This window comes from Arthrobacter sp. R3-55, from assembly GCF_054161505.1.
The window spans coordinates 3,092,760-3,148,554 of record NZ_CP096423.1 but is presented as its reverse complement, the minus strand read 5'-3'; the positions used below and the strand labels follow the sequence as shown (position 1 = coordinate 3,148,554).

Below are 55,795 nucleotides of genomic sequence, written 5' to 3'. Positions count from 1 at the left end.
CCTTCGAGCAGATGCTGACGGAAAAAGAGCAGGACCGGCTGGCCGAGGTCCGGGAGTTTCTTGCCCGTGAGGTCAAGCCCATCGCTGTGGACTGCTGGAACCGCGGTGAGTTTCCCATGGACCTCATCCCCAAGCTGGGTGAACTGGACCTCGTCAGCCCTGTCCGCCGCCAGGGGTACTCCAATCTGTTCGCCGGCATGCTCCATGCTGAGGTGACCCGCGCGGACGCATCCATTGCCACCTTCATGGGCGTCCACGACGGTCTCTTCACTGGCTCCATCGAGGCCCTCGCTTCCCAGGAGCAGAAGGATGCCTGGCTCCCGGACATCTACTCGCTGAAGAAGATCGGCGCCTTCGGCCTGACCGAGCCGCTGGGTGGCTCCGACGTTGCCGGCGGCACCCGCACCACGGCAAAGCGCGATGGCGGTAACTGGATCCTCAACGGCGCCAAGCGCTGGATCGGCAACGCTACCTTCTCCGACTGGGTGGTCATTTATGCCAAGGATGTAGACGACAACCAGGTCAAGGCATTCCTGGTGGACACCACCTTGCCCGGCTTCTCTGCTACCAAGATCGAGAACAAGATTTCCCTGCGCACGGTGCAGAACGCGGACATTATCCTGGACAATGTGGTGGTTCCGGACTTCTTCAAACTGGCCAACGGCAACAGCTTCTGTGACACGAACAAGGTCCTCAAGGTCACCCGCCTGGCCGTCGCGTGGCAGGCCGTTGGACTTCAGATGGCAGCTTTTGACGTCGCCCGCAGCTACGCCGTGGAACGTCAGCAATTCGGCCGCCCGCTGGCCGCCTTCCAGCTGGTGCAAAACCAACTGGTCCAGATTCTTGGAAACACCGTTGCCTCAATGGGCATGATGGTCCGCCTGGCCCAGCTCGAAGACGCCGGAGTTGCCAAGGACGAGCAGTCGGCCCTGGCCAAGGCGTTCACGACCGCCCGCATGCGCGAAAGTGTTGCCCTGGGCCGCAGCATCCTTGGCGGTAATGGGATCGTCACGGACTACGGTATGGCCAAGATCTTCTCAGATGCCGAGGCCATCTATTCCTACGAAGGCACGCACGAAATCAACACCCTGGTCACAGGTCGGGCGATTACGGGTGTGTCGGCCATCGTCTAAAGGGCTGGCGAACACTGCAGGTCCAGGCTGGGCAGGTCCATGCCGGGCAGGGCATCAATAGAGCGGCAGCAGGATTGACGGGCGCAAGTCCACCACGAACCCCAGCGGATTGAGATAATCCTCGCCGTGGCGAACACCCCAGTGCAGGCAAGCAGGGCCGCGGCAATGTCCAGGTTCCAAGGTGCCAACGACCTGGCCCTTGCGGACGGCGTCTCCGGGTTTGAGGTCGCTGGCCACGGGTTCGAAGCTGCTCTTGAGGCCCTCGCCATGATCGATGGTCAGGACCGGCCGATCAACCACGACGCCGGCAAAGGTCACCACGCCATCCGAAGGTGCGGTGACCTTTCCGTCGTCGGGGGCCGGCCCCAAATCCACGCCTCGATGCCCGCTCAGCCAGGGCTTGTCCGGTGGATCGAAGAAACGCAGCACGGCAGGCTTGGGGGAGAGCGGCCAACTCCATCGGGCTGTGGCCGGATCAGGTGCGCCCGGCGCAGATGTGCTGAGCGCACCCGCCGTCATTGCCAGGGCAGCGAGCAGGGGTATCAGGGACTTTGCAAGGGCCATGGACCCAGCCTCCCGCGGTGTCTGCCCGGGGTCGATCCCAGGGCTGCCGTATGTGGACAACCGGCCGCGGATGCGGTCAAACCAGTGGGGTCGCTGTAGTACACTTGGTGGAGCAGTTTGCTGTGCCCTCAAGCTTGTTCAGGAGCATGTCTCATTCAGATATGTGAGGGCCCCAGGCTGACTACGCGTATCCAGCCCTCCACCAGCGAAGCCATGTGGCTTCAGGCTGCGGAGGATTGTGCCTCTTGCGGTCCGGCCAAGCCTTATGGTTCCACGCCGGATGAGAAGTGCAATGGATGCCAGGAGCCGCGCCCATCCGGGCAAAGGCTAAACAACCGTCAACTATTGGCAGGGTAAGAGCAGCCCCCTGGGCTCTCTCATGAATGACCTGCCGGAAGGAGCGTCGGCATGCCCGTCGTAACTATGCGCCAGCTGCTTGACAGCGGCGTCCACTTTGGACACCAGACCCGTCGTTGGAACCCGAAGATGAAGCGCTTCATCTTCACGGAGCGCAACGGCATCTACATCATTGACCTCCAGCAGTCGCTGTCCTACATCGACCGCGCCTACGAGTTCGTCAAGGCTACTGTCGCCCACGGCGGCACCGTCCTGTTCGTTGGCACCAAGAAGCAGGCTCAGGAAGCAATTGCCGAGCAGGCTACCCGCGTTGGCCAGCCCTACGTGAACCAGCGTTGGTTGGGCGGTATGCTCACCAACTTCCAGACCGTCGCCAAGCGTATCCAGCGCATGAAGGAACTCGAAGAGATCAACTTCGACGACGTCGCCGGCTCCGCTTACACCAAGAAGGAGCTCCTGCTCCTCAAGCGCGAACTCACCAAGCTTGAGTCCAACCTCGGTGGTATCCGCAACCTGACCAAGGCTCCCTCGGTTCTGTGGGTTGTTGACACCAAGAAGGAACACCTTGCTGTTGACGAAGCCAAGAAGCTGAACATCCCGGTTGTTGCCATCCTGGACACCAACTGCGATCCCGATGAAGTTGACTTCCCGATCCCGGGTAACGACGACGCCATCCGCTCCGTCAACCTGCTCACCCGCGTTGTTGCCGACGCCGTAGCTGAGGGCCTCATCGCCCGCAACCAGCGCGCAACCGGCACCACCGAAGCTCCGGAAGAGCCGCTGGCTGAGTGGGAGCGCGAGCTCCTCGAAGGCAGCAAGGCCGAAGAAGCAGCAGCAACCGAAGCTCCGGCAGCAGAAGCTCCCGCAGCTGAGGCTCCCGTTGCTGAAGCTGCAGCCGGCGAAGCCGAAGCAGCCAAGTAAATCTGGACCTTCCTTGATGCCGAAAAAGCATCGGGGGCAACTGACAGGATGGCGGCTCACACGGTGGGCTGCCGTCCTGTCAGTCCGTAAACACACAAATTTCTAGACAGAGGGGTTCACATGGCGAACTACACTGCTGCTGACATCAAGGCCCTGCGCGAGCGCACCGGCGCCGGCATGATGGACGTCAAGAAGGCTCTTGACGAGGCCAACGGTGACGCCGAGAAGGCCATCGAGATCATCCGCATCAAGGGCCTCAAGGGTGCTACCAAGCGCGAAGGCCGTTCAACTGCTGAAGGCCTGGTTGCTGCCAAGGTCAACGGCGGCGTTGGCGTAATGATCGAGGTCAACTGCGAGACCGACTTCGTTGCCAAGGCTGACAAGTTCATCCAGCTGGCTGACAAGGTCCTCAACGTTGCAGTCGAGTCCGGCGCGGCCGACCTCGAGACCCTGCTGGCTACCGAGGTCGACGGCAAGCCGTTGTCCGAGGTTGTTGTCGAAGAGGGCGCTGTCCTCGGCGAAAAGGTTGTTGTCCGTCGCATCTCCCGCGTTGAGGGCACCACGGTTGACGCTTACCTGCACAAGACGTCCAAGGACCTTCCGGCCCAGGTCGGCGTCCTGTTCGCTGTTGACGGTGAAGGCGAAGCTGCTGCCACCGCCGCACACGACATCGCTGTCCACGTTGCAGCCATGGCTCCGAACTACTTGACCCGCGACGACGTTCCGGCCGAACTGGTCGAGTCCGAGCGCCGTATCGCCGAAGAGACTGCCAAGGCTGAAGGCAAGCCCGAAGCTGCTCTTTCGAAGATCGTTGAAGGCCGCGTGACGGGCTTCTACAAGGGTGAAGTTCTGGTTGACCAGGCATTCGCCAAGGATTCCAAGAAGACTGTTGCACAGGTCCTCGAAGAAGCCGGCGTCAAGGCAACTGCAGTAACCCGTTTCCGCGTAGGAAACTAGTAATTCATGAAAAGGGGTGGTCACTTCGGTGGCCGCCCCTTTTTCATGCACCCGTCCGGGTAGTACCTGCGCGGACCCCCAGCACGATAATCTAGCCAGAGTCCACCAACGGGAGGCACCATGGAAACCGTCAACACTGCAATCCAGCCCGAGAAGACCCGCCGACGTGTACTTCTGAAACTTTCCGGTGAGGTGATCGGTGGCGGCAAGCTCGGCGTCGATCCTGAGACCGTCCGGGCCATTGCCAAGCAGATCGCGGCAGCTGTCTCCGACGTCGAAGTAGCAATCGTCGTAGGCGGCGGTAACTTCTTCCGCGGCGCAGAGCTGTCCCAGAGCGGCATGGACCGTTCCCGCGCGGACTACATGGGCATGCTCGGCACGGTCATGAACTGCCTGGCCCTGCAGGACTTCCTGGAGCAGGCCGGCGTTGAAACCCGCGTGCAGAGTGCCATCACCATGGGCCAGGTTGCCGAAGCGTACATTCCCCGCCGGGCCATCCGCCACATGGAAAAGGGCCGCGTTGTCATCTTCGGCGCGGGCGCCGGACTGCCCTACTTCTCCACTGATACCGTGGCTGCACAGCGTGCGCTCGAAGTCCATGCCGACGTGGTCCTCATGGCTAAGAGCGGTGTGGACGGCGTATACACCGCCGATCCCAAGAAGGATCCCGAAGCTGAGAAGCTCGATGTCCTCAGCTACGACGACGCCCTGCGTCGCGACATCCGCGTCATGGACCAGACGGCCATGACCATGTGCAAGGACAACAATCTCTCAATGGTGGTCTTCGGCATGGAAGGCGAGGGCAACGTAACCCGTGCCATCCTCGGCGAAACGCTGGGAACCCTGGTTACTCCCTAGCAAGGGCTAGGATATTTCTAGGACCGTCCGCCTCTCACGGCGGATCTTTACTGTGTACTGCGGCCTGCTTTTGGGCAGCAACTATTTTCTGAGGAGAAACCCGTGATCGAAGAGACCTTGCTCGAAGCCGGCGAGAAGATGGACAAGGCGGTTGAGGTAGCCAAGGACGATTTCGCCACGATCCGTACGGGTCGGGCGAACCCCGGTCTCTACAACAAGGTGATTGTTGAGTACTATGGCACGCCCACGCCGCTCCAGCAGTTGGCCTCCTTTGGCGTGCCGGACGCCCGGACCATCCTCATTACGCCGTACGACAAGACCGCGCTGCGCGACATCGAGAAAGCGCTGAGCGATTCCGAGGTTGGTGCCAACCCCTCGAACGACGGCAACGTCATCCGCGTCACCATTCCGGAGCTCACCAAGGAGCGCCGCAAGGAGTACGTCAAAATCGTCAAGGGCAAGGGTGAGGACGCAAAGGTCTCCATCCGCAGCATCCGCCGCAAGGCAAAGGACACCCTGGACAAGCTCGTCAAGGACGGCGAAGCCGGCGAAGACGAGGGTGCCCGCGCTGAGAAGGAGCTCGACGCCCTGACCAAGCAGCACGTTGACAGCATCGACGAACTGCTCAAGCGCAAGGAAGCCGAGCTGCTCGAGGTCTGATGAACCAGGCTGAGCCGGCACCCGCTGGGCGGGTCCCGACACGCGATAGTCCACAGCGCTCCAGACGCGTACGGACGAACCCCACGCCAAAGGCAGGCCGGAATCTTCCGGCCGCCATCGGCGTCGGGCTCGCCATGCTCCTGGCGGTTCTGGGCGGGCTGCTTTTCCTCCCGTTGGGGTTCGTTCTGCTCACCACGGCTTTTGCTGTGTTGGGTGTGTGGGAAGTATTCCGGGCTCTCGAAGCCCAGGGCACCAGGATGCCGATCATCCCCGTGATGGTTGGCAGCCTGGTGATGCCGGTTTCGGCCTACTTTGGTGGTCTTGAAGGATTGCTGTTCACCCTGACGGCGAGCTCAGTGGCCGTGCTGCTGTGGCGGTCCATCGAGAGCGCCGCCGGAGCGCCGCGGAGCGTGTTCGCCGGTGTTTTCACCCTGGCGTGGATTCCTTTCCTTATCAGCTTCGCGTCCCTGTCTTTGCACACCGCCGGCGGACCTACTCCCGTGGGTTTTTGGCCGGACGGTATCCCGGAAGGTGCATGGCAGATCGCGTCCATGCTGCTGTTGGTGGTTTCCAATGACACGTTCGGGTACATCGTTGGGGCATCATTCGGGAAACACCCCATGGCTCCCAAAATCAGCCCCAAAAAGTCCTGGGAGGGCTTTGCCGGTTCCGTGGGCGGTGCGATGCTCATTGGCGTCCTGGCCTGCATCTTCCTCCTCGACAAGCCCTGGTGGGTTGGTTTGATCCTGGCCGTTGGCATGGTGGCTGCGGCTACCGCCGGCGACCTCGCCGAGTCCATGGTCAAACGTGAACTGGGGGTTAAGGACATGAGCAGTATCCTGCCCGGCCATGGTGGGGTGATGGACCGCTTGGACTCCATTGTGTTCGCCGCCCCTGTAGCCTATGTTCTGTTCGCGCTGCTGAGCGGCGTTTGAGAATCAACGAAGGAAAATTAGTGTCCGTGGATATTCGACGCCAGATTCCCGCAACGTTCGATCGCGTGGAACGCAGCAAGTACGGCTACAACGCCAAACAAGTTGACGAGTTCCTCCAGCGCGCCAGGACCTCGTTCGAGAACCCCGTGGGTACTGCTGACCAGGTAGCCAGCGTGGATGTCCGGGACGTGGCTTTTGATCCCGTCAAGGGTGGCTATGACGCCCACAGCGTTGATGCCGCACTGGATCGGCTGGAGGATGCATTTGCCCGCCGTGAGCGGGATGACCTGATCAGCCAGCAGGGCGAAGAAGCCTGGTTGCGCCAGATCGGCAAACTCTCCGGGATTCTGCGGGGCCGGCTGCACCGGCCCGACGGCGAACGGTTCCGTCGGCCTTCCAGCAAGCGCGCACGCAGCTACAACACCCAGGACGTCGATGCCCTGTGTGCTGAGCTGGTGGGCTACCTGGAACATGACCAGGTCCTGAGCGTTGACACTGTTCGCCGTGCCGTTTTCCGGGCGGCCAAGGGAAACGAAGGCTACGAAGAAGCCCAGGTTGACGCATTCCTGGCCCGCGCTGTAGAGCTCATGGCGGCCATTGACTAGTCCACACCCCGCGTTGCGGGTACAGGGCTAGCCGGTAGGGGACACCGGCGGATTGTTCTTCCATACCTCCAGGTAGCGCCGGTGGCCGCGGGTCAAGGACGTCCCGAAGAAGACCAGGGCGGCCACCACGGCTACAGGGACTGCCGCCACCGCTGGAAGTCCGGCCGTTAAGAGGGCCGATCCCAGCAGCAGGGCGATCAAGGCCGCGTTCACGAACCCCATAAAGACCATGCTGCTGCCGGCCACCTGGCTGAAGGCCTTCCGAACGCCCAGGAAGTAGTAGGTCTTTTTGGCGCCTTCCTCGTCGTCGTGAGCCCCTGCCATCAAGTACGGCCCTATGCCGGGATCCATATCGACGTAGGCCGCCCGCAGGCGGTTCATTGCCAGGACATACATCAAGTCCTCCATTCCCACGCTCATGACGCGCACGTGGGTGAGCAGGCCCACCACCAGGTCAATGCTGAGGACTGTCAACGCGAATGCCCTGAAGGCGTCTGAAAATTGGGTGGCATTCCCTACCAGCGCGACGCTCAGCAGGCTCGCTGAGGTGAAGGTCAGGAACATGCTGATCCGGGTGAGGACCTCGCCTTGGGTGGTGCTGCGGGAGGCCAGCAGGCTCCAGTGTTCCGTGGCCAGCAATTGCGCGCGGACGCTCGGCGAGAGCTCCGGCCTGGGTACCGCGGACTCGGGACCGGCCACACCTGGTTCCTCGGACATGGCGTCATTGTCCACCCTGAAAGGTCAGCGGACAACGTCCTGCCGCTGCTATCTCTCGGTTACTACCGGCCTTTCCGGAACATGCAACCGGGACATCACGCGGTTCACCGACGCCGGCACGCGGCTTTTTGTTGCCAGGGAAACGATCACTGTCACGGCAAAGGCTGAGGGGACACTCCAGGCCGCGGGCTGGGCAAGCCATGCGGGTGCATTGCCTGGCCCCATGAGCGTGCCCGCAACCATGGCACCACCGCACAGGAGGGCGCCGGTGAGCATCCCGGCAATGGCACCGGTGTCGGTCAGGCCACGCCACCAGATTCCCAGCAACAGCACCGGGCAAATGGTGGAAGCCGTAAAGGCGAAGACCAGGCCCACGCTGCCGGCAAGGGCCAGGGTGTCGGTCATGAAGGCAAAACCCAAAGGCACGACGGCGGCCAGCACGGCTGCGAGCCGAAAACCCCTGACGCTCCCGCCGAAGAGGTCCTGGCTGATAACGCCGGACAGTGACACCACCAGGCCGGACGTGGTGGAGAGGAAGGCGGCGAAGGCTCCAGCCACAACGAGGGCGGAAAGCAGGTCCCCTGCGGTGCCCCCTATCAGCTTGCCGGGGAGCAGCAGGACCAAGGCGTCTGCCTGGCCGGATTGGGCGAGTTCAGGGGCGAAAATACGTCCCACAGCGCCTGACACCGTAGGAAAGAGGTAGAAGACGGAGAGCAGCCCCAGCACAATGAGTGTTGTGCGACGGGCAGACTGGCCGTCGGGGTTGGTGTAGAACCGGACCAGGACGTGGGGCAGGCCTAAGGTTCCGAAGAGCAAGGCCACCAATAAGGAAATGTGCTGGTACACGCCAGCCGCGGCCTGGCTGGTGGGATTGACGGGCAGGGGAGCCTGGGGCGCTGTGCCGTTGCCGGCCAACACCAGCAGGACGAAGACCACGGGCACCGCCAAAGCGGTCAGTTTCAACCAATACTGAAAGGCTTGTACGAAGGTGATCGAGCGCATTCCACCTGCCACCACCGTGAGGCACACAACCAGTACCACCGCCGTCGAGCCTACCCACGACGGCAGGCCTGTGGTGATCCGGATGGTGAGCGCTGCCCCATGGAGTTGGGGGACGATGTACAGCCAGCCAACGGCCACCACCACGAGGCTTGTCACCCGCCGGACCAGCTTGGAGTCCAAGCGGGCTTCAGTGAAATCCGGAATCGTGTAGGCACCGGAGCGCCGCAGGGGAGCGGCGACGAAGAGGAGCAGCATCAAATAGCCGGCGGTGTAGCCCACGGGGAACCACAGCGCGTCAGTTCCTGAAAGCAGGATCAGGCCCGCGACACCCAGGAAGCTGGCGGCGGATAAATATTCGCCGCCGATTGCAGAGGCGTTCCACCACGGCGGGACGGTTCGCGAAGCGACGTAGAAATCCCCGGTGGTTCGTGAGATCCGAAGCCCGTAGAAGCCGATGACCGCCGTGGCAAGTGACACGGCGAGGAAAGCGAAGAGGCCAACGGCAGGGTTCACTTGTCCTCCACAAGGTCACGGTAGCGTGCCTCATTACGGGCCGCTGCACGGTTGTAGAGCCATGCGCTCACTCCGATCACCGGGTATATGCCCGCGCCCAGCACCAGCCAATCCAAGGGAATGCCAAGGATCCGGGTCTCCGCCACCCCGGGGCCATAGACAAGGAACAGCGCGATTACGGCAAGAATGACCAGGAAGCCGCAGGCCACCACCAAGGCCAAACGCAATTGGGAGCGGATCAAGGATCGGATAAAGATCCTGCCGGCATCGGAATCTTCGGGTACCTCCCTCGGGTAGGGCAGCCTGCCCGGTGCCGCCGTGGCCGTCCGGCGCGGAGCCGTAACACGGACGCGGGTCATCCCTGTGGCCGGATGCGGGTGGATTGCAGTTTGTCACGGACAGAGGGCAAGTGGCGCCGGCTGATGGGCAGCTCAGCTCCGGCCACCGCCACGCTGGGTCCCGTAGCCGAAAGCTTGAGGTGCTGCACGTGATTCAAGGCGATGAGATACGAACGGTGGATTCGGATGAAACCCGCCTCCGCCCACTTCTGCTCAAGATCGCTGAGGGGGACCCGGATGAGGTAGCTGGCTTCGGCAGTGTGGAGTCGCGCGTAGTCGCCTTGGGCCTGAACGTAAGTGACATCGTCCCGGCGGATCATGCGCGTTGTACTGCCAAGATCCACCGTGATCATCTCCGGGGCGGGAGTGCCTTCCTTGATCAGGTCACTGATCCGGTCCACGGAACGGGATAACCGTTCCGCGCGCAGGGGCTTGAGCAGGTAGTCGATGGCTGCGAGGTCGAAGGCTTCCAACGCGCAATCTTCATCAGCGGTGACAAAAACGACGGCGGGCGGATTGCTGCTGCGCGAAATGGCCCGGGCGATGTCCAGACCGGACAGGGCAGGCATGTGAATGTCGAGGAATACGGCGTCGACAGACTCCCTTTCCAAGGTCCGCAGTGCTTCTGCGCCCGACGACGCCCGGTGGATCGAACCGATTCGTTCATCCCGCCCCAAGAGGAAAGCAAGCTCCTCCACGGCGGGCAGTTCGTCATCAGCGACGAGCACGTTGATCATGATTAAAGACTAACCTTCCCTTCAAGCGTCATGGCCGGGCTGGGATTTGGGCACCCGCATGGTGATCAGGGTTCCTTCTCCGGGAGCAGTGTCGATCACCAGTCCGTGCTCATCCCCATAGACCTGGCGTAGCCGGGCGTCCACATTGCGCAGTCCCACATGGATGCCGTCGGTGTGTCCGGCGAGCACTGACCGCAGGTGCTCCGGGTCCATGCCGACGCCGTCGTCCTCGATGGTCACTTCCGCGAACGCGCCGGAATCATTGGCGCAAATGGTGATGTGTCCCGGGCCCTCCTTGGCCTCGAGGCCGTGGCGGACGGCATTCTCCACCAGGGGCTGCAGGCTGAGGAAGGGAATGACTGTGCTAAGGACCTCGGGGGCGATCCGCAGGCTTACCTGGACGCGCTCGCCGAAGCGTGCTCGCTCCAGCAGAAGGTAGCGGTCGATGCAGCGCAGTTCTTCCGCCACTGTGGTGAAGTCGCCATGGCGCCGGAAAGAGTAGCGGGTGAAGTCGGCGAACTCCACTACCAGTTCCCGGGCCCGGGCGGGGTCGGTGTTGATGAACGAGGCGATCGCATTGAGGGAGTTGTAAATGAAGTGCGGGCTGATTTGTGCACGCAATGCCCTGACTTCAGCTTCCATCAGCAAGGTCCGCGAGGCTTCGAGCTCTGTCAGCTCCAGCTGGGCGGCAATCCAATCGGCAACCTCGCTGGTGGCCCTCACCAGCCCGGCACCTGCTGCCGGTGCCAGCGCAGCCACCGCGCCCACCACCTTGGAACCGGACCGGATTGGTGCAATCACGGCACTGTAATCATGGCTTCCATGCTCGGCTTTGCCATTGGTTCGATGCCCGGCATGCGGCACCACCGCGGTTCGGCCGGTGGACAGCACCTCGGCAGCAAGACGCATCAGCGAGGACCTGAGTTCCTCAGCGGCACCATCCCAGGCGAGCACGGAATCGGTGTCCGTAATGGCCAATGCGTCGCAGCCCAGCAGGACGCGCAGTTGCTTGCTGGCCTTGGCCGCACCGGCAGGCTGGAGGCCGCCGCGGAGATGCTGCCCGGCGCGGGAGGCTGCGTGCAGGGTGTTGTAGGTTGCTCGCTCGGCATCGGTGCCCAGGTCCCGGAAGGAACGCATCACCTTCAGGCCAACACCCACGACGACGGCGACGGCCAGCACGATCACGGCGATCGCGGCTGCGGTGAAAAGCGGGGAATCGGGCATAGAGCCAGAGTAGCCGGACCCGCTCCCGCATCCTTCCGCGCGGTCTGCTTGCGCCCTCATGGACACCGTTTGGCGCAGCGTCACGACCGCTGAGCGACGGCAGTGGACGATGCTCTGGAACAGGTGCCGCACGGCAGTCAATAGTGATTGCAGTCACATTGGCAAGGTGTGTGGAGCTGATGTGGACACATCACAATCAGGAGGAACCATGGGTAACGACGCCCAACCCCAGGACGCAACAGCGTCCGTGGACTTCCAGGAAGTCCAACAGACGGAACGGTTCAAGACGCTGCGCAAACGGCACCGCAGTTTTGTCTTCCCCATGGCAGTGGTATTTCTGCTCTGGTATTTCGCGTACGTCCTTTTGGCTGACTACGCGGTGGGCTTTATGTCCATCAAGGTGTGGGGCAACATCAACGTGGGGCTGATTCTTGGCCTGCTGCAGTTCGTCACCACTTTCGGCATCACGGCTTGGTACGTGAGCTACTCAAACAGGAAACTTGACCCGATCGCTGCTGAAATCCGCAACGAGATCGAGGGCCACGAATTCGATAAGGACGGCAATGTGATCAGCGGGGCAGCCAAATGAACACCATGGTCCCGGCGGCAGTCAACGTCGAAGCACTCAAAGACACCACCCTGCTCAACATGGGCATCTTCGCCCTCTTCGTGGCAGTCACCATGGTGATCGTCTTCCGGGCAAGCCGGAACAATAAGACGGCGGCAGACTATTACGCAGCGGGGCGGTCATTCACAGGCTCCCAAAACGGCACGGCCATCGCCGGCGACTACCTCTCAGCGGCGTCATTCCTCGGCATCACCGGCGCCATTGCCATCAACGGTTACGACGGGTTCTTGTACTCCATCGGCTTCCTTGTCGCCTGGCTGGTGGCCCTGCTGCTGGTGGCTGAACTGCTGCGCAATACCGGTAAGTTCACCATGGCCGACGTCCTGTCCTTCCGCTTGCGCCAGCGCCCTGTGCGGATTGCCGCTGCCCTGTCCACGCTGGCCGTTTGCTTCTTCTACCTCCTCGCGCAGATGGCAGGCGCAGGGAGCCTGATCTCCCTCCTGCTGGGCATCAGCGACTGGGGCGGCCAGGCCCTGGTGATCATCGTCGTTGGCGCCTTGATGATCATGTACGTACTGATTGGCGGCATGAAGGGCACCACCTGGGTGCAGATCATCAAGGCCATCCTGCTCATTGCCGGTGCCGGAGTCATGACGGCCATGGTGCTTGCGATCTATGGCTTCAACCTGTCCAGCCTGCTGGGATCTGCAGCAGAGGCCGCCAACAACCCGGCCATCCTGAACCCGGGCCTGCAGTACGGCAAGACTGAAACATCCAAGCTCGACTTCATGTCCCTTGGCCTCGCACTGGTCCTTGGCACCGCGGCCCTCCCGCACGTCCTGATGCGCTTCTACACCGTGCCCACGGCCAAGGAAGCCCGGAAGTCCGTGGTGTGGGCGATCTGGCTGATTGGCCTGTTCTACCTGTTCACCCTGGTGCTGGGTTACGGTGCAGCGGCCCTGGTGGGTGCAGAAACCATCAAGTCCGCACCTGGCGGTGTCAACTCCGCCGCACCGCTCCTGGCCTTCCACTTGGGCGGACCACTGCTCCTGGGCTTCATTTCGGCGGTGGCCTTCGCCACCATCCTGGCAGTGGTGGCAGGCCTGACCATCACAGCGGCAGCCTCCTTCGCCCACGATATTTACGCCAATGTCATTGCCAAGGGCAAAGCAGATGCAATTACCGAAGTGAAGGTGGCTCGTCGAACGGTACTGGTGATCGGTGTCCTGGCCATCCTGGGTGGCATCTTTGCCAACGGCCAGAACGTGGCATTCCTGGTGGCCCTGGCCTTCGCTGTTGCCGCCTCGGCCAACCTGCCGACGATCGTCTACTCACTGTTCTGGAAGAAGTTCACCACCCAGGGCGCGGTCTGGAGCATGTACGGCGGTTTGGCCGCAGCCATTCTGCTCATCACGTTCTCACCCGTGGTTTCAGGTGCCAAGACGTCCATGATCCCCGGTGCCAACTTCGCCCTGTTCCCGTTGAGCAACCCCGGCATCGTGTCCATCCCGTTGGCCTTCTTCCTTGGCTGGCTGGGAACCGTCCTGGACAAGCGCCGCGAGGATCCGGCCAAGCAGGCTGAAATGGAAGTGCGCTCGCTGACCGGCGTCGGTGCTGAGAAGGCCGTCGACCACTAGCTGGGGCGTGAACAAGACCCCCGGTTGCTGAATGAAAAAGGCTCCTCCTGCGAACATTGCGCAGGAGGAGCCTTCTTCTTGTGGGCTGTGATTCTTCAGGCCGGGCTACTTCTTCAGGCTGAGCCACTCCGTCAGCTGTTCCAGCGGCCACGTAGTGACGATCCTTTCCTTCGGCACGCCAAGGGCTTCGGCCCGCTCAGCCCCGTATTGAAGGAAATCGAGCTGGCCGGGAGCGTGGGCATCGCTGTCGATGCTGAACAGGCAACCGGCGTCCAGGGCCAAGGCGATGAGGTTGTCCGGTGGGTCCTGCCGTTCCGGGCGGGAATTGATTTCGACGGCGACACCCCACTCGGCGCATTCTTTGAAAACCTTGGCGGCATCGAACTCGGACTCAGGCCGGGTACCCCGTGATCCTTGGACCAGACGGCCGGTGCAATGCCCCAGCACATTGGTATGGGGGTCACTGATACCGCCCAGCATCCGTGTTGTCATGGTCTTTTTGTCTGACCGGAGCTTGGAGTGGACGCTCGCTACTACCACGTCCAGTTGATTGAGCATGTGGGGAGACTGGTCCAGGGTCCCGTCCTCAAGGATGTCCACTTCAATGCCTTTGAGCAGGCGGAAGCCGTCCTGGGATGCGTTGATTCCCTCCACCACGCCCAGCTGCTTTTCGAGCCGTTCCACGCTCAGCCCGTTGGCGATGGTGAGATTGGGGGAGTGGTCGGTCAAAGCCAGATACTCCCGGCCGAGGGTCTTGGCCGCTGCCGCCATGGATTCAATGGGGGATCCGCCATCGGACCAATTGCTGTGGCTGTGAAGGTCCCCGCGCAGGGCGGCCTGCAAGGTCTCGCCCCCGGAAACCAGGGGCTCCGTGCCGCGTTCGCGAAGGTCGGCCAGATAGTCAGGGACACGGTCCTCCAAGGACTGTGTGATGACTTCGGCGCTCCGGCTTCCGACGCCTTTGACGCTCTTTATCCGCCCGCTGCTGACAAGCTTCGCCAGCTCTTCGGGCGGAAGCTGCCGCACGGCGTCGGCGGCTTTGCGGAAGGCTTGGACTTTGAAGGTGGGGGCCAGGCTGCGTTCCAGCCAGAAGGCGATTTCGTCGAGGGCCTCGATGGGATCCATGGCTCCATGATCCACGAACCAGGCGCACCATCAACAGTGGGCATGGTCGATGGTGCGCCGGTCCGGTCGCCGTCACTAGTGGTGGCGACCCGGGTCCAGGGCGGGATTGGAGCCCTGGCCGTCTTCATTGTGCGGGGCCTGGCCGTGCTCGCCATGCGGGACAGCATGCTGTCCTGCCATCGAGGCAGCCAGCCCCGGTGTTGCCACTGTTGCAACAACGACGGCGGCTCCGAACGCGGCTGCCAGAAGCCGCCCGGTCCTTGGCTGGCCGTGGGCGCCGCCGTCGTTGGTCTGGTGTTGCCGCCTCAGCCAGCCCGCTCCGGCAAGTGCCATGAGCGTCAGGCCGAGGGCGGCAAAATGGCTCACGTCCAGTGAGCGGAGGGAACTGACCCCGGTAACTGTCACTGCAAGATGCGCAGCAGCAGCGACGGCGAGGACAGGAAGTGCGATTCGAGCGAAAATCAGGGCATTGCGGTGCAACCCCCGCAGGGACCAGGCCAGAAAGGCCAGGCCTGCCGCGAGGGTTGCCACACCGGCAACCATTCCGGGTGTCTCTGATGCTGGTCCAGTGAGATACCCGGCGGCAAGGGAAAGCTCGACCATCCCGGCGGCCATCGCTGCGAAGTACACGAACAGGAGGGTCGCTGCGTTCAGCGTGGGGTGATTTTTGCGTTCCATGGTTCTTGCCGTCCTGTGGTTTTCGTAGGCCGTGGTCAGTCGGTGATCAGGCGCGGGCGGAAGCTACGGCGGCCTTGTCCTGAGACAGCGCGACACCCAGCAGGACAACGGCGCTGGCGAGGTGCAGGACGTTGTCAGCGCCGTTGAGGGCGATGATGTTCAGCGAGGAACCCACCAGGAAGAGTCCAAGGATGCCCACCAGGAGGTAGACGCCGCCAACCGCCGTATTGACGGACTTGGAGAGGGTGACGCTGTTCATGCCTGCATAGAGAAGAGCTGCGCCGATGGCCAAGTGGATGATGTTGTGGAGGGGATTCACGGCGAAAATGATCAGGTTGGCTCCCTCGGTGGCGAAGAAGCCGATTCCCGAGGTGACAAAGAATCCGAGCACGCCTACCAAGAGGTAGACAGCTCCGAAGATGGTGGCGATCAGGCGATTGGGCGAAGTACGCATGGTCCGAACCTTCCGGTGGTGGCCGGATGTCCCGGCCTTCCTGCTGAGCCCCGGCCGGGGCTCTCAAGCAGTGATTCGGACCATATGCGCAGGTGGATGGGTGGTAGGGCGGAAATTTCTTCCTGGAATTACGGGCGGAGCCGGATGCTGCTCATTTTGAGGTCGTTGGTTCCCTCGAAGACGTACTGGAGATTTATGGTCTTGCCGTCGCACTGCAAAGTCCCGGAAAGATCAGCCTTGTTATTGCCGTTGTTGTTGTTCACGTTCACGGAGTTGTAGTTCGGCTTGCATGAGCTGTCCAGTTCCAAGCTGGCAATGCCGTCCATGAACGAGTCCTTGTCCAGTTCGTCCTTGAGCGGTTGGCTCAAGTAGTTCTCGTAAGCCTGCTCTGTCTGGCCTGAGACCACCAGGCTGGTGAATTCGTCCGCCAAGGACCTGGCCTTGGACGTTGCATTGCCCACGAGGTTGACCAGCACCAGCACACCCACTACTGCCAGCACGATGACGCCGGCAACGATGCTGAGGACAATCCACAGCACTTTCCGGTTCTTTCGGGGAGGTGGTTGGTTGAATTGGCCCTGCGCATAGGGGTTTTGGCCCTGGGCGTATGCATTCTGCCCCTGTTGCTGCCACTGCGGTGCAGGGCCGGCCTGAGGGGGATACCCTGGTGCGGGCGGAACCGGCGGTGGGTTCTGGCCTGTGTAGTTGGGCTCAGGTTGATGCGGACCTGGATGGTAGGAATGCGGCTGGTTGGGTTCTTGCGGGTTGCTCACGGTAGTGCCCCTTTCAGCAGCCTTCGGCAGCGCCACCACATGGCCGGGGTCCTCTTGCCGGCCCCCGGGACGTCCACTTGCATCCAATCGCATGCAGGTTCAACCGGCAAGTACCGCCTCGCAACCGAAGCAGGCGAGGACGGACTTTCAGCCCCCGGAGCGTCTTCCCAGCAGCGGTTGGACCCGGTAAGGGATCATCTCGCGCATTGCCAGTGCTGTATCGGTACGTTCCACGCCGTCGCAGCCGAGGATTTTTCCATTGATCCGGTAGAGGTCCTCCGCGTCCAGGGCAACAACACGCAAGAGCAGATCTGCCGAACCGGTAAGGCCAAAGCCTTCGAGGATTTCCGGAATGTCCGCCAGGTCCTGTGCCAGGGTTGCTAGCTTTTGCTGCTGGACGTGGACTGTGATGAACGCTGTCAGCGGATAGCCGAGCGCGGCCGGATTGATCCTCCGCTCAAAGGACAGGAAAGCGTGCTTCTTCTCCAGTTGGGCCATGCGCGCTTGCACGGTATTTCGGGATAAGCCCAGCTTTTGCGCGAGGGCCACTACTGTCCCCCGGGGGTCCTTCGCCATGGCGGAAAGGAGCCGGGTATCAGTGCCATCCAAGGGTTGCATAATGCGCAAGATTAGCACGGTGGGGACGCCTGAAACAGGGCAGAATGCTCAATCTGCGGAAGAGTGGTTGTACCCGATGCGCGTTGTGAGTAGGGTCACAATTAACTCCGGCGAAGGTGCCGGAGGGCCGGTCTGCGGCAGGATCACAAGTCCAGCCAGCGCCGACGAAAACGAGCCGGAAGGTTGCGATCACCTGTGTTGACGGATCAGGCGGGCAAGGGAGTGCACCATGACACTCCGGGCCCGGGACATAGTGCACAAAATCCCTTGAGGACTGGTGGCAATCTGCTCCAGTTGGTGTCCCCGGATGGCGAGCGGATCAGCCACCCGGAATTCGATGTTTGGGTCAAAGACATCGGAGATGAGCAACTGTGTTCCTTGTATGAGGACATGACAGTTATCCGCCGCATTGATGCCGAAGCTACGGCGCTCCAGCGTCAGGGCGAGTTGGCCCTGTGGCCACCGCTCCTCGGCCAGGAAGCGGCTCAGATCGGCTCCAGCCGCTCACTCCGCGATGACGACTTCGTCTTCCCGAGCTACCGTGAAAGCGGCGTGGCCTATGTTCGGGGCGCGCACCTCGCCGAGATCGCCCGCGTTTGGCGCGGTAACGCCTCCTATGGGTGGGACCCGCAGCGCATCAATCTGGCGACGCCCCAAATCATCATTGGATCCCAGAGCCTGCACGCCACCGGTTATGCCATGGGAGTCCAGCTCGATGGCGCCAACACGGCGGTGCTGGCCTACTTTGGCGATGGTGCCACCAGTGAAGGCGACGTGAACGAGGCCATGGTGTTCGCCGCAAGCTACCAGGCTCCCGTGGTGTTCTTCTGCCAGAACAACCACTGGGCCATTTCCGAGCCGGTCCGGATACAGTCTCACGTGCAGCTGGCAGACAGGCCCACCGGATTCGGGATCCCCAGCATCCGGGTGGACGGCAATGATGTGCTCGCTGTGATGGCTGCTACTCGTGTGGCCTTGGACAGGGCCCGCAAGGGAGGGGGACCCACCTTCATTGAGGCGGTCACCTACCGTATGGGTCCGCACACCACTGCCGATGACCCCACCCGGTATCGTGACCCCATCGAGCTGGAAGATTGGGCCGGCAAGGATCCCATCCTTCGGCTGCGCAAACTCCTCGAAGCCAAAGGCCTGCTCACCCAGGACGTCGAAGCCCGGGTCAAGGCCAAGGCTGATGCGGTGGCGGCGGAGCTGCGTTCCAGCTGCATCGGGCTGCCGGACCCGCAACCGTTGGACGTCTTCAACCACGTCTACAGCACGCCCAATTCCTGGATCGAGCGCCAGAAAGACCATTACTCGCGCTACCTGAACAGTTTCAACCAGTCGGTCGAGGAAGGTGCACTCTGATGTCCAAGCTCACGTTTGCCCGGGCCATCAACGCCGGCCTCCGGAAATCACTCGAAAACGATCCCAAAGTGGTCCTCATGGGTGAGGACATTGGGGCATTGGGTGGCGTCTTCCGCGTCACTGACGGACTCCAGAAAGATTTTGGCAAGCACCGGGTGATCGATTCGCCCTTGGCTGAGTCGGGCATTATCGGCACCGCTGTGGGACTTGCCTACCGCGGATACCGTCCAGTGTGCGAAATCCAGTTTGACGGCTTCATCTATCCGGCATTCGACCAGATCGTCAGCCAAGTAGCCAAGATGCACTACCGCACGCAGGGGCGGGTCAAGATGCCCATCACCATCCGCGTTCCCTTCGGTGGGGGTATCGGCTCGCCCGAGCACCACTCAGAGTCACCCGAGGCCTACTTCACCCATACCTCCGGTCTCCGCGTCGTGGCAGTGTCCAATCCGCAGGATGCTTACACCATGATCCAACAGGCGATCGCGTCCGATGATCCTGTCCTCTACTTCGAGCCCAAGCGTCGGTATCACGACAAAGGCGATGTGGATGAGGCCTTGGACCTTGCTCGGGCGCTTCCATTGGACAAGGCTGCTGTGGTCAACGCCGGCTCGGACGTGACGCTGGTGGCTTACGGTCCACTGGTGAAAACAGCCAAGGATGCTGCCATGGCGGCAGCTGACGAAGGCATTTCGGTGGAAGTGATCGATCTCCGCTCCTTGGCCCCGGTGGACTATCCGGTGGTGGAAGCCTCGGTTCGCAAAACAGGTCGGTTGGTGATCACCCACGAGGCCGGCCAATCCGGTGGCCTCGGCGCCGAGATCGCTGCCAGCATCACCGAGCGGTGCTTCCACTATTTGGAGTCCGCCCCGGTGCGTATCACCGGCTTCGATGTTCCCTACCCGTATTCGAAGCTCGAAATGCACCACTTGCCGGATCTGGACAGAATCCTCGACGGCGTCGATCGCGCCTTGGGCCGCCCCAACTCGCTGAGTGGACTGGAAGGATGACCGCCACCATGATCAAGGAATTCAGGCTGCCGGACCTGGGCGAAGGCCTGACGGAATCGGAAATCCTGAGCTGGAAGGTGGCGGTGGGGGACACTGTTGCCTTGAACCAGGTCATTGCTGAGGTGGAAACTGCCAAGGCGGTTGTTGAGTTACCTTCTCCATTTGCAGGAGTGGTGGCAGAACTTCACGAGCAGCCCGGCACCGTGGTGGAGGTCGGCAAGCCGATCGTGTCGTTCGAGGTTGACGACGCCGGGTCCTCCAACGGGGGTGCCACGGCTACCGCCGCGGCTGCCGCGGAACCTGTGGGGAGCCCCGCGAAACGTGAGCCCAACTTGGTGGGGTACGGCGCCGTCGTCGAACATTCAGGTCGCCCTGCACGGCGTGCCCGCGGCCAGATCCAGGAAACCAAGTCACCAGCGCCCGGCATTCCGGCGGTTTCCGCGCCGGCAGCGCCGCCTACCGCAGAAACCGGAGACTCTGAGCGTCCACGATCAACGCCACCGGTCCGCAAGCTGGCCCGCGACCTCGGAATCGATCTCGAACACGTTTCCGGCACCGGACCGGGCGGGCTCATCACCCGCGAGGATGTCCAGAATTTCTCCGGGGCAGCGGAAGCTCCGGCGGAGACCCAGGTTTCCCGTGCCGAAGGCGAGCGGGAAACGCGCACGCAGATCAAGGGTGTCCGGAAGTTCACGGCCGCGGCCATGGTCCAAAGCGCTTTCACTGCCCCGCACGTGACGGAGTTCCTGACCGTCGACGTCACGGCAACCATGGAGTTGCTGGCCCGGCTTAAGGGGAACCGGGCGTTCGAGGGCTACAAGCTGACGCCGCTGACCATTGCCGCCAAGGCTGTCCTGGTGGCGCTGCGGAACAACCCGTCGCTGAATTCACGCTGGGATGAGGCGGCCCAGGAGATTGTCCAGTTCAACTACGTGAACTTGGGCATCGCCGCGGCAACGCCGCGAGGCTTGACAGTGCCGAACATCAAGGACGCCCACCGCCTCACGCTGCGTGAGCTTTCTGCAGCCCTGACCGAACTGACTGATACCGCCCGGGCCGGCAAAACGTCCCCGGCCGAGCTGTCCGGCGGGACCATCTCCATCACCAACATTGGCGTGTTCGGCATTGATGCCGGAACACCCATCCTGAATCCGGGTGAAGCTGCCATTGTTGCCCTGGGTGCTGTACGAAAGGCGCCGTGGGTGGTCAATGACGAACTTGCCGTCCGTCAGGTGATGTCCCTCAGCCTGTCCTTCGACCACCGCTTGGTCGACGGCGAACAAGGTTCACGGTTCCTGGCGGATCTTGGCGCCATTCTGGCCGATCCCGCAATGGTCATGACCATGATCTAGCGGAAACTGAAGCTGCGGCGGCCCACCCCTTTACGAGTGCTTGCGGGAAACTGCAGATAAGGGGTGGGTCGTCGCGCGTCAGTCTTCGGTGGGGGTGGTGCGGTTGGAATGGACGTTCCGCCAGCTGTGTTCGGGTTCAAAGCCCAGGAGCCGGCGCGCCTTATCGATGGACAGCATGGTTTCGTGCTCGCCCAGTTCCTTGAGGACCTCGACGCCGGGGAAGACTTCCGCCGCCAACCCGGCGCTGCTTCGGCTCATCACGGTATCGGCCGCGGCGATGATGAAGGTCTCAAACCCGGGTACTGAGTGTTCCAAGGCCCGGACTACGGCAAGGGCGCCGTCGCGGGCGTCGATGTAGCCCCACAGATTCCATTTCCGGAGCGTCGCGTCGGAGTCGAAGGACGGGAAGGAGTCATAGTCCTCGGGGTCCATGACGTTGGAGAACCGCAACGCCGTGATGCTCAGTTCCGGATCCCATCGCGTCAGTTGGATGGCCATCTGCTCCTCGAGGTGCTTGACCAGCGAGTACGTGCTTTCCGGTCGTGCCGCATACTCCTCATCCACAGGAATGTAGGGAGGGGCGATCTCGAAGGGGAGTCCCAGCACAGTCTCGCTGGACGCGTAGACCACCTTTTTGATGCCGGCCCTGCGTGCGGCTTGGAACACGTTGTAGCTGGAGAGCATGTTGTTCTCGAAGACCGCGGCGTCCGGGGCCAGCCCGGGAGCGGGAATGGCTGCCAAGTGGACAATGGCGTCCAGCCCGTCATGTTGGTCATCCAAGCCCAGGATGACGTCGATGACCTGCCCGTAGCTGCGCAGATCCACGTTGACGTAGCCCTTGCCGCGGGTTCCGGCGCGGTCCATATTGAGCACTTGGTGGCCATCCTGCGTGAGCCGCCGGACCACGCTCCTACCCAGTTTTCCACTTCCGCCCGTCACGGCAATCTTCATGGGGTTCTCCTTTGCGTTGAGCGGTCGCTGACCCTGCTGTTTCGCCTGCGGCTTGGCCAGGGTCCCGGTTTCAGCCTAGGCGGAGCGCCGTCAGAAAACAGCCTCCGAAGCTGGCCCTGGGAGTCCTAGGCATAGGGGAACTCCCCAGTGGCCCGCGGGCGGCTTGCACGAATGGCATTCAGTATTTTGCAAAATATATAGACTGGTCTATTATTTTTGTCATGGCAATAAAAGGGGACCTGACAAAAGCGCGGCTGGCGGAGTCCATGCTGCAACTCATCCAGACCAGCGGCTACAGCGGCACGGGGCTCAACGCCGTGATCGAGCACGCCTCAGCACCCAAGGGGTCGATGTACTTCCACTTTCCCGAAGGTAAGGAGGGGCTGGGCGTCGCAGCGGTCGAGCTCGCTGCGAAGCAGTTCGAAACACTTATCGCAGAGGCTGCAGTGTCCGCAGGCAGCGCGGCCGGGGCTGCCCGCGCCACGATTGAAGCCTTGGCTGACATTGTCAGCGAGAGCAACTTCCGGCTGGGTTGCCCCGTCTCCGTCGTCACCTTGGAGATGGGCGCGGAGAGCGAGCGGCTGAGGCGGGCGTGCGCGGCTGCCTTCGAGGCATGGATCGCCCCGACATCCGCCCTCCTGGAGGCCAATGGTGTTGGCGCCGCTGAAGCACGTTCACTGGCAACAGTCGTTGTATCGATGATCGAGGGAGCGGTGATCGTCTCGCGCGCCATGCAGAGCACCCAGCCCCTGGTCTCGGCCGCTGACGTCGTGGCGGATCTCATTGACCAGCGCTGCAAGCCTGTTGGCGGGATGCGATGACACCGCACCAAGAATCGCGCCATGCCTTGGTCTTCGGAGCTTCGGGATTGGTGGGCCGGCATCTCATCTTGTCCCTGGCTGAAGCTGGTGCCAACGTCACTGCGGCAGTTCGGACCGCCGGTTCCGGAGAGCGTGTCCAGCGATGGCTCCGGGAGCATGGACTGACACGGAGTATCAGTACTGAGATCGTTGACTTCGATGCTCCGGAGATCATTGCCGGCGGTCCTTCGGCATTCCCGTTCATCACCGAGATCCACAACTGCGCCGGCTCCTATCGATTTGGAATGACCGCGCAGGAGGCGCGCAGCTCGAACGTAGGCATTGTTGAGAAGCTGATTGACTTCGCAGCGGGCCTGCCCAAGCTGCAGCGTGTTGTCCACGTGTCCGGGTACCGCGTCGGCGGGCAGGACCCTGCGACTGTTCCATGGTCAGAGGACCACCGCACTGCGGTCTACCAGGAACTGGGCGCCTACGAGGCCTCAAAGGTGGAATCCGACGCCGTCTTCCAGGCCCTGGCGCTGGAGCGCGGGGTCCCCTGGACCATCGTCAACCCGGCCAGCGTGATCGGCCACAGCGTGACCGGTGAGTCGGACCAGCTCATCGGGCTTGCCACCACCATCGGGCAGATCCGGGACGGTGGCGTCGCCGCACTGCCTGGGAACCACAAGACGTTCCTCCCGGTCATCACGGTGGACTACCTTGCGGCCTTTATGTCTGCTGCAGCGGTGGACCCGGCCGCAGCAGGCCAGGCCTATTGGATTCTCGACGACGCCACCCCGCCATTGGCAGATCTGCTCACCCACGTCGGACGTCACCTCGGTGTCAAGGTTCCGGGGGTCAGGATGCCGATCGGCGTCATCAGGCGGCTCCCGCAGTGGATCACCAAGGCAGATCCCGAAACGTTGACCTTCATGTCCGCCGATCGCTATCCAACGGATTCGGCCATCGAGTTTGCGCATAAGCATGGGATCCCGATGCCGGATGTGCTGGTATCCCTGGAGCGATGGGCCGACCACCTGGATGCATATCGGTTTGGCACCGTCACCGATCACGGTCGTCGAATTGTCCACGTTGGCGGCGTGAGGACATTCGAGCTCGGCGTAGCCAACTCCAGCAGGGTGGTTTTTCCTGGCTTGCCGGTCAACGCAGACACATGGGCAGGCGTGGCATCAGGCATCGGTGCGCGTGTGGTCGACCTGCCCGGTCTTGGCCTCAGCGGCGGAACGGGTGTTCAGGACTGGGAACAATGGCTGCCCGCAGTGTTGGGTCCGGAACCGGCTGACCTCATCGGCCATTCGATCGGTGCGGCTGCGGCGGTAATGGCCGCTGACCGGCTCCCGGCCCGCGTCAAGTCCCTCACGCTGATTGCGCCCTTCTTCCTCCAAGTCCCGATGCGGGCCAGGCCGCGGCAGCTCGTATCGGCCTACCTGCGGCACGCGAACCCTGTGCGGTTGTCGCAGCAACTCACCGGATCAGGAGCGAGCGCTGCTGCTTTGGAGTCCAGTGTGGGCGATCTCAAGCGAGGCAGCGCCGCGAGGGTAGCCAAGCACCTCGCCCTTGCGGGATCGAAGCCGTGGCGCACCGAACTCCGGGAAGCGCTGGGGCGATTCACCGGCACGGTCCGCATCATCACGGGAAGTGATGACCCCCTGGCCCCGGAAGCGATGGAGCAGCTCAGGTCGGTTCCGAATATTGAGCTGATCTCGGTACCGGGTGCCGGGCACCATCCGCAACTGACCCATAGTGGTGATCTGGTAGCTCTGATCAAGGGATAGCCCGAGTGGACGGGGAGCCCCGCCGTCTGTGATCCGGCAATGGGACGTGGCGATCACTCTGAAGTAAGGGCAGCCAGCGCCATCTGTTCCAGGATGGGCCTGGCCGACTTCACGGCAATCTTCCTGCCGTGGTGCCGAACCGAGTGGGGCGTGGAGTTGATCAATCCAAAGGCTGCATGGGCACGGACGCGGAGGCCGGGAACATCGGCGTCGGTATGGATCCGGCCAAGGACGTCCACCCAGGTTTCAACGTAACTGCGCTGGAGGGTCTTCACCTCTGCCTGGTCGGCGTCGCTGAGGCTTCCGAAGTCCCGGTCCTGGACGCGGATGACGTCAGGGTTGCTGAGGGCGAAGTCAACCTGGAACCTGATCAACCCCTTCAGTGCGGCCAGCGGATCCTCGGATTCGGACACCACCCGCAATCCGCCCTCCAGCAAGTCCCGGCTGACGCTGAGCAGCAGCTCTCCGAGGACGGCTTGCTTGCCCGGAAAATGCCGATACACAGCAGGGCCGCTGACTCCCGCTGCGGCGCCGAGGTCCTCAAGGGACACTCGGGTGAATCCGTTCTCGGCAAAGAGTCCTGCAGCAGCTGACAACAGGGCCATTCTGCGGAGTTCCTTTGCTTGGCCGCGTTGCGTGGGAGCCATGCGGGTGCCGTTGTTGCTTGCTTCCGGACCTCCGGTCACTTTTCCTCCTCGGCCCCAGTCCGAACCCCACACTTGCGGGACCGGCTGTGCTGGACATCACAGTTAATAAAGACTAACCTAAATTTCAGTTACGTGGCACTAACCGAAATGGCCTGTGGCCGGGAATGGAACAGGGGTCAATGGAGACAATTTCCAACTTGACGGGAACGGTCGGTGGCACCTTCGAAGCCAACCACAAGGCACAACTGGCCCTGGTGGCAGAACTGCGGGAACGCTTGGCGACGACGGCCCTCGGGGGCCCTGCCACATCGCGTGAGCGGCACATCGCCCGCGGAAAGTTACTGCCGCGCGAACGCATCGACTACTTGCTCGACGACGGCAGCCCCTTCCTGGAGATCGCACCGTTGGCTGCGAACGGCATGTACAACGGCGATTCCCCGGGTGCAGGCGTTATTGCAGGCATCGGCCTCATCCATGGCCGCCACGTCCTGGTGATCTCCAATGACGCCACCGTCAAGGGCGGCACCTACTATCCCATGACCGTGAAGAAGCACCTCCGGGCCCAGGAGATCGCCTTGGAGAACAAACTTCCCTGCATCTACCTCGTCGATTCCGGCGGGGCATTCCTGCCCAAGCAGGACGAGGTCTTCCCGGACAAGGAGCACTTCGGCAGGATCTTCTACAACCAGGCAAAAATGTCAGCCGCGAAGATCCCCCAGATCGCCTCCGTCATGGGATCGTGCACGGCCGGTGGCGCCTACGTGCCGGCCATGAGCGATGAGACCGTCATCGTCCGGAACCAAGGCACCATCTTCCTGGGTGGCCCTCCCTTGGTAAAGGCGGCCATTGGCGAGATCGTCACTGCCGAGGAGTTGGGCGGCGGCGATGTCCATTCAAGGATTTCCGGCGTTACGGACCACCTCGCCGAGAACGACCAGCACGCATTGGAGATCGTGCGGGACATCGTGGCCACCCTGCCGAAGCCGGCGCAGCCGGCATGGGAGGTGACCGACGTCGTCCTGCCGCCCGTCGTGGACCCTTCCGGGATCTACGGCGTGGTTCCCACTGACGTGAACGCCCAGTATGACGTCCGCGAAGTGATCGCAAGGCTGGTGGACGGTTCAGAGTTCCATGAGTTCAAGAAGAACTACGGGACCACGCTGGTGACAGGGTTCGCGCACCTGCACGGCCATCCGGTGGGGATCGTGGCCAACAACGGCGTCCTCTTCAGCGAATCTTCCTTGAAGGGCGCCCACTTCATCGAGCTCTGCGATCAGCGCGGCATCCCGCTGATCTTCCTGCAGAACCTCTCCGGCTTCATGGTAGGCAAGGACTACGAGCAAGGCGGCATCGCAAAGAACGGCGCCAAAATGGTCACCGCGGTAGCTACGGCCCGTGTGCCCAAGCTGACGGTGGTCATTGGAGGTTCCTTCGGTGCCGGCAACTACTCCATGTGCGGCCGGGCCTACTCGCCACGGTTTTTGTGGATGTGGCCGGCGGCCCGTATTTCCGTGATGGGTGGAAACCAGGCCTCCAGTGTCCTGGCAACTGTCAAAAGGGATCAGTACGAAGCGGCCGGACAGGAATGGTCCGCCGAGGACGAGGAAGCCTTCAAGGCTCCCATCAAGCAGCAATATGAGGACCAGGGAAGTCCCTACTACTCCACCGCGCGATTGTGGGACGACGGCATTATCGATCCCGCTGACACGCGGCGTGTCCTGGGGATGGCCCTGGACGTCGTCTCCCGCCAACAACTGCCCGAGACCTCCTTCGGCCTTTTCAGGATGTGACCATGACCCTGCCAACAACAACCACGGCACCAGCCACCACAGCGTCCGGTCCGGCAGCAGAGAAGCGAACCTTCAGCGCCGTCCTGGTTGCCAACCGGGGCGAGATCGCGTGCCGCGTCATCCATACCCTGAAAGAAATGGGCCTTCGTTCCGTCGCTGTGTACTCCGACGCCGACAAAGATGCCAAGCACGTGGCCCTGGCCGATACCGCCGTCGCCATTGGTGGGACGGCGCCCGCGGAAAGCTACCTGAAGATCGAGGCCATCATCGACGCCTGCCGTCGCAGCGGAGCGGAAGCTGTCCACCCGGGTTACGGTTTCCTGTCCGAAAATGTGGAGTTCGCCAAGGCACTGGATGCCGCCGGCATCACGTTCATCGGGCCGGGCATTGGTGCAATCGACGTCATGGGCGACAAAATCCGCTCCAAGAACCATGTGATGGCCTACGGCGTCCCCTGCGTTCCAGGCATCGCACAGCCAGGACTTACCGACCAGCAACTGATCGAGGCGGCGCCGGGAGTCGGGTTCCCTTTGCTGATCAAGCCTTCCGCCGGCGGTGGCGGCAAAGGCATGCACGTGGTGGAACGAGCCGAGGACATGGCCTCCACGCTGGTGACGGCCAGGCGTGTGGCAGCATCGGCCTTTGGCGATGACACCCTCTTCCTGGAACGGCTCATCCGCGCCCCCCGGCACATCGAGGTCCAGGTCCTGGCCGACAACCACGGCAACGTCATCCACCTGGGCGAGCGGGAGTGTTCACTCCAACGACGCCACCAGAAGGTCATTGAGGAAGCCCCCTCAGCACTCTTTGAATCACTACCGGACGGGGCTGTGCAAAGGGCCCGCATCGGTGAGGCGGCCTGCAACGCGGCGCGTTCGGTCAACTACAGCGGCGCCGGAACCGTCGAGTTCCTGGTCTCCGACGAGCACCCCGACGAATTCTTCTTCATGGAGATGAACACCCGGTTGCAGGTGGAGCATCCCGTTACTGAGATGGTCACGGGCATCGACCTCGTGGAATGGCAGGTGAGGATCGCCGCCGGTGAGATGCTCACCCTGGCGCAGTCCGACGTCGTTCTTCAGGGCCACGCCGTGGAGGCGCGTGTCTACGCGGAAGTGCCTGAGCGGAACTTCATGCCCTCGATGGGCGGGATCGTGGTGCTCGCAGAGCAGGGCGCCGGGGATGCGATCGTTTCAGGGCAGCAACCGGCGCATGCGCATGTGCGGATCGACTCCGCCATGCGGGACAAGCTGGAGATCACGGGGGACTACGATCCCATGCTGGCCAAGGTCATTGCCTGGGGCGAGGACAGGGAAGCGGCGCTGGATACCCTGGACGGCGCACTTGGCCGGTACACCTTGCTGGGGGTGGACACGAACGTTGAATATCTGCGGCTGCTGATCAATGATCCCGAGGTCCGTGCCGGTCAGCTCGACACCGGACTGATTGAACGCAGGCTGCCGACCATGGAGTTCCGGCACGCCGGACCCGGCGAACTGATCGCCGCTGCGCTCACCCTGTGGCTGGAACGTACCGGATCCACGCTGGCAGGGAATGCCTGGGCATCCCCGGACTCCTGGCGTATAGGTACCAAGGGCGCGTGGAAAGCCACCTTTGGTGTTCCGGGCGGAGGAGTCACCACGGTGTCCGTCACCGAAGAAGGCTCTGCCATGACGGCATCGATCGACGGCGGGAATCCGGTCCCGGTGAGGGTGGCGGACCGCAGCGCCAACAGCATCGCTATGGAGTTCGACGGCGGACTGCTCACCTTCGCGGTTGGCCTGGGGGCGGGTGATCCCCGCGAAATCCACGTCGGCAGCAACGGCTGGTCCTGCAGGCTCGAGGTTCTGAGCCGGGCCGAACGTTTGCGACGCATCCTTGCAGGCATCCAGCGCGAAGACGGGGCAGCGGACCCGGAAGTGCGCTCGCCGATGCCGGGAACAGTGGTTTCGGTGTCCGTATCCGATGGCGAGACCGTCGAGGAAGGCCAAGCCCTGCTGGCCGTGGAAGCAATGAAGATGGAGCACCAATTGGTGGCCTCCGTCGCGGGAACCGTTCACCTCACCAGCAAGCCCGGGGACCTGGTCAAAGCGGACCAGGTGCTCGCCACCATTCACGTAGACAGCACCAGCACAGACGAGGAAGTCCAGCGATGAGCACGTTTGACCTTAACGAGGAATACCAGGACCTGAGCGACTCCGTCCGCGAGTTCGCCGACGAGGTTGTTGCACCGGTTTCGGCCAAGCACGACGAAGAGCACAGCTTTCCCTACGAGGTTGTGAAGCAGATGGGGGAGATGGGCTTGTTCGGCCTGCCCTTCCCGGAGGAGTTTGGCGGGATGGGAGGGGACTACTTCGCCCTTGCCTTGGCCCTGGAGCAGCTGGGACGCGTCGATCAGTCGGTGGCCATTACGCTCGAAGCCGGGGTGTCCCTTGGTGCCATGCCCGTATACCGTTTCGGGACGGACGCGCAGAAAGAAGAGTGGCTGCCGCAGTTGGCGTCGGGACGTTCCCTTGCCGGGTTCGGTCTGACCGAGCGCGAGGCCGGTTCGGATGCCGGCGGCACCAAGACCAACGCCCACCTGGACAACGGTGAATGGGTGATCAACGGCAACAAGGAATTCATCACCAACTCCGGCACGGACATCACCACACTGGTCACCGTCACGGCCGTCACGGGCCACAAGGAGAACGCCGACGGCAGTACCAAGAAGGAAATCTCCACCATCCTGGTGCCTACGGACACGCCCGGTTTCACGGCGGAGAAGCCGTATAACAAGGTGGGCTGGAACGCCTCCGATACCCACCCGCTCACGTTGGACAACGTCCGCGTTCCTGAAGCGAACCTTTTGGGCGAGCGCGGCCGGGGCTATGCCAACTTCCTGTCCATCCTTGACGAGGGCCGCATTGCCATCGCTGCGCTGGCCACCGGTGCAGCCCAGGGGTGCGTGGATTTGTCCGTGAAGTACGCCAAGGAACGCAGCGCATTCGGGCAGAACATCGGCAAGTACCAAGCCATCCAGTTCAAGATCGCCAGGATGCAGGCCAGGGCCCACACCGCCCGCCTTGCCTACTACGACGCCGCCTCCCGGATGCTTGCGGGCAAGCCGTTCAAGACCGAAGCGGCCATCGCTAAGATGGTCGCAGGCGAGGCAGCCATGGACAACGCGCGGGATGCCACCCAGGTGTTCGGCGGCTATGGCTTCATCAACGAATTCACGGTGGCACGGCATTACCGCGACTCCAAGATCCTTGAAATCGGGGAGGGCACCACCGAGGTCCAGTTGATGCTCATCGCCCGCGAGCTGGGTCTGTAACCGTAGGGGAAGGATCAAGGATGATTGACAAGGTTGTTGCCAGCGCCGCGGACGCGGTGAGGGACATCCCGGATGGTGCCTCGCTCGCCGTCGGAGGGTTCGGCTTATGCGGTATTCCCGTTTCCCTGATCGATGCCCTCCACCGTCAAGGCACCACCGATCTTGAGACGGTCAGCAACAACTGCGGCGTGGATGACTGGGGCCTTGGCATTCTCCTCAAGGATGGGCGCATCCGCCGGACCGTCAGCTCGTATGTCGGCGAGAACAAGGAATTTGCGCGGCAGTATCTGGCGGGGGAGTTGGAAGTGGTCCTCACTCCGCAGGGCACCCTGGCCGAGAAGCTGCGGGCCGGCGGTGCCGGCATCTCCGCCTTCTACACCAAAGCCGGGGTGGGAACCCAGGTGTCCGAAGGCGGGCTCCCGCAAAAGTACGACGCCGACGGCAACGTTGCGCTGGCCTCATCGCCTAAGGAAGTGCGCACCTTCAATGACGCGGACTATGTGCTGGAAGAGTCCCTGACACCTGACTTCGGCTTGGTCCACGCTTGGAAGGGCGACCGGCACGGAAATCTTGTTTTCCACGCGACAGCCATGAACTTCAACCCCCTCTGTGCCATGGCCGCACGGACCACCATCGCCGAGGTCGAGGAGTTGGTGGAACCCGGCGAGCTTGATCCGGAGCACATCCATACGCCGGGGATCTTCGTCCAGCGGGTGGTGGTGGCAGCATCCAGTGAGAAGCGGATAGAAAAACGCACCGTGGCGCTGACCCCCACTTCGGGAGACAGCCGGCCGGCAGCAGGCCCGTCGGGTACTAGCCAGTCAGGAGCGGAACGATGACCGACAATTCCTACCACGACATCCCGCCCCGCCCGGAAGCTGTCCGGCACGAGTACCGGCGCGCCGACGTCGAACATCATGAGGCCAAAGGCTGGACCCGCAACGAACTGGCCGCCCGCGTTGCCCGGGAACTCACCAACGGGCAATACGTGAACCTCGGCATAGGGATGCCCACGCTGATCCCCAACTACATCCCGGAGGGTGTGGAGGTCATTCTCCACTCCGAGAATGGCATCCTCGGTGTTGGTCCGTACCCCGCCGAGGACAAGATCGATCCGGATCTCATCAATGCCGGTAAGGAAACGGTCACCACCAACGCCGGCGCCGCGTTCTTCGACTCGGCATCGTCCTTCGGCATGATCAGGGGCGGGCACGTGGACGTTGCCGTCCTGGGCGCGATGGAAGTGGCAGCGAACGGTGACCTGGCCAACTGGATGATCCCCGGCAAGATGGTCAAGGGCATGGGCGGTGCGATGGACCTCGTTTTCGGCGCCAAGAAGGTCATTGTCATGATGGAGCACGTGGACCGCAACGGCCGCCCGAAAATTGTCCAGGAGTGTACCTTGCCGCTCACCGGCAAGGGGTGCGTGGACCGGATCATCACTGACTTGGCGGTCATCGACGTCGTCAAGGACGAGGGCGGCCCGCGCTTGGTTCTCCGTGAGATGGCTCCCAACGTCACCCTCGAGGACGTCCTGGCCGCTACCGGTGCCGAACTGTTCGAGGAAGACCAGGAGCTCACTGTATGACGCGGGTAGTGGAGCAGCGCGGACTCTATTTCGACGAACTTGAAGAGGGCGTCATCTATGCCCATAAACCCGGGCGCACCGTCACCGAGACGGACAACGTCCTCTTTACCACCCTGACCATGAACACGCAGGCGCTGCACTTGGACGCCGCCTGGAGTTCCGGGCAGCCGTTTGGGCAGCGCCTGATGAACTCCATGTTTACCCTGTCCACCATGGTGGGGCAGTCCGTGACCCAGTTGACGCAGGGGACCATCATCGCGCAGTTGGGCCTGACGGATGTCACCTTTCCGCACCCGCTCTATCACGGCGATACCCTGTATACGGAGACGGTGATCACGGGAAAACGGTTGTCGTCGTCCCGCCCGGGTCAGGGCGTGGTGACCATGCAGCATACCGGCCGTAACCAGGACGGCGCTGTGGTTGCCCTGGCTACCCGGACCTGCCTGATGTGGACCAAGGAAGCGCACGCAGCGCAGCCCTAGGCCCCGGCTCCAGTCCGACACCATCCTCGTGAGAAGTTTCAGCACCCAGAAGCAAGGATCTCCATGCCCTCCTCCGACACCACCCCCTTCACCATGGGCCCGGCCCTCCTGTTCTGCCCTGCGGACCGGCCGGAACGTTTCGGCAAGGCCGCTGACCGCTCCGACACCGTCATCCTGGACCTCGAAGATGCCGTAGCCCCGGCGGACAAGCCGGCGGCCCGCGAAGCGATTATCGAACAGGCCCGTAGCGGGGAATTGCAGCCGGAAGCGACTATTGTCCGGGTCAACCCCGCGGGGACCCCTGAATTCGAGCTCGATCTTGAAGCCTTGGCAAGGACGCCCTACCGGACCGTCATGCTGGCCAAGGCAGAGAGTGCGGAGCAACTGAACGCCTTGGCCGGGTATCAGGTCATCGCCCTCTGCGAAACCGCAGCAGGCATTGTCAACGCCTCCGCAATCGCAGCCCAACCAAACGTCGTAGCGCTCATGTGGGGCGCCGAGGACCTGTTGGCCTCACTCGGGGGCCTCTCCAGCAGGAACGACGACGGCGGTTACCGGGCTGTCGCACTGCACTCACGGTCCGCCGTGCTGCTTGCCGCCAAGGCCGCCGGCAAGGAAGCCATCGACTCGGTGTACGTGAACATCCCTGACCTTGAAGGCCTCCTGGCAGAGTCCAGGGACGCTGTTTCCAGTGGCTTCGGAGCTAAGGCCTGCATCCACCCCAACCAGGTGGCAGTAGTGCGTGAAGCCTACGCACCGGCTCCCGAAACCGTAGCCCAAGCCAATGAACTCCTGGCGGCCGCAGTTGCCGCGGGTACGGGTGTGTTCCAGTTCAAGGGCAAGATGATCGACGGACCCATCCTCAAACACGCCCAAGCAACACTGCGCCGGGCCGGGCACCGCGTCTAAGGGCACCGCGTCTGAGGGCACAGCACCCGCTAGTTGCCAGTTCACACCCATGTTTCCGCCCAACATGGGTGTTAACCGGCAACTCGGCGGGCATCCGGAGCGCTAGGCGCGTACCGGCGTCGTGAGTTCGGTCAGTTCAACCACAGGGGGCCGGTAGGCCGTACTCTTGATGGCTACCGCCTGTCCGTTCCTGGCGGATTCCAGCACGGATTCCATGACCTCCAAGGCGTGGAAAGCCAGTTGGCCGCCGGCCCGTGGTTCTTGCCCGGCGGGAGTCGCGGCGAGGTCGGCGATGCCAAAGCCACGCCCCGCATCCACGTAGCCGGCTGAAACGGGGAGTGTTTTCCAATCCTCGGCGCCAAGGGCGAACAACTGCACGTCGCCGTCAAAATGATTGGGGTCCGGGACTATCAAGGATCCCGTTTCTCCGTGGATTTCAATGTTGGGGCTTTTGGTCTTGACGGCGTCGAAGCTCATGAACAGCGTAGACAGGGCTCCCGAGGCGTGCACCAGGACCCCGGTGACATGGGAGTCGATGTCCACAGGGACTTTTTGGCCTTCCCTTGGTCCCGAGCCGATGGTGCGTTCGCTGCGGGTATGGCTGGCCGCGCCCACCACTGAAACCACGGGCCCCAGCAAGGTGACCAGTGCCGAGACATAGTATGGGCCCATGTCCAGCAGGGGTCCGCCACCTGGCTGGTAGTAGAAATCGGGGTTTGGATGCCACCGCTCGTGGCCCGGTGTGGCCATGGTGGCTGTTGCGGAAACAGGAGCGCCGATCAGGCCGTCGTCGATCGCTTTGCGTGCCGTCTGGATTCCTGTCCCCAGCACGGTGTCCGGGGCGCAGCCCACCACGACTCCCGCCGCCGCGGCAGCCTCAAGGACTTCCCGAGCCTCGGCCGTCGTGGCAGCCAACGGCTTCTCGCCGTAAACGGACTTGCCGGCGGCGATGGCCCTCAACGCGATGTCGGCGTGGGCCGCAGGAATGGTCAGGTTCAGGACCAGGTCCACGTCCTCAGCGGTGAGGAGCCCGTCCACATCCAAAGCCCGAACGCCGTCGTAGGAGTCGGCAACGGCCTGCGCCCTGGCGGGGTCCAGATCCGCGACGGCCACAAGGTTGATCGATTCCAGCTTGCGGAAGTTGGCCAGGTATTGGGCAATGATGGCGCCACAGCCGATCACTCCCACATTCAGCGGCTTGCCCACAGCATGCCCCTTTCAATGATGGTGCGGACGTTGGTGTCCTGAAGGATTTCCACGCGGTGGCCCGGGGTGCACACGAAGATTTTGCCCTTGCCCCACTGTCGGGTCCAGATGGCCGGGGAAGTGACTTCACGGTTCCACGGGTCCCACTCCCGGACCTTCTGGGTGGTGGTGGCCAGGACGTCGATGTAGTCGTCGGACAGGACCCAGTACTGCTCTGTGACGAGGTCGAAGTCGCCGATCCCTTCGGTGATGGGGTGCCCGGCCGCCGCGGGCAGCATGTTCACGGTGTACGGGACGTAGTTGTCCGATTGCTCGCCGATCCGCTCGTCAGCATGCTTGCCGGGATGGCAGGCAAACTGGCCGCCGATCAAGTGCAGGTAATCGGAATTGTTGCGGTATGAATCAGCGATGCCGCCATGCCAACCGGCCAGGCCGGTGCCCTTTTCAACGGCGGCCCGCAGGCCCTCGAATTCATCCTTCTCGATGGTGGTCATGGTCATGCATTGCACAATCAAGTCCACGCCATCCATGTAGTCCGAGTCAGCGTAGATTTTGGCGGATTCCTCTACCCGGACGTCGTAACCGTTCTCCTTGAGATAGGGAATGAACAGCTCGGTAGCCTCCACCGGTTGGTGGCCGTCCCAACCGCCTCGAACCACCAGTGCAGTTTTGTTCTTGCTTGTCATGTTTTCCTTTCAGACTTTTTGCCAACGGCTTGAGTTGTCCGCGCTCGATTCCACTGCGGCCAGAACCTTTTGGACCTGTAAGGCATCAGCGAACGACGGCGAGGGCTGCTCGCCTGCGCCGATGGCGTTCACCAGGTCCACCACCTGATGGGTGAAGCCGTGCTCGTAGCCCAGCCCGTGGCCGGTAGGCCACCAGTTGCCGGTGTAGGGGTGGGACGGCTCGGTGACCATGATTTTGCGGAAGCCTGCATCCGGTTCCAGCGCGGAATCGTAGAACTGCAGGGAGTTCATGTCCTCAAAATCGAAGGCAAGGGATCCCTTGGTGCCGTTGAGTTCCAAGCGCATGGCGTTTTTGCGCCCCAAGGCGAAACGGGTGGCTTCGAAGATGCCGATGGGGCCGGCGTCAGCACCGGCGTCGTGCTTGGCTTCAAAACGGGCGGTGAACAGGGCAGCATCATCCACGGTCACGGGACCGCGCGGACCATCTGCGCCACCGTGACCGCCCAGGCCCACGAAATCGCCGCCCACCGGGCGCTCCTTCACGAACGTCTCCAGCAGCGCTGATACCCCGGTGATGTTTAGTCCCGTGATCCACTGTGCGGCGTCGATGCTGTGGGCGCCGATGTCGCCGAGTGAACCGGAGCCTGACTTGGACTTATCCAGTCGCCAGGTCAGCGGCGCATCGGCGTCACTGAGCCAGTCCTGGAGGTACTGGGCGCGGACATGCCTGATCCGGCCCAGGCGGCCGTCGTCCACCATCCGTTTGGCCAGTGCCAAAGCGGGCGTGCGCCGGTAACTGAAGCCGCACATGGACAAAACCCCGCGTTCGGCTGCAGCCTGTGCCACCAGCGTCATCTTTTCGGCTTCCTCCACAGAGTTGGCCAAAGGTTTCTCGCACAGGACGTGCTTGCCTGCCTCAAGGGCAGCAATGGCTATTTCGGCGTGGGTGTTGCCGGGAGTGCAGATATCGATGAGGTCGATGTCATCGCGCTCGATCAGGCGGCGCCAATCAGTCTCGGTGGAGGCCCAGCCGTATTTGCCGGCTGCTGCCCGCACGCCTTCCTCGTTCCTGCCAGCCACAGCGGTCAGTTCCGGAACCATGGGAAGGTCAAAGAAGCGTGGCGCGGTACGCCAGGCATGGGAATGGGCGGCGCCCATGAAGGCATAGCCCACCATCCCCACGCGCAAGGGTTGAGGATCTGTCATCGGAAGTCCTTTCTGCTTGGTAGTGTCCGGTTACTTGCTGAAGCCTGCGGTGAGGCCACTGAGCAACTGCCGGCGCGCCACCACATAGATCACCAGCAGCGGGAGCGTGGCCAGCACCACGGAGGCGAGCACCGCGGGGATGTTGACGCTGAACTCGCCCTGGAAGGTCCACAGCGACAACGGCAGCACCCGGGTGTCCGGGCTTTGCGTAAGAATCAGCGGGAACAGGAACCCGTTCCACACATGCAGTGCGTTATAGATGCCCACCGTGATGACGGCGGGCTTGGTCATGGGCAACGCCAGACGCCACATCATGGCCCAGTCCGAGCAACCGTCCAGCCGCATCGATTCAAAGAGTTCGTTGGGGACGTCCCGCATAAAGTTGGACAAGATGAGGACCGAAACCGGGATCGCGAACGCAATGGACGGCAGGATCAACGCCAACAGGGTGTCGTACATGTGTGCCTTGGTGATCATCCAGTAGATCGGGATGATGGTTGCGTGCAGCGGAATGGCCAAGCCCAGGAGGAAAACGTTGTTGGTCCAGCTGAGGAACTTTCCCTTGCCCCGGACAATGGCGTACGCGGCCATGAAGGCGACGAAGAGTGCCGGAACCACGCTGCCGACCGTGACGATGAGGCTGTTGGTGAAGTACTTGGCGAAGTCGTTCTCCAGGACCAGCTTGTAGTTGTCCAGGGTTGGTTCCGCCGGTGGCAGCATCGGATTGGAAGTGAAGAACCCTGCCTGGTTCTTCAGGCTGGTGATTACCACGTAGTACACCGGAACTATGATGATCGCCAGCCAGAGCCAGCCGCCCAGGCCGCCCAGGAAGTTCGGCCGCGAACGGCCAAGCTTCGGCGGACGACGGCGGGTGGTCACCGGCTGGGGCAGCGCCGCCGGGGTTGTGGGGAGTTGGGTAGTGGAAGCCATTACGCACCTTCCAATTGGCTGGCGTTGCGGTTCTTGCCGCCGAGTCGTTGAAGGAACAGGGCAAGGGCAAGGCCGATCACAACGAGGATCACTCCCAAGGCGCTCGCCGCCCCCATGTCGTTCGCTTTGAAGCCGGTGAGGTACATGTGCAGCGGCAGGAGCCTGGTGGAGTAGCCCGGTCCGCCGGCGGTCAGTACGAAGACCAGGTCGAAGTACGCCAGGGAGCCCACCACCATGAGGGTGGAGGAAGTGATCATGGTGTACTTCAGCTGCGGCAGGGTGATGTTGAAGAACTGCTGGATACGCCCGGCTCCGTCAATCTGGGCAGCCTCGTAGAGCGAAGCGGGGATCTGCCGGACGCCGCCTTGGTAGATCAGGGTGTGGAACGGCACGAACTGCCATGCAATGACGAAGACCACCACGAACAGCACCAGGTCCGAGTTGCCCAGCCAGTCCTGGGCGAGCAACGGCAGGCCCAGCCCAGGGCCGAGCCCGAAGTTGGGGTCCAGCAGCGCTTTGAAGGCGATGGCGACTGCGGCGGAGGACAGGAGCAGCGGCACGAAGTAGAGCACAGCCAGTGCCGCACGATACTTCTGGCTGGCCGCAGTGAAGACACCGAGCAACAGGCTGATGGGCGCTTGGACGATGAATGAGAAGAACATGATCTTGGCTGTCACCAACAAGGCGTTGCCCGTGACGGGATCTGCCAGGACCGTATTCCAACTGGACAGCCCGTCCAGTTTGATCTCGCCCAGGCCGTCCCAGCGGGTGAAGCTCAGGAACAGCACTCCCAGCAGGGGGAGGATGGCGAAGAGCATAAAGAAGGCAAGGGCCGGTACGGCCAGCCACCCCGACGGACCCTTTTCCAGGGTCCGTCGGGTGTCGGTCGCGCGCTTCGCGGCCGGTGCCCGTGGTGGAGTCGTGGTAGTTGCGGACACCGGATTACTTCCCGATCGTCGCGTTCATGGTGGAAGCGAACTGTTCCGGAGTGATCTTCTTCAGGAAGATCTGGTCAAGGTTGGCCAGCATGGCATCTCCTTGGGCAGGGCTAAGCGCCTGGTCCCAGGAGAGCGTGAAGTCCGGGGCATCCTTGGCCATGCCATAGACGTAGGTCAGGAAGTCCTTGTCAGGGGAGGCTGCGAGCTTGTCTTCGATCCCGGTGACCACGGGTACAGCACCTGAGTCGATCAGGCTTTGGACGTTCTCGTCATTGAACATTCCGTCCTTGACATACTCCAGGGCGGTCTTTTTCTGTTCCTCGGTGGCCTTGGAAGAGACGGACCAGAAGTTGGACGGGTTACCCACAACGTTTGCCGGGTCACCCTTGCCGCCCTCCACCGTGGGGAAGGGGGTGTAGCCGAGCTTTCCGCTGGAGACGAAGTCAGCCGCGTCCTTCTTCATGCCTTGGTAGATCCAGCTGCCCTGCAGGATCATGGCGGCCTTGCCGGTGTACAAGAGTGCCTGGTCTGCGTTGCTGTCCGCAGCAATGGAGGAGAAGCCGTTGATGAAGCCGCCGGCATCCACCAGTTCCTGGATCTTGGTCAGCGCTTCAATCACTGCGGGATCGGACCAGGCGTCCGGCTTGTTGGCTGCAATGTTTGCAAAGACTTCAGGACCGCCGATCCGGTCCACCAGGTATTCAAGCCACATCAGGTCCGGCCACTTGGACTGTCCGCCCAAGGAGAAGGGCGCAACGCCGGCATCTTTGAACTTTGGTACCAGGGCCATGAGTTCATCCCAGGTCTTGGGCGGCTCGGCTCCGATCTTCTCGAAGACTTCCTTGTTGTAATAGAGCACTACGGGCTGCACTTTGTTGTTGGGCAATGCGTAGGTCTTGCCGTCGATCACGCCGCTCTCGAGGATCGAGGGAAGGTAGCGGCTCTGGACATCAGGGTTGTCTTTGAGGAATCCCGTCAGATCATCCACCTGGCCGGCATCAACGTAGGATTTCAGGACCCCGCCGCCCCAGCCATAGACCAGGGTGGGCCCCTGGCCGGCGCCGACGGCGGTGCGGACCTTGGTCTTGTAGGCATCGTTGGCGAAGAAATCGAGCTTGATGGCGGAGTCGGGGTGCGCCTTGTTCCAAGAGTCAACGGAGGCCTGGAACACGGGCTGGTCACCACCGGTGAGTCCCCACATGGTCGCCGAGTCCGCTGAGGCTCCCGTGCCGGCCGGTCCAGAGGACCCGCAGGCTACGAGGGAGATCGACAAGGCGGCTGCAGATACGGCCATTCCGGCGGTGCGCAACTTGAGACTATTCATGTGCAGTTTCCATTCGTCCTTCGGGCTCGACGCTGATGGCCCGGTTGTTCGTGTAAAAGCCGCACTCCGCGGTGTGGGGATCTGCTTCGATCGCCCCTTTCCATGAACTTTTCGAAATGTTTCGAAGGTCCTTTCGGAAGTGCCCACCAAACTTAGCCGTGAGGCAGGTCACCGTCAAGGGTTATTTTCAGGCACTTTCAAGCTCGCAGGGTTCATATTGACGGGAGTCCATCCGGCAATGCACACTGTCTGCAACCGAAACTTTTCGAAAGCGGACACTGTGAGCATCCAAGAACGACCCTCCAAATTGACCCTCTCTGCCGTCGCGCAGGAGGTGGGAGTCTCAGTGCCCACAGTGTCCAAAGTGGTCAACGGGCGCGGGGACGTAGCGCAGGCCACCCGTGCCCGCGTGCTGGCGGCACTGCAGCGTACCGGCTACAAGTCTCCGCTCCAGCGCAAGAGCAACCCGGTGCAGCGAACAGTGGAAGCTGTCTTTGATTCCCTCAATTCGGCCTACAACATGGAAGTCCTCAAAGGGATCATGGAGCAGGCCAATGTCTCGGACATGGAAGTGATCCTGTCCGTGACCGGACTCCAAGCGGCACCTCCCCTGGGTCCGGAAGAGCGGGCCCAACGCATGGTCGATGAGGGCCGCAGCGGGATGATCGTGGTGACCTCGGCCTTCGGCACCGCCCACTTGGAGGCCTTCCAGAGGCGCCAGATCCCCATCGTGGTGATCGACCCCCTCAACCCGCCACCGGCTGACTTGTTCAGCGTGGGCGCCAGCAATTGGGCCGGTGGAAAGGCAGCAGCAAGCCACCTCCTGGGGCTGGGGCATCGTCGGATCGCCTACATCGGCGGCCCTGCCACAGCCGAGTGCAGCCAGGCCAGGCTCCACGGTTACATGGCCGCGCTCATGTCCGCAGGCATCACCGTGGAACACGAATACGTTTCGGCGGGACCCTTCCGGCCCGAGACCGGGGCCGCCGCTTTCAAGTCCCTGTTGGCGCTGGAGGATCCGCCCACGGCAGTCTTTGCCGGCAGCGACAGCATCGCCATGGGAGTACTGGCGGAGGCCCGGAGACAGGATGTACGCATCCCGGAGGAAATGAGCTTGGTGGGGTTCGACGGCACCTACCAGGCCGAGGAATCCACACCGCCCTTGACCTCGGTAAGCCAGCCGCTTCAAGAGATAGGGCGTTCGGCGCTGAACTTCATCCTTCGTCAAATGCAAGGTGAAGACATCGACTCCCGGCGCGTGGAGCTCGCAACCCACCTGGTGGTCAGGGAATCCACGGCCTCTCCCTTGGAAGCGGGTTCACGAAAAAAAGCGGCGTCGCGCGTTTAGCTGTACCGGCGGAACGGCGTCGGAGAGCAGCACCCGAACCCAGCGCTCGCCCGTCCTGCGGAACTCCTCACGGCTGGCGAAACGGTAAAGATAGCTGCGCGCCCGCACCCAACGGGGGCGTCCGCCGTCGAACGGGTCATGGCGCAGCATCCTCAGGGTGGGCTTGTCCGCCTGCAGGAGCTTGTCCAGGAAAGCGTAGAACCAGTCCTCGTGGACGGTCCGTAATGGCAGGAACCACATCAGCCAATCCAGCCTCAAATGGTAGGGCGCCCACTGCGGCGGCAACCGCCGGACGTCGCCTGGCTTGCCCTTGAAGCCATACTCCAACCAGAGTTCATCCGGGGCGTTGGGATCCTCAGCCAGCGTGCCTTCCACCACGATCTCGATCCGCTGCTTGGTGACCGTCCCAAACGCCCCATAGGCGTTGACCAATCTCCATCGATTGAAACTGGCATTCATGAGCTGCCGCCGGGAGAACAGGTTCAGAAGCGGCCGGTAGCTGCACGCCAGCAACAGAACAGTCACCAGCACGACGACGCCGAGCCACCAGACCGGGGTTTCGGCGCCGGGGTGCCACTCCAGCGGGATGAACGGAAAAACCGCATGCGCTACGGGGTCGCTGACCGCAGCGAACGCCAGGATGATGGCCACCCAGTTCAGCCATGCGAAGTTCCCGGTGAACACCAGCCACAATTGCGTGACGATGACGATGCCGGCGGCAATACTCGCCAAAGGTTGCGGCGCGAAGAGGAAGAACGGCACCACCAGCTGCGCGAAATGGTTGCCCGCCACTTCGACTTTGTGCAGTGGTCGCGGCAAAAGATGCGCTTGTCTGCTGAGCGGTCCCGGCATGGGCTGTGTCTCGTGGTGATAGAACATGGCCGTCATGTCCCGCCACTCACGGCCGCCACGGATCTTGATCATGCCGGCACCGAACTCAAGCCGGAACACCAGCCACACAATGAGGATCAGGACGGTGGTGGGCGGGGGAGTCTGGTCCGAACCGAGGAAGGCCACGGTAAACCCGGCCTCAAGCAGCAGGATTTCCCAGCCGAAGCCGTAGAACGTCTGGCCGACGTTGACAATCGACATGTACAGGAACCACAAGGCCAGGAACGCCGCCATGGGCAGCCAGGGCGGACCTGTTTGCGGGACTCCGGCCACCAGCAGGGCGGCCACGGCGATCCCTGTCCAACACACGGTCCTCAGGAGCGCATCTGAATAACGCCAGCGGAAGAGCGTTGGCCTGGCCAGTCGTCGTGCCAGATCCAGGAAATCCGGAACCGGCAACAGCCCGCGCTCTCCGAGGAGCACGGGGAACTGGTTCACCGTGGACAGGAAGGCAACGAGGTACAGCGCGGCAATGCCGCGTTGCAGAACCTGCCGGGCGAACTCGTAGTCCCATGCATCAAACCAGGACAACCACTCCACTCTTCCACCGTACGCGCAGGAGGTTGATGGTCAAGGGAAGCCGTTGCAGGCGTGTACATCCGATGCGTTCGCCGGCCTTGTTACCGGCTGGGATACTTGAATAATGCAGCCGCGCAAGATCGTCATCCTCGGGTCCACAGGTTCCATCGGCACACAGGCGATTGACGTCGTCGATGCCGCCCCGCACCGTTTTGAGGTGGTGGCGCTGAGCGCAGGCGGAGGTAATCCGGAACTCATCGCCCGGCAGGCGGTCCACACGCGGGCCCGCGCGGTAGGAATCGCCCATGGAGATCCAGCGTCGCTGCGCCGCTTGATTGACGACGCAGCCGCCGTCGCCGGAATAAGGAACTTCGAACCGGAAATCTTCGTCGGTCCGGATGCCTCCACGCAGATTGCGGGCATCGAGTGCGATGTTGTCCTCAACGGCATCACCGGTTCCATTGGCTTGGCACCCACCTTGGCCGCCCTTGGCACGGGCGCCACGCTGGCACTGGCCAACAAGGAGTCACTGATTGTTGGCGGAGCGCTGGTCAAAGCTGCTGCCCGGCCCGGCCAGATCGTCCCCGTGGACTCAGAGCATTCCGCCATTGCCCAGTGCTTGCGGTCCGGAACGGAACAGGAAGTGGAGAAGCTGATCCTGACCGCCTCAGGCGGTCCGTTCCGCGGCCGCACCCGTGACCAACTGCACCATGTCACACCGCAGGAAGCCCTGGCCCACCCCACATGGGACATGGGCCTCATGGTCACCACCAATTCCGCCAGCTTGGTCAACAAGGGCCTGGAGGTCATCGAGGCGCACTTGTTGTTCGATGTTCCCCTCGACAGGATCGAGGTAGTGGTCCATCCCCAGTCGGTGGTCCACTCCATGGTCCAGTTTGTGGACGGGTCCATCATTGCCCAGGCATCTCCTCCGGACATGCGGTTGCCGATCGCCTTGGGGATGGGCTGGCCGGACCGGGTCCCGCATGCCGCGAAGGCCTGTGACTGGACCAAAGCCACCAGTTGGACGTTCGAACCCCTGGATGCCGTGGCATTCCCGGCAGTGGACCTGGCCAAGGACGCTGCCAAGCAAGGCAGTACTTTCCCTGCAGTGTTCAACGCCGCCAATGAGGAAGCGGTCCAGGCCTTCCACGCAGGGCGCATCCGCTTTACGGATATCGTGGACACGGTGGAGTCGGTCCTCAGCGAACATTCAGGCTCCTCCGAGCTGACAGTGGAGTCCGTGCTGAATGCTGAGAAGTGGGCACGTGCCCGAACCCTTGATCGTTTAGCCAGCAGCGCCCTGTAGCCCACAACCCCTATGGAAGCAGTTCCCCCGGCATGAGTCCCGTCCTTCTCTTCATTCTCGGAGTCGTCTTCGTCGCCATCGGCGTCGCCGTTTCCATCGCGCTGCACGAGGTAGGCCACCTGGTGCCCGCGAAGCTGTTCAAAGTGCGCGTCACCAAGTACATGATCGGTTTTGGGCCAACCCTCTGGTCTAAAAAGAAGGGGGAGACGGAGTACGGTTTCAAAGCGCTCCCGCTTGGCGGATACGTGTCCATGATCGGCATGTACCCGCCCAACAAGGCGGACGGTGCAGTCCGCCCTTCAAGCACCGGGATGTTCCAGACACTGGCCACCGAAGCGCGCTCCATGGCACACGAGGAAGTAGGGCCGGAGGACGGCAACCGCGTTTTCTACAAGCTGCCCGTGTGGAAAAAAATCATCGTCATGCTCGGTGGTCCCGCCATGAACATGATCATCGGGTTGATCCTGTTGGCCGTCCTGCTCATGGGATTCGGCACAGCCCAGGCCACCACCACCATCGCTGATGTATCCAAGTGCCAGGTTGCCGCAGGCGAAACCGTGGACCCCGACTCGGCAGACTGCAAACCCACGCCGGCAGCAGCGGCAGGGCTCCAGCCCAACGACACCATCACTTCCTTTGACGGTAAACCCGTCACCAACTGGGATGAACTGACCGGGTGGATCCGCGCCTCGGCAGGCAGGGAGGTGGCCATCACTGTCCAACGCAACGGTTCTGCCGTGGAGACCACCGTGACTCCGGTGCTTTCATCCCGTCCCGTGGTTGGCTCCGATGGACGGCAGGCCCAGGACGCCAACGGAGTTCTGCAGTATCAGGAGGTGGGCTTCCTCGGGATCGGAGCCCGAAGCGCCCTGGTGCCCCAACCGGCGTCGGCCGTTCTGCCCATGGCAGGGGAGAACATCAAACAAATTTCCGGTGTGATCTTCAACCTGCCCGCCAGGGTGGCGGGGGTGGCAAAAGCGGCCTTCAGCGAGGAGCCCCGTGACCCGAACGGCCCCATCAGCGTAGTGGGCGTGGGCCGGGTGGCCGGCGAAGTCGCGGCCATGGAACAGGTGCCGATGCAGGCACGGATCGGAACCCTGATCGGGCTGCTTGCAGGGCTCAATTTCGCCCTGGCCATCTTCAACCTCATCCCCTTGCTTCCCTTGGACGGCGGCCATGTTGCCGGAGCTTTGTACGAGGGCGCACGGCGCCAAGTGGCCAGACTTAGGGGCAAGCCGGATCCGGGCTCGTTCGACATCGCCAAACTGTTGCCGCTGACCTATGTGGTGGCTGCGCTACTGATGGCCATGGGGGCCCTGCTGATCTACGCGGACATCGTGAAGCCCGTGAATATCTTTGGCTGAGCTGTGAACATTTTCCGCGCAGCTGTGAACAAAGTCGGCGGATCAAGCGGGATAGGCTAGCACCATGACTGTTTTCGCTGCTGAGTACGTATACGTCGCCGACTCCGGCGCCCTCCGCGATGAAGCCCGCCCCGCACACCGTGCCTGGCTCGGCGAACTGGCCGAGGAAGGCAAACTGCTTGCCAGTGGGCCCTACGGTGACGGTGCCGGTGCTCTGCTCATCTTCAAGTCCGCTGACGAGGCCGAACTCAACCAGCTCCTGAAGCAGGATCCGTTCGCTGAAGCCGGAGTAATCGCCGGCATCCGCACCACGGAATGGGCGCCCATCATCGGCGTCCTGGCTGCCCACGCGTCCTGATCCGGACGTCCTCCACCACAACGATCCACCCCAACCCAAGGAGTCCACGTGACCTCGGTCAGCCTGGGAATGCCAGCAGCCCCACCCCCCGTCCTTGCCCCGCGCCGTAAGACGCGGCAGATCAAGGTAGGGTCCGTTGGTGTCGGTTCTGACTCGCCCATCAGCGTTCAGTCCATGACCACAACGCCCACTACGGACATCAACGCCACCCTTCAGCAAATTGCTGAATTGACGGCATCCGGCTGCGACATCGTGCGCGTTGCCTGCCCCTCTGCCGATGACGCCGAAGCGCTGCCCATCATCGCCCGCAAATCCCAGATCCCGGTTATTGCCGATATCCACTTCCAGCCCAAGTACGTCTTCGCGGCTATTGAGGCCGGTTGCGCGGCTGTTCGGGTGAATCCGGGCAACATTCGTAAGTTCGATGACCAGGTCAAGGAGATCGCAGCAGCGGCCCGGGACCACGGAACATCCATTCGTATCGGTGTCAACGCCGGATCCCTCGAACCGGGCATCATGAAGAAGTACGGCAAGGCCACTCCGGAGGCGCTTGTCGAGTCAGCTGTCTGGGAAGCCTCTTTGTTCGAAGAGCACGGTTTCCACGACTTCAAGATCTCCGTCAAGCACAACGACCCCGTGATCATGGTGGCCGCTTACGAGATGCTTGCCGAGAAGGGTGACTGGCCCTTGCACCTTGGAGTTACCGAGGCAGGCCCGGCATTCCAAGGCACCATCAAATCGGCAACGGCTTTCGGTGCGCTCCTGTCCCGCGGCATCGGAGACACCATCCGTGTTTCTCTCTCAGCCCCGCCGGTGGAGGAAATCAAGGTGGGCAACCAGATCCTGCAGTCCCTGAACCTGCGCCCCCGCAAGCTCGAGATCGTTTCCTGCCCCTCCTGTGGCCGCGCCCAGGTGGACGTATACACGTTGGCGGAGCAGGTAACCGCCGGTTTGGAAGGCATGGAGATCCCCTTGCGCGTTGCCGTCATGGGCTGCGTTGTCAACGGACCGGGCGAGGCCCGTGAAGCGGACCTCGGTGTGGCCTCCGGAAACGGCAAGGGCCAGATTTTCGTGAAGGGCGAAGTCATCAAGACTGTGCCTGAGAGCGAAATTGTTGAGACACTGATCGAAGAGGCCATGCGCATCGCCGAAGAGATGGGGGAGGCCGATGGCGAAGATGCTGTCAAGGGTAGCCCCGTGGTTAGCGTCTCGTAACGAGAACGGCTTGGGGGTCAGGGTGCTCGGCAAAGCCGACACCCTGGCTCTTCGCGCGCTGGCAAGTGAAGACGTCGTGGCCAATGTGTTTATTCTGGCCCACTTGGACAGCACGGGAACGGCCGCGCCCACCAGCGGTGGCGCCAGTATTTTTGGAGTGTTCCACGACCAAACGCTCCTGGGCGCCTGTTGGGCCGGAGCCAATCTGGTTCCGGTGCAACTGGATCCCGCATTGGCGGGTTACGCAGCAACGGCGGCCCATCAAACAGGACGCCGGTTTGCTTCCATCTTTGGGCCCGCAGAGACAGTGCTGGCCCTCTATGCACGCTTTGAACAGTTGGGCCACACCGCCCATGAGATCCGGTCCCGCCAGCCACTCCTGACCATTTCCGGAGAACCGTCCATAGGTGCCAACCCTGCCCTGACCTTTGGCACCATGGAGGATTTCGACCTCATCCTGCCGGCCTGCGCAGCCATGTTCGAGGAAGAAGTGGGCTATTCTCCTTTTCTTGGTGGACAGGAGTTCTACAGCAGGCGGGTTGCCGGCCTCATCAGGCAAGGGCACTCACTGGTGCACATTGATGCTCACGGCACAGTGGTCTTCAAGGCCGAGCTCGGTGCCGTCACAGCCGACGTCACGCAGGTCCAAGGCGTGTGGATGAATCCGGAACTCCGTGGCCAGGGCCAGAGCGCCGGCTACATGGCCGCCGTCGTCAATCTGTCAAAGACTTTTGCCCCGGTGACCAGCCTGTATGTCAACGACTACAACGCCAAAGCCCGTGCCACCTATGAGCGGGTGGGCTTCCAGCAAGCCGGGACCTTCGCCACGGTCCTTTTTTAGGCTCTTTACCGGGAACTTGTAGTCTGGTCCCGGTTGGTGCACGCCAGCCATCACTCGAACTTCCTTTGGGGGGACACATGAAGAAGAATGCGCTGCGCGGTCTGGCCGCGTCAGGACTGTTGGTTATGGGCCTTACCGCTTGTGGCGGTGGCGCCGCCACTACGGATGCTTCCTCGGCTCCGGCGAGTGAGGCATCCTCGCCCGCACCTGCCCAGGCCAAGCAGTACACCACCCAGGAACTCACGGACCTGGTAAAGCAGATCAAGGCCGCGGATGGTACGGAACTGATGGTTTCCTCCATTGACAATCTCGCCGGTCAGCAGGATCCCCTCAAGCAGCTCCTGGGCTCCATGAACATTGAGCCTGCCGAGTGCAAGAACCTGGCCATGGCCGGCGCTTCGCAGCCGATCGAGGGAGCCACCGGCGCCAGCGGTGCAAAAATTGACACCGCTTCCGGTGTCATTACCAGCGTGACCCTGGCCTCCGGCGTTTCCAAGGACGTGTTGGAGAAGAACGTCAAGAGCAACGAAGACCAGATCACCACCTGCTCCACCATGACTATGTCCATGTCCGGTACCACCATGACCATGAAGACTGAGAAGTTCGACGGCATCGGTTCAGTACCCGGCACCCTGGGCATCAAGACCACCATGACGCTCCCGGACGGCCAGACCCAGTCCACGCTGATGGCCGCAGCCATCAAGGACGGCGTCCTCATTTCCGCCACCGCCTCCGGAAAGAGCGCTGACAACTCCGGCGCCGCAGCTGCCGGGGCACTCATGGACCAGGCCGCCGCGCTGATCAAGTGATGCCAACCATGTAACGCCAAGCAGGTAGCAGCACGGGCGCTTTGAGGCTCATAACGGCCCGTGCTGCTGCCTATTGGGAAGAATCCAAAGCCCCGGAGAGGTAGCGCTGCAGGGTGGGCGTCACTAGCCGTACCACGTCCTCGGGATCGGCGGAGGCCAAGGGTTCGAGCCGGATCACGTAACGGACCAGCATGAGCCCCACAACCTGCGTGGCAACCAGATTGCCCCGCAGCCGTAATTCCCCGGCCGGTCCCGGCATGCCTGCAATGATTCGGGAAATGATGGTCCGGTTCACCATCTCGCGCAGCAAAGCTGTCTTCGCGGTGGACCCGATGGTTCCGCGAACGAACGCCACCAAACCATGCTGCGCCGGGCTTTCCCACAGTCGGAGCACTGCCCTGGCAATAGCTTCCGCCCTCGCGGCCGGGTCCATGGCTTCAATGCCTGAAAGAACCTCGGCAGGGTCAACGGGCAACTCCACGCAGGCAGCGAAGAGTTCATCTTTACCGCCGAAGAAGTGGTGCAGCATGGCAGGGTCCACAGACGCTTCGCGGGCCACTTGCCGGAGGCTGGTTCCCTCGAATCCCTGATCGGCGAACAACTTCCGAGCCGCAGCAAGGATGCCCTCCCTCGAGTGGTTCGCGGCCTTGCGGCGGCCACGCCGCAACTGTGGCAGGCTCACTTGGTCCGCCGGCGCAGGGTCAACGAGGCCAGGACAAGGACGCCCACCACGATCCCGCCCATCACTGTTGCGTCCTGCCATAGTGCAGCCGTTGCTTCGGTATTCCCGGCGATTTCCTTCAGCGCCTCCACGGAGAACGTCAGCGGCAGAATCCCGGAAACGCTGTCCAGGACCTCGTTCATGTCCTCCCGGGCTACGAACAAGCCGCACAACAGAATCTGTGGGACTACCACCACGGGCATGAACTGCACGGCCTGGAACTCGGTCCGGGCAAACGCCGAGCACAGCAAGCCAAGCGCAACGCCAAGGACGGCGTTGATCACAGCGATCAATACCACCAGCCCCGGGCTTCCCTTGATGTCCAGGTCAAACATCCAATACGCCACAGCCGTCGCTGCCAAGGACTGCAGCGCAGCCATGAGGGAGAAGGCAATCGCGTAGCCGAACAGCAGGTCCGCCTTGTGGATGGGCGTGGTCAGGAGCCGTTCCAGGGTTCCGGAGGTCCGCTCGCGCAGCATGGTGATCGAGGTGACCAGGAACATGACCACGAACGGGAAAATGGCCAGCATCATGAGGCCAACACGGTCAAAGGTGCGGGGGGAACCCGGTGGCAGGGTCTCGTTTTCAAACAGGAAGTAGACGGCTGTGAGCAGCAGCGCGGGGACCACGAGGATCAGGGCGACGCTGCGGTGATCGTGCCGCAACTGTCCCAGGACGCGGAAGGCCGTGGCGAGGGTCATGCGGAGGTTCATGGGGTCACCGGGCTCTCTTCCTGGCCGCGGTCAGCGGCTCTGATAATGCTCAGGAACGCCCTTTCCAGATCGCTGCTGTGGCCGCGCTCGGCCAATTCGGCAGGAGTGAGCCGGGCAAGGAGCATTCCGTCGCGAAGCAGGAGCAGCGAGGAGCAGTGTGAGGCTTCCTCCATGACATGGCTGGATACCAGCAGCGTTGTTCCGGAGGCGGCCATGGCCGCGAAGCGCTCCCACAGCTCAGCCCGCAACACCGGATCCAAGCCCACGGTGGGCTCGTCAAGGATCAGCAGCCGTGGATGCGCCACCAGCGCACAGGCAAGGGAAACGCGGCTGAGCTGTCCACCGGACAGGTCAGCCGCCTTGCGTCGTGTCAGTGCTTGGAGTCCGACGGCGGCGATCGCCTCTGTGGCGTCCGCCGTCGTCGCGCCGTGCATGGCACCGAAGTATCGGACGTTCGCTTCGACGCTCAAGTCCACATAGACGCTGGAACTTTGGGTGACATACCCGACGTCGTGCCTGAGCGGTGCACTTCCGGCGGGCAGGCCCAGGACCCTCAGGGTCCCGCTCGTGATCCGCTGGACGCCGACGATCGCCCGCATCAGCGTTGTTTTGCCGCTGCCGGAAGGGCCAAGCAGGCCTGTGATCCGGGCTGAATCCACAGTGAAGTCCAGACCATGGAGAATGGCGGTCCGCGCGCGGGAGACCTTAAGGTCGCTAGCCTGTATGGCTGCAGGACGTGGCGGCATGCCGGCCTCCGGGGGCTCCAGTAATTCACCAACTGATGAATTAACGGTAGATCTGCCGCCTCGGTGCGGTCAATGCTGCCGGACCGGGACCCCCATCCTTGAAAATGTGTCCGCTATCACATAGGTTCTACGCAAGCCGTGTCGTTGGGGTGCGGGTGGCATCAGGGGGATTTGTGATCAAGACCTTGGCGGGCGTCGTTGGCGTCCGGGTCATCCGCGAGCTCGGCAGTGATCCATGTTTCCCAGCCGCAGGGGATCCCGTTCCGCTGGAGGGAACGGCGATCTAGTCCCAGGACAGAGTCTGCGGCCGGCCGGCCGCTGAGCCACGCCATCGCAGGATGACCAGCCCGTTGCGGCCAGGGGCTTCCGAACGCGACGGCGTGGCTCTTCTGTGTGTGGGCACCCGGTAGATTAGTAGACAGTTGTTTTTGCCACATCTGCCATAGAAACGGATACGTACCCGTGGTCCTTCGCCTTTCCCAGTTATTCCTGCGCACCCTGCGTGAAGATCCCGTCGACGCTGAGGTCGCCAGCCATAAGCTCCTGGTCCGGGCCGGCTACATTCGCCGCGCGGCACCCGGTATTTACACGTGGCTCCCGCTGGGTCTGAGCGTCCTGCGCAAGGTCGAAGAGATCATCCGCCAGGAGATGGCGGCCATTGGTGCCCAGGAAGTCCACTTCCCGGCGCTGCTGCCCCGCGAGCCTTACGAGGCCACCAACCGCTGGACCGAATACGGCGAAGGCCTGTTCCGTCTCCAGGACCGGAAGGGTGCGGACTACCTTCTTGCCCCCACGCATGAGGAAATGTTCACGCTCCTGGTCAAGGACCTGTACTCCTCGTACAAGGACCTTCCGTTGAGTCTCTACCAGATCCAAAACAAGTACCGTGATGAAGCACGTCCGCGGGCGGGGCTCCTCCGTGGCCGGGAGTTCATCATGAAGGACTCCTACTCCTTTGACATCGATGACGCCGGCTTGGACGCCAGCTACGCCGCCCACCGCGCGGCCTACTTGAAGATCTTTGAGCGCCTTGGCCTTGAAGTCATTCCCGTTGCTGCCACCGCCGGTGCCATGGGTGGTTCAAAGAGTGAGGAATTCCTCTTCCCCACCGAGATCGGCGAGGACACCTTCGTGCGCTCGGCCGGTGGTTACTACGCCAACGTCGAGGCCGTGACCACCGTGGTCCCGGAGGAGATCGACTTCAGCAATGCTCCGGCCGCCGAGGTCCTGGACACCCCGAACACGCCCACCATTGATACTTTGGTGGACGCGGCCAACCAGCTTGCTCCCCGCACCGAGGCCGACGGCGGCCCATGGACTGCCGCTGACACCCTCAAGAACGTTGTCCTTGCCGTGACGCTGCCTACGGGTGAGCGCCAGATAGTTGTCATTGGCGTTCCCGGCGACCGCGGAGTTGACCTCAAGCGCGTAGAAGCGAACATCGGTGCCCACCTTCCCATCGCCGGGGAGATCGGCCTCGAGGCCGCCAACGAAGAGGACCTCAAGAAGCTGCCTTGGCTGGTCAAGGGCTACATCGGCCCCGGACTGTCCCTGGACCAGCCGGTACTCGGCCTCGAAGGCTCTTCCAAGGTGCTGTTCCTGGTGGATCCCCGCGTGGTTTCCGGCACTAGCTGGGTCACCGGCGCCAACGCTGAGGGCAAGCACGTCTTTGGACTGGTAGCCGGCCGCGACTTCGCCTGGGACGGCGTCATTGAGAGCACTGAAGTTCGTGCCGGTGACCCCGCCCCGGACGGATCCGGTCCGCTGGAGACCGCCCGCGGCATCGAAATGGGCCACATCTTCCAGCTCGGCCGGAAGTACGCCGCCGCGCTGGACCTGAAGGTGCTGGACCAGAACGGCAAGCAGCAGGTAGTCACCATGGGTTCCTACGGTGTTGGTGTCACCCGCGCCGTGGCCGCCTTGGCTGAAGCAAACCACGATGACCGGGGTCTGGTGTGGCCGCGCTCCGTGGCTCCGGCAGATGTCCATGTGGTGGCCGTGGGCCGCGGGGATGAAATCTTTGACGCCGCTGAAAAGCTCTCCGCCGAGCTCGAAGCTGCCGGTCTGGATGTCATTTTCGATGACCGTCCCAAGGTCTCTCCCGGCGTGAAGTTCGGCGACGCCGAGCTCGTTGGCGTTCCCACCATCCTGGCCGTTGGCCGTGGACTCGTGGACGGCGTTGTGGAAGTCAAGGACCGCCGCAGCGGCGAAGCGGAGAACATCGCGGTGGACAAGGCCGTGGATTACGTGGTCAACGCCGTACGAAACCGGTGATTTCCGGCTTCGAATCAATCCAGCTCACCACTCTCATCCTGATTGTGGTGGCTGGATTCGCCGCCGGCTGGGTCGATGCCGTGGTAGGGGGCGGGGGACTGATCCAGCTCCCCGCCCTGCTGCTGGTTCCCGGCATCACGCCGGTTCAGGCTCTGGCCACCAATAAGATGGGGTCGATTTTCGGCACCACCACCAGCGCCGTGACGTACTACCGGCGCGTGGGACCGGACCTCAAGACGGCTGTGCCCATGGCGGTCATCGCGTTGGCGGGAAGCTTCGGCGGAGCCATCCTGGCTGCATCGCTGCCGGCCAGCGTGTTCAAGCCCATCATCGTGGTGGCATTGATCGCCGTCGCCGTTTTCACAGCATTGCGACCCAGTGCCGGTGAGCTGACTGCCCTCAGGCACGACGGCCATAAGCACTACGTCGTAGCCTGCCTCATCGGTGCCGTAATTGGCTTCTACGACGGCCTCATTGGCCCCGGCACCGGCTCTTTCCTGGTGATCGCCCTCGTTTCGGCCATGGGTTATGCCTTCCTTGAAGCCAGCGCCAAGGCCAAGATCGTCAACATGGCCACCAACGCAGGCGCCCTGATCTTCTTCCTTCCGCACGGCTCGTTGCTGTGGGGCGTAGGGCTGGTCCTGGGCTTGGCCAACATGGCCGGTGGCTACCTTGGCGCGCGTACTGCCGTGGCCAGGGGAAGCGGTTTTGTGCGCGTCGTCTTCCTGGTCGTTGTTGCGGCGTTGATCATCAAGCTCGGCTTTGATGTCTGGAATGAGAACTTCGCCGCCGATCCTCGCCTCAGATGAAGCTGCCACTGGCGTTGGCAAGCGATTTCAAGCCGCGTACGACGGCGTGCGGCACCAACGCGCTGGAGGCCGGGTTGCCGGGGGAGGCCTCGTTGGTGACGCGGAAATCGAAGGTACCGAGGCTGGTTTCGGCCACCACGTGGTGGGCCGTCCGGTGCGCGCCCGGATCGGCAATGAGCACGGCCTCCACCACCTCCCAATTGCCGGCGGCCAGGGCGAGCGCCGAGACCACATTGGTGGATTTGGGGAATGCCCTCATCAACTCAGCCGGCCCGCCCCGCAGAAGTTCAACGGGCCGGGTGGCCGCGAGCAGCCCCTCTTTGGTCTCACCGTCCATCCATGGTTGCACCAGTGCGGCGGGAAGCTTCCGCGTTTCCAGCGTGATGCGGTGGATGGTGCCTCCTGCACCGGCGGCGGTGATCGCATCGAGGCCGCCCAGCGCACCCGTGGTCAGAAAGGTGCGGCCCGGACCCTCGTCCAGCAAAGCGGAGCGGAGGGAGGGGTCGCAGAGGGCCCCGATCGAGGTCACCAGCAAGTCCTTCCCGGATCGGATGGTGGGAGGGCCAAACTCTGAAACTGCGGCGACGCCGGCGCATTCCACCACCACGTCAGCTGCCTCGAGGGCATCGGCGAAACTAAAACCTGTGCCGGCGTCACCGTGCGGTATCACTCCGGCGAGTCGGACGCCAGGTGCGGTCCCGGCGTCGAGCAGTTCCGCTATCCGCGAGCCGATGGCACCGGAGCCGATCAGTGCAACTGTCAGTGCCATGGCCTAATGCTCCGTTGCGCCGGGATCGGGCAGGTCATGCGGCCGGGGAAGGTCATCCAGCGTTCGGCCCGCAAGGGTACTGGCAACCCACAAAGAACGTCGAAGGTCCCCACCGTGACGCGGGCTCCCGGCATACCCCAAGGCGTTCTCCACCTCCCGGGCAACACTCCATTGCCGGGCGGCCTCCGGATCGAGGCCGGCAGAGACGCTGAAGTCATGGCAACGCTCCCGCAGGGCTTCTTCCGGGGCTGTCCGGGAGAGGTCATGGATCCGGTTCCACAGAAGCGGCGCTACGGCGAACTCTGCCTCGCCTACCTGTGGCTGTGGATCGATGGCCAGGTAATCGCCCCGGTGTGATTGATTTTCCCTGGCGACAGCCAGGATGTTCATGAAGTGAAGATCGGTGTGTACCAGGACATCCGTCCCGGAGCGCCGGCCCACGGCACCGCGCGTCTGGCACACTTCCAGCGCGGCTTCCAGCAGCCACCGCGGGAAGGGACGGTCCAGGCGTTCCCACTCCGCCGGCAGTTCATCGCTCCACCTCTCGGCCGTTGCGGCCACATGGTCAAAGGCCCGCCATTCAAGGCGCTCATCGGGTTGGATGGAGAGTTGGCGCACAATCGCGCTCCAGGCGTCCCTTGCCTCATCCATGGGGGCGTCCTGGAGCCAACGGGAGGCATCCAGCCGTTCAAGGAGCATGGAGCAACTGGGAGCATCCGCTGCCAACAGGCGGACCGCGCCGTGACCATCCCAGAGCGCAAGGGCGTGGCGTTCCACCTGCGCTTCATCGTGGGGGAATGCGATCTTCAGGGCGGACGGTACGCCGTCCTGGAGGACCGGCACCACCAAGGCACCATGGCCGTTCCACGGTTCGGCACCGGGCGCCAGGTCAACGGTGAGTCGCCAACGATCCAAGGCCTCGGAGATGAGTCCCGGAAGACTGGCCAGCCAGTCCCGCCCCGCGGAGTCGCGGTTGTACCGGGCGTGGAGGTCGCCCGGAATGGGAATCATTGCGTGAAGTGTCACGCGATCAGCCTAACTCCGAGGGAACCCGTGGAGCCTGGAAAACGCCGCTGGCCCTCCGGATTCGGGACCGGGCGTCGGCAGGGAAGGCAAGTCTCCGGCGTCGAGCGTTAGTCCGGGGAGGGCAGGAATTTCTGCACCCCACTCAAGGCTCCTGCGGGAAGCGGCCAAGAGGCTGTCCACGGCCCAGCTCCGGGTCTCACCCGTGGACAGTGCAACCAAGTCGCCCAACACCGGAAGGGTTGAGGATTCCAGCTCGGCCAGGCCAACGGCGGGCTCTTGCGCGAACTGTCCGGGGAGGCGGTACCCGGGCTCACTTGCAGGTACGTCCCCGCAGTTGGCGCGGGTCAGGGTCTCTGCCTGCCGGAGCAGCGATTCATGGGCGGCGAGGCCTTTGGCTGCCGTACCGGCGGCCG

The 55,795-nt window shown here is 62.7% G+C and carries 56 protein-coding genes (2 of these 56 only partly in view); 30 read left to right on the top strand and 26 right to left on the bottom strand.

The window, feature by feature from the left end:
* On the top strand, positions 1–1,133 hold the 3' portion of the coding sequence (locus M1D51_RS14580) for an acyl-CoA dehydrogenase family protein (RefSeq protein ID WP_458106992.1). It extends 58 nt beyond the left edge of the window; only the last 1,133 of its 1,191 coding nucleotides appear in the window; the start codon falls outside the window, past its left edge; the stop codon is at positions 1,131–1,133.
* Between the two features lie 54 nt (positions 1,134–1,187).
* Here M1D51_RS14580 and M1D51_RS14575 read toward each other — a convergent pair whose 3' ends face one another.
* On the bottom strand, positions 1,188–1,697 hold the full coding sequence (locus M1D51_RS14575) for a M23 family metallopeptidase (RefSeq protein ID WP_458106991.1): 510 nt from the start codon (positions 1,695–1,697) through the stop codon (positions 1,188–1,190).
* 408 nt (positions 1,698–2,105) lie between these two features.
* Here M1D51_RS14575 and rpsB point away from each other — a divergent pair, with 408 nt between their 5' ends.
* The 6 genes from rpsB (at position 2,106) to M1D51_RS14545 (ending at position 6,990) form a co-directional block, all read left to right on the top strand.
* The gene (gene rpsB / locus M1D51_RS14570; RefSeq protein ID WP_172322146.1) at positions 2,106–2,975 is read left to right on the top strand and encodes a 30S ribosomal protein S2; all 870 of its coding nucleotides are present in this window, start codon (positions 2,106–2,108) and stop codon (positions 2,973–2,975) included.
* Between the two features lie 120 nt (positions 2,976–3,095).
* Positions 3,096–3,932 carry a translation elongation factor Ts gene (gene tsf / locus M1D51_RS14565; RefSeq protein WP_026541489.1) on the top strand — a complete coding sequence of 279 codons (837 nt, stop codon included), beginning with the start codon at positions 3,096–3,098 and terminating at the stop codon, positions 3,930–3,932.
* 120 nt (positions 3,933–4,052) lie between these two features.
* A complete protein-coding gene (pyrH, locus tag M1D51_RS14560) occupies positions 4,053–4,790 on the top strand; it encodes a UMP kinase (protein ID WP_026541490.1) in 738 nt (245 codons plus the stop codon).
* A gap of 102 nt (positions 4,791–4,892) precedes the next feature.
* Positions 4,893–5,450, top strand: a complete 558-nt coding sequence (gene frr, locus M1D51_RS14555) for a ribosome recycling factor (RefSeq protein ID WP_026541491.1) — start codon at positions 4,893–4,895, stop codon at positions 5,448–5,450.
* Positions 5,450–6,385: a phosphatidate cytidylyltransferase gene (locus M1D51_RS14550; protein ID WP_172322145.1), complete on the top strand. Its 936-nt coding sequence runs from the start codon at positions 5,450–5,452 to the stop codon at positions 6,383–6,385. The genes frr and M1D51_RS14550 overlap by 1 nt, the downstream gene beginning before the upstream one ends.
* Before the next feature lie 20 nt (positions 6,386–6,405).
* Positions 6,406–6,990, top strand: a complete 585-nt coding sequence (locus tag M1D51_RS14545; protein ID WP_172322144.1) for a DivIVA domain-containing protein — start codon at positions 6,406–6,408, stop codon at positions 6,988–6,990.
* A gap of 27 nt (positions 6,991–7,017) precedes the next feature.
* On the opposite strand, the gene M1D51_RS14540 is transcribed toward M1D51_RS14545, so the two are convergent.
* Genes M1D51_RS14540 through M1D51_RS14520 form a run of 5 tightly spaced genes read right to left on the bottom strand, consistent with a single transcriptional unit; the run spans position 7,018 to position 11,521 of the window.
* The gene (locus tag M1D51_RS14540; protein WP_458106990.1) at positions 7,018–7,707 is read right to left on the bottom strand and encodes a hypothetical protein; all 690 of its coding nucleotides are present in this window, start codon (positions 7,705–7,707) and stop codon (positions 7,018–7,020) included.
* A 48-nt stretch (positions 7,708–7,755) separates the two neighbouring features.
* Positions 7,756–9,222, bottom strand: a complete 1,467-nt coding sequence (locus M1D51_RS14535; RefSeq protein ID WP_458106989.1) for a sodium/solute symporter — start codon at positions 9,220–9,222, stop codon at positions 7,756–7,758.
* A complete protein-coding gene (locus M1D51_RS14530; protein WP_458106988.1) occupies positions 9,219–9,581 on the bottom strand; it encodes a hypothetical protein in 363 nt (120 codons plus the stop codon). The genes M1D51_RS14535 and M1D51_RS14530 overlap by 4 nt, the downstream gene beginning before the upstream one ends.
* Complete coding sequence (locus tag M1D51_RS14525) at positions 9,578–10,297, bottom strand: LytR/AlgR family response regulator transcription factor (RefSeq protein ID WP_458106987.1); 720 nt, start codon at positions 10,295–10,297, stop codon at positions 9,578–9,580. The genes M1D51_RS14530 and M1D51_RS14525 overlap by 4 nt, the downstream gene beginning before the upstream one ends.
* A 21-nt stretch (positions 10,298–10,318) precedes the next feature.
* Positions 10,319–11,521 (bottom strand): sensor histidine kinase, encoded by a 1,203-nt coding sequence (locus M1D51_RS14520; protein WP_458106986.1) that lies wholly within the window; start codon positions 11,519–11,521, stop codon positions 10,319–10,321.
* Between the two features lie 208 nt (positions 11,522–11,729).
* On the opposite strand from M1D51_RS14520, the gene M1D51_RS14515 reads away from it, so the two are divergent.
* Complete coding sequence (locus M1D51_RS14515; RefSeq protein ID WP_172322138.1) at positions 11,730–12,110, top strand: DUF485 domain-containing protein; 381 nt, start codon at positions 11,730–11,732, stop codon at positions 12,108–12,110.
* A complete protein-coding gene (locus M1D51_RS14510) occupies positions 12,107–13,726 on the top strand; it encodes a solute symporter family protein (RefSeq protein WP_172322137.1) in 1,620 nt (539 codons plus the stop codon). Before M1D51_RS14515 ends, M1D51_RS14510 begins: the two co-directional genes overlap by 4 nt.
* Positions 13,727–13,831: 105 nt before the next feature.
* On the opposite strand, the gene M1D51_RS14505 is transcribed toward M1D51_RS14510, so the two are convergent.
* The 5 genes from M1D51_RS14505 to M1D51_RS14485 form a co-directional block, all read right to left on the bottom strand.
* A complete protein-coding gene (locus M1D51_RS14505) occupies positions 13,832–14,851 on the bottom strand; it encodes a PHP domain-containing protein (RefSeq protein WP_458106985.1) in 1,020 nt (339 codons plus the stop codon).
* A 75-nt stretch (positions 14,852–14,926) separates the two neighbouring features.
* Entirely contained in the window at positions 14,927–15,529 is a 603-nt protein-coding gene (locus M1D51_RS14500; RefSeq protein WP_458106984.1) for a hypothetical protein, read from the bottom strand.
* A gap of 46 nt (positions 15,530–15,575) precedes the next feature.
* Positions 15,576–15,983, bottom strand: coding sequence for a DUF4383 domain-containing protein (locus M1D51_RS14495; protein WP_011774231.1), 408 nt, complete (start codon positions 15,981–15,983; stop codon positions 15,576–15,578).
* 128 nt (positions 15,984–16,111) lie between these two features.
* Positions 16,112–16,522 carry a hypothetical protein gene (locus M1D51_RS14490; protein WP_458106983.1) on the bottom strand — a complete coding sequence of 137 codons (411 nt, stop codon included), beginning with the start codon at positions 16,520–16,522 and terminating at the stop codon, positions 16,112–16,114.
* Positions 16,523–16,903: 381 nt separating this feature from the next.
* A complete protein-coding gene (locus M1D51_RS14485) occupies positions 16,904–17,374 on the bottom strand; it encodes an Lrp/AsnC family transcriptional regulator (RefSeq protein WP_172322152.1) in 471 nt (156 codons plus the stop codon).
* Between the two features lie 195 nt (positions 17,375–17,569).
* On the opposite strand from M1D51_RS14485, the gene pdhA reads away from it, so the two are divergent.
* Genes pdhA through M1D51_RS14470 form a run of 3 tightly spaced genes read left to right on the top strand, consistent with a single transcriptional unit; the run spans position 17,570 to position 21,101 of the window.
* Positions 17,570–18,739 (top strand): pyruvate dehydrogenase (acetyl-transferring) E1 component subunit alpha, encoded by a 1,170-nt coding sequence (pdhA, locus tag M1D51_RS14480; protein WP_458106982.1) that lies wholly within the window; start codon positions 17,570–17,572, stop codon positions 18,737–18,739.
* Complete coding sequence (locus M1D51_RS14475; RefSeq protein ID WP_172322132.1) at positions 18,739–19,749, top strand: alpha-ketoacid dehydrogenase subunit beta; 1,011 nt, start codon at positions 18,739–18,741, stop codon at positions 19,747–19,749. Before pdhA ends, M1D51_RS14475 begins: the two co-directional genes overlap by 1 nt.
* The gene (locus tag M1D51_RS14470) at positions 19,746–21,101 is read left to right on the top strand and encodes a dihydrolipoamide acetyltransferase family protein (RefSeq protein WP_458106981.1); all 1,356 of its coding nucleotides are present in this window, start codon (positions 19,746–19,748) and stop codon (positions 21,099–21,101) included. The genes M1D51_RS14475 and M1D51_RS14470 overlap by 4 nt, the downstream gene beginning before the upstream one ends.
* A gap of 78 nt (positions 21,102–21,179) precedes the next feature.
* Here M1D51_RS14470 and M1D51_RS14465 read toward each other — a convergent pair whose 3' ends face one another.
* Positions 21,180–22,052, bottom strand: coding sequence for an NAD-dependent epimerase/dehydratase family protein (locus M1D51_RS14465; protein ID WP_458106980.1), 873 nt, complete (start codon positions 22,050–22,052; stop codon positions 21,180–21,182).
* 221 nt (positions 22,053–22,273) lie between these two features.
* Here M1D51_RS14465 and M1D51_RS14460 point away from each other — a divergent pair, with 221 nt between their 5' ends.
* Together M1D51_RS14460 and M1D51_RS14455 are read left to right on the top strand one after the other, a co-directional pair.
* Positions 22,274–22,873 carry a TetR/AcrR family transcriptional regulator gene (locus M1D51_RS14460; protein ID WP_458106979.1) on the top strand — a complete coding sequence of 200 codons (600 nt, stop codon included), beginning with the start codon at positions 22,274–22,276 and terminating at the stop codon, positions 22,871–22,873.
* Positions 22,870–24,648 carry an alpha/beta fold hydrolase gene (locus M1D51_RS14455; RefSeq protein ID WP_458106978.1) on the top strand — a complete coding sequence of 593 codons (1,779 nt, stop codon included), beginning with the start codon at positions 22,870–22,872 and terminating at the stop codon, positions 24,646–24,648. The genes M1D51_RS14460 and M1D51_RS14455 overlap by 4 nt, the downstream gene beginning before the upstream one ends.
* Positions 24,649–24,701: 53 nt before the next feature.
* Here M1D51_RS14455 and M1D51_RS14450 read toward each other — a convergent pair whose 3' ends face one another.
* Positions 24,702–25,334 (bottom strand): SACE_7040 family transcriptional regulator, encoded by a 633-nt coding sequence (locus tag M1D51_RS14450; protein ID WP_458106977.1) that lies wholly within the window; start codon positions 25,332–25,334, stop codon positions 24,702–24,704.
* Positions 25,335–25,474: 140 nt separating this feature from the next.
* Here M1D51_RS14450 and M1D51_RS14445 point away from each other — a divergent pair, with 140 nt between their 5' ends.
* From M1D51_RS14445 to M1D51_RS14415, 7 genes are all read left to right on the top strand, one after another.
* Complete coding sequence (locus M1D51_RS14445) at positions 25,475–27,085, top strand: carboxyl transferase domain-containing protein (RefSeq protein WP_458106976.1); 1,611 nt, start codon at positions 25,475–25,477, stop codon at positions 27,083–27,085.
* A gap of 2 nt (positions 27,086–27,087) precedes the next feature.
* Positions 27,088–29,241 (top strand): ATP-binding protein, encoded by a 2,154-nt coding sequence (locus M1D51_RS14440; protein ID WP_458106975.1) that lies wholly within the window; start codon positions 27,088–27,090, stop codon positions 29,239–29,241.
* Positions 29,238–30,401 (top strand): acyl-CoA dehydrogenase family protein, encoded by a 1,164-nt coding sequence (locus M1D51_RS14435; RefSeq protein ID WP_458106974.1) that lies wholly within the window; start codon positions 29,238–29,240, stop codon positions 30,399–30,401. The genes M1D51_RS14440 and M1D51_RS14435 overlap by 4 nt, the downstream gene beginning before the upstream one ends.
* A 20-nt stretch (positions 30,402–30,421) precedes the next feature.
* Positions 30,422–31,240, top strand: a complete 819-nt coding sequence (locus M1D51_RS14430) for a CoA transferase subunit A (protein WP_458106973.1) — start codon at positions 30,422–30,424, stop codon at positions 31,238–31,240.
* On the top strand, positions 31,237–31,989 hold the full coding sequence (locus M1D51_RS14425) for a CoA transferase subunit B (RefSeq protein ID WP_458106972.1): 753 nt from the start codon (positions 31,237–31,239) through the stop codon (positions 31,987–31,989). The genes M1D51_RS14430 and M1D51_RS14425 overlap by 4 nt, the downstream gene beginning before the upstream one ends.
* Positions 31,986–32,471 carry a MaoC family dehydratase gene (locus M1D51_RS14420; RefSeq protein WP_172322122.1) on the top strand — a complete coding sequence of 162 codons (486 nt, stop codon included), beginning with the start codon at positions 31,986–31,988 and terminating at the stop codon, positions 32,469–32,471. The genes M1D51_RS14425 and M1D51_RS14420 overlap by 4 nt, the downstream gene beginning before the upstream one ends.
* Before the next feature lie 63 nt (positions 32,472–32,534).
* On the top strand, positions 32,535–33,380 hold the full coding sequence (locus M1D51_RS14415) for an HpcH/HpaI aldolase/citrate lyase family protein (protein ID WP_458106971.1): 846 nt from the start codon (positions 32,535–32,537) through the stop codon (positions 33,378–33,380).
* Positions 33,381–33,482: 102 nt separating this feature from the next.
* Here M1D51_RS14415 and M1D51_RS14410 read toward each other — a convergent pair whose 3' ends face one another.
* The 6 genes from M1D51_RS14410 to M1D51_RS14385 are packed head-to-tail and all read right to left on the bottom strand — an operon-like array spanning position 33,483 to position 39,670.
* A complete protein-coding gene (locus tag M1D51_RS14410; protein WP_458106970.1) occupies positions 33,483–34,586 on the bottom strand; it encodes a Gfo/Idh/MocA family protein in 1,104 nt (367 codons plus the stop codon).
* Positions 34,571–35,272, bottom strand: a complete 702-nt coding sequence (locus M1D51_RS14405) for a ThuA domain-containing protein (protein WP_172325541.1) — start codon at positions 35,270–35,272, stop codon at positions 34,571–34,573. Before M1D51_RS14405 ends, M1D51_RS14410 begins: the two co-directional genes overlap by 16 nt.
* Positions 35,273–35,281: 9 nt before the next feature.
* Positions 35,282–36,478 (bottom strand): Gfo/Idh/MocA family protein, encoded by a 1,197-nt coding sequence (locus tag M1D51_RS14400; RefSeq protein ID WP_458106969.1) that lies wholly within the window; start codon positions 36,476–36,478, stop codon positions 35,282–35,284.
* Between the two features lie 30 nt (positions 36,479–36,508).
* On the bottom strand, positions 36,509–37,408 hold the full coding sequence (locus M1D51_RS14395) for a carbohydrate ABC transporter permease (protein ID WP_172325539.1): 900 nt from the start codon (positions 37,406–37,408) through the stop codon (positions 36,509–36,511).
* Entirely contained in the window at positions 37,408–38,346 is a 939-nt protein-coding gene (locus M1D51_RS14390) for a carbohydrate ABC transporter permease (RefSeq protein ID WP_172325538.1), read from the bottom strand. Before M1D51_RS14390 ends, M1D51_RS14395 begins: the two co-directional genes overlap by 1 nt.
* A 4-nt stretch (positions 38,347–38,350) precedes the next feature.
* Positions 38,351–39,670: an extracellular solute-binding protein gene (locus M1D51_RS14385; RefSeq protein ID WP_458106968.1), complete on the bottom strand. Its 1,320-nt coding sequence runs from the start codon at positions 39,668–39,670 to the stop codon at positions 38,351–38,353.
* 238 nt (positions 39,671–39,908) lie between these two features.
* Between M1D51_RS14385 and M1D51_RS14380 the strand changes: the two genes are divergently transcribed.
* Positions 39,909–41,018 (top strand): LacI family DNA-binding transcriptional regulator, encoded by a 1,110-nt coding sequence (locus M1D51_RS14380; protein ID WP_458106967.1) that lies wholly within the window; start codon positions 39,909–39,911, stop codon positions 41,016–41,018.
* Here the strand turns inward: M1D51_RS14380 and M1D51_RS14375 are convergent.
* Positions 40,989–42,449 carry a lipase maturation factor family protein gene (locus M1D51_RS14375; RefSeq protein ID WP_458106966.1) on the bottom strand — a complete coding sequence of 487 codons (1,461 nt, stop codon included), beginning with the start codon at positions 42,447–42,449 and terminating at the stop codon, positions 40,989–40,991. The two genes, M1D51_RS14380 and M1D51_RS14375, sit on opposite strands and share 30 nt — an antisense overlap.
* A 103-nt stretch (positions 42,450–42,552) precedes the next feature.
* Here M1D51_RS14375 and dxr point away from each other — a divergent pair, with 103 nt between their 5' ends.
* From dxr to M1D51_RS14345, 6 genes are all read left to right on the top strand, one after another.
* On the top strand, positions 42,553–43,737 hold the full coding sequence (dxr, locus tag M1D51_RS14370) for a 1-deoxy-D-xylulose-5-phosphate reductoisomerase (protein ID WP_458106965.1): 1,185 nt from the start codon (positions 42,553–42,555) through the stop codon (positions 43,735–43,737).
* A 32-nt stretch (positions 43,738–43,769) separates the two neighbouring features.
* A complete protein-coding gene (locus M1D51_RS14365) occupies positions 43,770–45,101 on the top strand; it encodes a M50 family metallopeptidase (RefSeq protein WP_458106964.1) in 1,332 nt (443 codons plus the stop codon).
* 64 nt (positions 45,102–45,165) lie between these two features.
* Entirely contained in the window at positions 45,166–45,459 is a 294-nt protein-coding gene (locus M1D51_RS14360; protein WP_172325736.1) for a YciI family protein, read from the top strand.
* A gap of 48 nt (positions 45,460–45,507) precedes the next feature.
* Positions 45,508–46,674, top strand: a complete 1,167-nt coding sequence (gene ispG, locus M1D51_RS14355; protein ID WP_011774258.1) for a flavodoxin-dependent (E)-4-hydroxy-3-methylbut-2-enyl-diphosphate synthase — start codon at positions 45,508–45,510, stop codon at positions 46,672–46,674.
* On the top strand, positions 46,637–47,515 hold the full coding sequence (locus M1D51_RS14350) for a GNAT family N-acetyltransferase (RefSeq protein WP_458109594.1): 879 nt from the start codon (positions 46,637–46,639) through the stop codon (positions 47,513–47,515). The genes ispG and M1D51_RS14350 overlap by 38 nt, the downstream gene beginning before the upstream one ends.
* A gap of 77 nt (positions 47,516–47,592) precedes the next feature.
* Positions 47,593–48,324: a hypothetical protein gene (locus M1D51_RS14345; protein ID WP_458106963.1), complete on the top strand. Its 732-nt coding sequence runs from the start codon at positions 47,593–47,595 to the stop codon at positions 48,322–48,324.
* Positions 48,325–48,394: 70 nt separating this feature from the next.
* Here M1D51_RS14345 and M1D51_RS14340 read toward each other — a convergent pair whose 3' ends face one another.
* From M1D51_RS14340 to M1D51_RS14330, 3 genes are read right to left on the bottom strand one after another with little or no spacing between them, the layout of a single operon-like run.
* Entirely contained in the window at positions 48,395–49,006 is a 612-nt protein-coding gene (locus M1D51_RS14340) for a TetR/AcrR family transcriptional regulator (RefSeq protein WP_458106962.1), read from the bottom strand.
* The gene (locus tag M1D51_RS14335) at positions 49,003–49,746 is read right to left on the bottom strand and encodes an ABC transporter permease (protein WP_458106961.1); all 744 of its coding nucleotides are present in this window, start codon (positions 49,744–49,746) and stop codon (positions 49,003–49,005) included. Before M1D51_RS14335 ends, M1D51_RS14340 begins: the two co-directional genes overlap by 4 nt.
* Before the next feature lie 8 nt (positions 49,747–49,754).
* Positions 49,755–50,504 carry an ABC transporter ATP-binding protein gene (locus M1D51_RS14330; RefSeq protein ID WP_458106960.1) on the bottom strand — a complete coding sequence of 250 codons (750 nt, stop codon included), beginning with the start codon at positions 50,502–50,504 and terminating at the stop codon, positions 49,755–49,757.
* 462 nt (positions 50,505–50,966) lie between these two features.
* Here M1D51_RS14330 and M1D51_RS14325 point away from each other — a divergent pair, with 462 nt between their 5' ends.
* Entirely contained in the window at positions 50,967–52,778 is a 1,812-nt protein-coding gene (locus M1D51_RS14325) for a proline--tRNA ligase (RefSeq protein WP_458106959.1), read from the top strand.
* Entirely contained in the window at positions 52,775–53,587 is an 813-nt protein-coding gene (locus tag M1D51_RS14320; RefSeq protein WP_458106958.1) for a sulfite exporter TauE/SafE family protein, read from the top strand. Before M1D51_RS14325 ends, M1D51_RS14320 begins: the two co-directional genes overlap by 4 nt.
* Here the strand turns inward: M1D51_RS14320 and M1D51_RS14315 are convergent.
* The 3 genes in view from M1D51_RS14315 to M1D51_RS14305 are tightly spaced (at most 9 nt apart) and all read right to left on the bottom strand, a layout consistent with a single transcriptional unit that may run on beyond the window.
* Entirely contained in the window at positions 53,580–54,356 is a 777-nt protein-coding gene (locus M1D51_RS14315) for an aspartate dehydrogenase domain-containing protein (RefSeq protein ID WP_458106957.1), read from the bottom strand. The two genes, M1D51_RS14320 and M1D51_RS14315, sit on opposite strands and share 8 nt — an antisense overlap.
* A gap of 3 nt (positions 54,357–54,359) precedes the next feature.
* Positions 54,360–55,382: an aminoglycoside phosphotransferase family protein gene (locus tag M1D51_RS14310; RefSeq protein ID WP_458106956.1), complete on the bottom strand. Its 1,023-nt coding sequence runs from the start codon at positions 55,380–55,382 to the stop codon at positions 54,360–54,362.
* A 9-nt stretch (positions 55,383–55,391) separates the two neighbouring features.
* On the bottom strand, positions 55,392–55,795 hold the 3' end of the coding sequence (locus tag M1D51_RS14305; RefSeq protein ID WP_458106955.1) for a DUF4439 domain-containing protein. 694 nt of this gene lie beyond the right edge of the window; 404 of the gene's 1,098 nt are visible here — the last part of the coding sequence; its start codon lies off the right edge, out of view; the stop codon is at positions 55,392–55,394.

Coding starts and splice junctions, on each gene's coding strand:
- M1D51_RS14575 (WP_458106991.1), bottom strand. CDS start 1,697: ATGGCCCTTGCAAAGTCCCTGATACCCCTGCTCGCTGCCCTGGCAATG.
- rpsB (WP_172322146.1), top strand. CDS start 2,106: ATGCCCGTCGTAACTATGCGCCAGCTGCTTGACAGCGGCGTCCACTTT.
- tsf (WP_026541489.1), top strand. CDS start 3,096: ATGGCGAACTACACTGCTGCTGACATCAAGGCCCTGCGCGAGCGCACC.
- pyrH (WP_026541490.1), top strand. CDS start 4,053: ATGGAAACCGTCAACACTGCAATCCAGCCCGAGAAGACCCGCCGACGT.
- M1D51_RS14550 (WP_172322145.1), top strand. CDS start 5,450: ATGAACCAGGCTGAGCCGGCACCCGCTGGGCGGGTCCCGACACGCGAT.
- M1D51_RS14540 (WP_458106990.1), bottom strand. CDS start 7,707: ATGTCCGAGGAACCAGGTGTGGCCGGTCCCGAGTCCGCGGTACCCAGG.
- M1D51_RS14530 (WP_458106988.1), bottom strand. CDS start 9,581: ATGACCCGCGTCCGTGTTACGGCTCCGCGCCGGACGGCCACGGCGGCA.
- M1D51_RS14525 (WP_458106987.1), bottom strand. CDS start 10,297: ATGATCAACGTGCTCGTCGCTGATGACGAACTGCCCGCCGTGGAGGAG.
- M1D51_RS14520 (WP_458106986.1), bottom strand. CDS start 11,521: ATGCCCGATTCCCCGCTTTTCACCGCAGCCGCGATCGCCGTGATCGTG.
- M1D51_RS14515 (WP_172322138.1), top strand. CDS start 11,730: ATGGGTAACGACGCCCAACCCCAGGACGCAACAGCGTCCGTGGACTTC.
- M1D51_RS14510 (WP_172322137.1), top strand. CDS start 12,107: ATGAACACCATGGTCCCGGCGGCAGTCAACGTCGAAGCACTCAAAGAC.
- M1D51_RS14505 (WP_458106985.1), bottom strand. CDS start 14,851: ATGGATCCCATCGAGGCCCTCGACGAAATCGCCTTCTGGCTGGAACGC.
- M1D51_RS14500 (WP_458106984.1), bottom strand. CDS start 15,529: ATGGAACGCAAAAATCACCCCACGCTGAACGCAGCGACCCTCCTGTTC.
- M1D51_RS14495 (WP_011774231.1), bottom strand. CDS start 15,983: ATGCGTACTTCGCCCAATCGCCTGATCGCCACCATCTTCGGAGCTGTC.
- M1D51_RS14485 (WP_172322152.1), bottom strand. CDS start 17,374: ATGCAACCCTTGGATGGCACTGATACCCGGCTCCTTTCCGCCATGGCG.
- M1D51_RS14475 (WP_172322132.1), top strand. CDS start 18,739: ATGTCCAAGCTCACGTTTGCCCGGGCCATCAACGCCGGCCTCCGGAAA.
- M1D51_RS14470 (WP_458106981.1), top strand. CDS start 19,746: ATGACCGCCACCATGATCAAGGAATTCAGGCTGCCGGACCTGGGCGAA.
- M1D51_RS14465 (WP_458106980.1), bottom strand. CDS start 22,052: ATGAAGATTGCCGTGACGGGCGGAAGTGGAAAACTGGGTAGGAGCGTG.
- M1D51_RS14460 (WP_458106979.1), top strand. CDS start 22,274: ATGGCAATAAAAGGGGACCTGACAAAAGCGCGGCTGGCGGAGTCCATG.
- M1D51_RS14455 (WP_458106978.1), top strand. CDS start 22,870: ATGACACCGCACCAAGAATCGCGCCATGCCTTGGTCTTCGGAGCTTCG.
- M1D51_RS14445 (WP_458106976.1), top strand. CDS start 25,475: ATGGAGACAATTTCCAACTTGACGGGAACGGTCGGTGGCACCTTCGAA.
- M1D51_RS14440 (WP_458106975.1), top strand. CDS start 27,088: ATGACCCTGCCAACAACAACCACGGCACCAGCCACCACAGCGTCCGGT.
- M1D51_RS14435 (WP_458106974.1), top strand. CDS start 29,238: ATGAGCACGTTTGACCTTAACGAGGAATACCAGGACCTGAGCGACTCC.
- M1D51_RS14430 (WP_458106973.1), top strand. CDS start 30,422: ATGATTGACAAGGTTGTTGCCAGCGCCGCGGACGCGGTGAGGGACATC.
- M1D51_RS14425 (WP_458106972.1), top strand. CDS start 31,237: ATGACCGACAATTCCTACCACGACATCCCGCCCCGCCCGGAAGCTGTC.
- M1D51_RS14420 (WP_172322122.1), top strand. CDS start 31,986: ATGACGCGGGTAGTGGAGCAGCGCGGACTCTATTTCGACGAACTTGAA.
- M1D51_RS14415 (WP_458106971.1), top strand. CDS start 32,535: ATGCCCTCCTCCGACACCACCCCCTTCACCATGGGCCCGGCCCTCCTG.
- M1D51_RS14405 (WP_172325541.1), bottom strand. CDS start 35,272: ATGACAAGCAAGAACAAAACTGCACTGGTGGTTCGAGGCGGTTGGGAC.
- M1D51_RS14400 (WP_458106969.1), bottom strand. CDS start 36,478: ATGACAGATCCTCAACCCTTGCGCGTGGGGATGGTGGGCTATGCCTTC.
- M1D51_RS14395 (WP_172325539.1), bottom strand. CDS start 37,408: ATGGCTTCCACTACCCAACTCCCCACAACCCCGGCGGCGCTGCCCCAG.
- M1D51_RS14385 (WP_458106968.1), bottom strand. CDS start 39,670: ATGAATAGTCTCAAGTTGCGCACCGCCGGAATGGCCGTATCTGCAGCC.
- M1D51_RS14380 (WP_458106967.1), top strand. CDS start 39,909: ATGCACACTGTCTGCAACCGAAACTTTTCGAAAGCGGACACTGTGAGC.
- dxr (WP_458106965.1), top strand. CDS start 42,553: ATGCAGCCGCGCAAGATCGTCATCCTCGGGTCCACAGGTTCCATCGGC.
- M1D51_RS14365 (WP_458106964.1), top strand. CDS start 43,770: ATGAGTCCCGTCCTTCTCTTCATTCTCGGAGTCGTCTTCGTCGCCATC.
- M1D51_RS14360 (WP_172325736.1), top strand. CDS start 45,166: ATGACTGTTTTCGCTGCTGAGTACGTATACGTCGCCGACTCCGGCGCC.
- M1D51_RS14350 (WP_458109594.1), top strand. CDS start 46,637: ATGCTGTCAAGGGTAGCCCCGTGGTTAGCGTCTCGTAACGAGAACGGC.
- M1D51_RS14345 (WP_458106963.1), top strand. CDS start 47,593: ATGAAGAAGAATGCGCTGCGCGGTCTGGCCGCGTCAGGACTGTTGGTT.
- M1D51_RS14335 (WP_458106961.1), bottom strand. CDS start 49,746: ATGACCCTCGCCACGGCCTTCCGCGTCCTGGGACAGTTGCGGCACGAT.
- M1D51_RS14330 (WP_458106960.1), bottom strand. CDS start 50,504: ATGCCGCCACGTCCTGCAGCCATACAGGCTAGCGACCTTAAGGTCTCC.
- M1D51_RS14315 (WP_458106957.1), bottom strand. CDS start 54,356: ATGGCACTGACAGTTGCACTGATCGGCTCCGGTGCCATCGGCTCGCGG.